Origin of the sequence: Parendozoicomonas sp. Alg238-R29 (assembly GCF_947331445.1) — a bacterium.
In the GTDB taxonomy this organism is placed as follows: domain Bacteria; phylum Pseudomonadota; class Gammaproteobacteria; order Pseudomonadales; family Endozoicomonadaceae; genus Sansalvadorimonas.
The window spans coordinates 1-54425 of record NZ_CAMZOG010000006.1; the positions used below are offsets into that span (position 1 = coordinate 1).

Annotated in this window: 67 protein-coding genes (1 of these 67 running past the window's edge); 43 read left to right on the top strand and 24 right to left on the bottom strand. The window is 49.6% G+C overall.

The window, feature by feature from the left end; genetic code table 11:
* Positions 1-461: IS1595 family transposase (locus tag QMA35_RS02335; protein WP_281645522.1), on the top strand; the 461-nt coding region annotated here is incomplete at its 5' end.
* A gap of 73 nt (positions 462-534) precedes the next feature.
* Here QMA35_RS02335 and QMA35_RS02340 read toward each other — a convergent pair.
* The 9 genes from QMA35_RS02340 to QMA35_RS02380 form a co-directional block, all read right to left on the bottom strand.
* Positions 535-1131, bottom strand: a complete 597-nt coding sequence (locus tag QMA35_RS02340) for an HNH endonuclease signature motif containing protein (protein WP_281645523.1) — start codon at positions 1129-1131, stop codon at positions 535-537.
* Between the two features lie 2 nt (positions 1132-1133).
* Positions 1134-1376 carry a hypothetical protein gene (locus tag QMA35_RS02345; RefSeq protein WP_281645524.1) on the bottom strand — a complete coding sequence of 81 codons (243 nt, stop codon included), beginning with the start codon at positions 1374-1376 and terminating at the stop codon, positions 1134-1136.
* Positions 1373-2287 carry a recombination-associated protein RdgC gene (locus QMA35_RS02350; protein ID WP_281645525.1) on the bottom strand — a complete coding sequence of 305 codons (915 nt, stop codon included), beginning with the start codon at positions 2285-2287 and terminating at the stop codon, positions 1373-1375. Before QMA35_RS02350 ends, QMA35_RS02345 begins: the two co-directional genes overlap by 4 nt.
* Positions 2288-2320: 33 nt before the next feature.
* Positions 2321-2524 (bottom strand): hypothetical protein, encoded by a 204-nt coding sequence (locus QMA35_RS02355; protein ID WP_281645526.1) that lies wholly within the window; start codon positions 2522-2524, stop codon positions 2321-2323.
* Positions 2521-2727: a hypothetical protein gene (locus tag QMA35_RS02360; protein ID WP_281645527.1), complete on the bottom strand. Its 207-nt coding sequence runs from the start codon at positions 2725-2727 to the stop codon at positions 2521-2523. The genes QMA35_RS02355 and QMA35_RS02360 overlap by 4 nt, the downstream gene beginning before the upstream one ends.
* A gap of 129 nt (positions 2728-2856) precedes the next feature.
* The gene (locus QMA35_RS02365) at positions 2857-3327 is read right to left on the bottom strand and encodes a LuxR C-terminal-related transcriptional regulator (protein ID WP_281645528.1); all 471 of its coding nucleotides are present in this window, start codon (positions 3325-3327) and stop codon (positions 2857-2859) included.
* Between the two features lie 164 nt (positions 3328-3491).
* A complete protein-coding gene (locus QMA35_RS02370; protein WP_281645529.1) occupies positions 3492-4487 on the bottom strand; it encodes a hypothetical protein in 996 nt (331 codons plus the stop codon).
* 17 nt (positions 4488-4504) lie between these two features.
* On the bottom strand, positions 4505-4975 hold the full coding sequence (locus QMA35_RS02375; protein ID WP_281645530.1) for a DUF4124 domain-containing protein: 471 nt from the start codon (positions 4973-4975) through the stop codon (positions 4505-4507).
* 24 nt (positions 4976-4999) lie between these two features.
* Positions 5000-5521, bottom strand: a complete 522-nt coding sequence (locus QMA35_RS02380; protein ID WP_281645531.1) for a helix-turn-helix transcriptional regulator — start codon at positions 5519-5521, stop codon at positions 5000-5002.
* A 126-nt stretch (positions 5522-5647) separates the two neighbouring features.
* Here QMA35_RS02380 and QMA35_RS02385 point away from each other — a divergent pair, with 126 nt between their 5' ends.
* From QMA35_RS02385 to QMA35_RS02430, 10 genes are all read left to right on the top strand, one after another.
* Positions 5648-5848 (top strand): YdaS family helix-turn-helix protein, encoded by a 201-nt coding sequence (locus tag QMA35_RS02385; protein WP_281645532.1) that lies wholly within the window; start codon positions 5648-5650, stop codon positions 5846-5848.
* A 201-nt stretch (positions 5849-6049) separates the two neighbouring features.
* A complete protein-coding gene (locus QMA35_RS02390; RefSeq protein ID WP_281645533.1) occupies positions 6050-7042 on the top strand; it encodes a replication protein in 993 nt (330 codons plus the stop codon).
* Positions 7042-7206: a hypothetical protein gene (locus QMA35_RS02395; protein ID WP_281645534.1), complete on the top strand. Its 165-nt coding sequence runs from the start codon at positions 7042-7044 to the stop codon at positions 7204-7206. Before QMA35_RS02390 ends, QMA35_RS02395 begins: the two co-directional genes overlap by 1 nt.
* Positions 7203-7634, top strand: a complete 432-nt coding sequence (locus QMA35_RS02400; RefSeq protein WP_281645535.1) for a hypothetical protein — start codon at positions 7203-7205, stop codon at positions 7632-7634. Before QMA35_RS02395 ends, QMA35_RS02400 begins: the two co-directional genes overlap by 4 nt.
* Positions 7635-7719: 85 nt before the next feature.
* A complete protein-coding gene (locus QMA35_RS02405) occupies positions 7720-8484 on the top strand; it encodes a phage antirepressor KilAC domain-containing protein (protein ID WP_281645536.1) in 765 nt (254 codons plus the stop codon).
* Positions 8484-9017 carry a hypothetical protein gene (locus QMA35_RS02410; RefSeq protein WP_281645537.1) on the top strand — a complete coding sequence of 178 codons (534 nt, stop codon included), beginning with the start codon at positions 8484-8486 and terminating at the stop codon, positions 9015-9017. Before QMA35_RS02405 ends, QMA35_RS02410 begins: the two co-directional genes overlap by 1 nt.
* A gap of 2 nt (positions 9018-9019) precedes the next feature.
* Positions 9020-9445, top strand: coding sequence for a VRR-NUC domain-containing protein (locus QMA35_RS02415; RefSeq protein ID WP_281645538.1), 426 nt, complete (start codon positions 9020-9022; stop codon positions 9443-9445).
* A gap of 20 nt (positions 9446-9465) precedes the next feature.
* Positions 9466-9912 (top strand): hypothetical protein, encoded by a 447-nt coding sequence (locus QMA35_RS02420; protein WP_281645539.1) that lies wholly within the window; start codon positions 9466-9468, stop codon positions 9910-9912.
* Positions 9913-9970: 58 nt separating this feature from the next.
* Positions 9971-10606, top strand: a complete 636-nt coding sequence (orn, locus tag QMA35_RS02425) for an oligoribonuclease (protein ID WP_281645540.1) — start codon at positions 9971-9973, stop codon at positions 10604-10606.
* 11 nt (positions 10607-10617) lie between these two features.
* Entirely contained in the window at positions 10618-11190 is a 573-nt protein-coding gene (locus QMA35_RS02430; protein ID WP_281645541.1) for a hypothetical protein, read from the top strand.
* A gap of 153 nt (positions 11191-11343) precedes the next feature.
* On the opposite strand, the gene QMA35_RS02435 is transcribed toward QMA35_RS02430, so the two are convergent.
* Positions 11344-11799 (bottom strand): hypothetical protein, encoded by a 456-nt coding sequence (locus QMA35_RS02435; protein ID WP_281645542.1) that lies wholly within the window; start codon positions 11797-11799, stop codon positions 11344-11346.
* Between QMA35_RS02435 and QMA35_RS02440 the strand changes: the two genes are divergently transcribed.
* The 28 genes from QMA35_RS02440 (at position 11777) to QMA35_RS02575 (ending at position 37734) form a co-directional block, all read left to right on the top strand.
* Positions 11777-13561: a phosphoadenosine phosphosulfate reductase family protein gene (locus QMA35_RS02440; protein WP_281645543.1), complete on the top strand. Its 1785-nt coding sequence runs from the start codon at positions 11777-11779 to the stop codon at positions 13559-13561. The genes QMA35_RS02435 and QMA35_RS02440 overlap by 23 nt on opposite strands.
* A 158-nt stretch (positions 13562-13719) precedes the next feature.
* Positions 13720-13932 (top strand): hypothetical protein, encoded by a 213-nt coding sequence (locus QMA35_RS02445; RefSeq protein WP_281645544.1) that lies wholly within the window; start codon positions 13720-13722, stop codon positions 13930-13932.
* A 38-nt stretch (positions 13933-13970) separates the two neighbouring features.
* Positions 13971-14462, top strand: a complete 492-nt coding sequence (locus QMA35_RS02450) for a type II toxin-antitoxin system YhaV family toxin (protein WP_281645545.1) — start codon at positions 13971-13973, stop codon at positions 14460-14462.
* 267 nt (positions 14463-14729) lie between these two features.
* Positions 14730-14993 carry a hypothetical protein gene (locus QMA35_RS02455; RefSeq protein WP_281645546.1) on the top strand — a complete coding sequence of 88 codons (264 nt, stop codon included), beginning with the start codon at positions 14730-14732 and terminating at the stop codon, positions 14991-14993.
* Complete coding sequence (locus QMA35_RS02460) at positions 14987-15214, top strand: hypothetical protein (RefSeq protein WP_281645547.1); 228 nt, start codon at positions 14987-14989, stop codon at positions 15212-15214. Before QMA35_RS02455 ends, QMA35_RS02460 begins: the two co-directional genes overlap by 7 nt.
* Positions 15144-15692 (top strand): transglycosylase SLT domain-containing protein, encoded by a 549-nt coding sequence (locus QMA35_RS02465; RefSeq protein WP_281645548.1) that lies wholly within the window; start codon positions 15144-15146, stop codon positions 15690-15692. The genes QMA35_RS02460 and QMA35_RS02465 overlap by 71 nt, the downstream gene beginning before the upstream one ends.
* Entirely contained in the window at positions 15689-16123 is a 435-nt protein-coding gene (locus QMA35_RS02470) for a hypothetical protein (RefSeq protein WP_281645630.1), read from the top strand. Before QMA35_RS02465 ends, QMA35_RS02470 begins: the two co-directional genes overlap by 4 nt.
* Positions 16020-16262: a hypothetical protein gene (locus tag QMA35_RS02475; RefSeq protein ID WP_281645627.1), complete on the top strand. Its 243-nt coding sequence runs from the start codon at positions 16020-16022 to the stop codon at positions 16260-16262. Before QMA35_RS02470 ends, QMA35_RS02475 begins: the two co-directional genes overlap by 104 nt.
* Before the next feature lie 243 nt (positions 16263-16505).
* Complete coding sequence (locus QMA35_RS02480; RefSeq protein ID WP_281645549.1) at positions 16506-16793, top strand: hypothetical protein; 288 nt, start codon at positions 16506-16508, stop codon at positions 16791-16793.
* Positions 16794-16897: 104 nt separating this feature from the next.
* Complete coding sequence (locus tag QMA35_RS02485; protein ID WP_281645550.1) at positions 16898-17059, top strand: hypothetical protein; 162 nt, start codon at positions 16898-16900, stop codon at positions 17057-17059.
* A 232-nt stretch (positions 17060-17291) separates the two neighbouring features.
* The gene (locus QMA35_RS02490) at positions 17292-17807 is read left to right on the top strand and encodes a DUF1441 family protein (RefSeq protein WP_281645551.1); all 516 of its coding nucleotides are present in this window, start codon (positions 17292-17294) and stop codon (positions 17805-17807) included.
* A complete protein-coding gene (locus tag QMA35_RS02495; protein ID WP_281645552.1) occupies positions 17800-19890 on the top strand; it encodes a terminase gpA endonuclease subunit in 2091 nt (696 codons plus the stop codon). Before QMA35_RS02490 ends, QMA35_RS02495 begins: the two co-directional genes overlap by 8 nt.
* A gap of 29 nt (positions 19891-19919) precedes the next feature.
* Positions 19920-20126, top strand: a complete 207-nt coding sequence (locus QMA35_RS02500; protein ID WP_281645553.1) for a hypothetical protein — start codon at positions 19920-19922, stop codon at positions 20124-20126.
* Positions 20126-21670: a phage portal protein gene (locus tag QMA35_RS02505; protein WP_281645554.1), complete on the top strand. Its 1545-nt coding sequence runs from the start codon at positions 20126-20128 to the stop codon at positions 21668-21670. The genes QMA35_RS02500 and QMA35_RS02505 overlap by 1 nt, the downstream gene beginning before the upstream one ends.
* Positions 21671-21683: 13 nt before the next feature.
* A complete protein-coding gene (locus QMA35_RS02510) occupies positions 21684-22766 on the top strand; it encodes a head maturation protease, ClpP-related (protein WP_281645555.1) in 1083 nt (360 codons plus the stop codon).
* Between the two features lie 64 nt (positions 22767-22830).
* Entirely contained in the window at positions 22831-23181 is a 351-nt protein-coding gene (locus QMA35_RS02515; protein ID WP_281645556.1) for a head decoration protein, read from the top strand.
* 66 nt (positions 23182-23247) lie between these two features.
* Positions 23248-24246: a major capsid protein gene (locus tag QMA35_RS02520; RefSeq protein WP_281645557.1), complete on the top strand. Its 999-nt coding sequence runs from the start codon at positions 23248-23250 to the stop codon at positions 24244-24246.
* Entirely contained in the window at positions 24246-24578 is a 333-nt protein-coding gene (locus QMA35_RS02525; RefSeq protein WP_281645558.1) for a hypothetical protein, read from the top strand. Before QMA35_RS02520 ends, QMA35_RS02525 begins: the two co-directional genes overlap by 1 nt.
* Positions 24578-25123, top strand: coding sequence for a phage tail protein (locus QMA35_RS02530; RefSeq protein WP_281645559.1), 546 nt, complete (start codon positions 24578-24580; stop codon positions 25121-25123). The genes QMA35_RS02525 and QMA35_RS02530 overlap by 1 nt, the downstream gene beginning before the upstream one ends.
* Positions 25123-25587 (top strand): hypothetical protein, encoded by a 465-nt coding sequence (locus QMA35_RS02535; RefSeq protein ID WP_281645560.1) that lies wholly within the window; start codon positions 25123-25125, stop codon positions 25585-25587. Before QMA35_RS02530 ends, QMA35_RS02535 begins: the two co-directional genes overlap by 1 nt.
* Before the next feature lie 87 nt (positions 25588-25674).
* The gene (locus QMA35_RS02540) at positions 25675-26418 is read left to right on the top strand and encodes a hypothetical protein (protein ID WP_281645561.1); all 744 of its coding nucleotides are present in this window, start codon (positions 25675-25677) and stop codon (positions 26416-26418) included.
* Positions 26419-26490: 72 nt separating this feature from the next.
* Positions 26491-29853, top strand: coding sequence for a tape measure protein (locus tag QMA35_RS02545; RefSeq protein WP_281645562.1), 3363 nt, complete (start codon positions 26491-26493; stop codon positions 29851-29853).
* 15 nt (positions 29854-29868) lie between these two features.
* Positions 29869-30315: a hypothetical protein gene (locus QMA35_RS02550; protein ID WP_281645563.1), complete on the top strand. Its 447-nt coding sequence runs from the start codon at positions 29869-29871 to the stop codon at positions 30313-30315.
* Between the two features lie 46 nt (positions 30316-30361).
* Positions 30362-33832, top strand: a complete 3471-nt coding sequence (locus QMA35_RS02555; RefSeq protein WP_281645564.1) for a hypothetical protein — start codon at positions 30362-30364, stop codon at positions 33830-33832.
* Positions 33832-34797 carry a hypothetical protein gene (locus QMA35_RS02560; RefSeq protein WP_281645565.1) on the top strand — a complete coding sequence of 322 codons (966 nt, stop codon included), beginning with the start codon at positions 33832-33834 and terminating at the stop codon, positions 34795-34797. Before QMA35_RS02555 ends, QMA35_RS02560 begins: the two co-directional genes overlap by 1 nt.
* A complete protein-coding gene (locus tag QMA35_RS02565) occupies positions 34797-35609 on the top strand; it encodes a hypothetical protein (protein ID WP_281645566.1) in 813 nt (270 codons plus the stop codon). Before QMA35_RS02560 ends, QMA35_RS02565 begins: the two co-directional genes overlap by 1 nt.
* A gap of 11 nt (positions 35610-35620) precedes the next feature.
* Positions 35621-37510 (top strand): hypothetical protein, encoded by a 1890-nt coding sequence (locus tag QMA35_RS02570; protein ID WP_281645567.1) that lies wholly within the window; start codon positions 35621-35623, stop codon positions 37508-37510.
* Entirely contained in the window at positions 37507-37734 is a 228-nt protein-coding gene (locus QMA35_RS02575; RefSeq protein ID WP_281645568.1) for a hypothetical protein, read from the top strand. The genes QMA35_RS02570 and QMA35_RS02575 overlap by 4 nt, the downstream gene beginning before the upstream one ends.
* Here QMA35_RS02575 and QMA35_RS02580 read toward each other — a convergent pair.
* Positions 37731-38087, bottom strand: coding sequence for a helix-turn-helix transcriptional regulator (locus QMA35_RS02580; RefSeq protein ID WP_281645569.1), 357 nt, complete (start codon positions 38085-38087; stop codon positions 37731-37733). The two genes, QMA35_RS02575 and QMA35_RS02580, sit on opposite strands and share 4 nt — an antisense overlap.
* Positions 38088-38476: 389 nt before the next feature.
* Here QMA35_RS02580 and QMA35_RS02585 point away from each other — a divergent pair, with 389 nt between their 5' ends.
* Complete coding sequence (locus QMA35_RS02585) at positions 38477-38668, top strand: hypothetical protein (protein WP_281645570.1); 192 nt, start codon at positions 38477-38479, stop codon at positions 38666-38668.
* Positions 38669-38740: 72 nt separating this feature from the next.
* Here the strand turns inward: QMA35_RS02585 and QMA35_RS02590 are convergent, their stop codons facing one another.
* Positions 38741-39985, bottom strand: a complete 1245-nt coding sequence (locus QMA35_RS02590) for a tyrosine-type recombinase/integrase (RefSeq protein WP_281645571.1) — start codon at positions 39983-39985, stop codon at positions 38741-38743.
* Positions 39986-40228: 243 nt separating this feature from the next.
* Between QMA35_RS02590 and sbcB the strand changes: the two genes are divergently transcribed.
* Positions 40229-41683, top strand: a complete 1455-nt coding sequence (sbcB, locus tag QMA35_RS02595; RefSeq protein ID WP_281645572.1) for an exodeoxyribonuclease I — start codon at positions 40229-40231, stop codon at positions 41681-41683.
* 9 nt (positions 41684-41692) lie between these two features.
* Here the strand turns inward: sbcB and QMA35_RS02600 are convergent, their stop codons facing one another.
* Together QMA35_RS02600 and QMA35_RS02605 are read right to left on the bottom strand one after the other, a co-directional pair.
* Positions 41693-42058: a hypothetical protein gene (locus tag QMA35_RS02600; RefSeq protein WP_281645573.1), complete on the bottom strand. Its 366-nt coding sequence runs from the start codon at positions 42056-42058 to the stop codon at positions 41693-41695.
* Positions 42059-42315: 257 nt separating this feature from the next.
* Positions 42316-42957 (bottom strand): response regulator transcription factor, encoded by a 642-nt coding sequence (locus QMA35_RS02605; RefSeq protein ID WP_281645574.1) that lies wholly within the window; start codon positions 42955-42957, stop codon positions 42316-42318.
* Positions 42958-43617: 660 nt separating this feature from the next.
* On the opposite strand from QMA35_RS02605, the gene QMA35_RS02610 reads away from it, so the two are divergent.
* Positions 43618-44370: a hypothetical protein gene (locus QMA35_RS02610; protein WP_281645575.1), complete on the top strand. Its 753-nt coding sequence runs from the start codon at positions 43618-43620 to the stop codon at positions 44368-44370.
* A 14-nt stretch (positions 44371-44384) separates the two neighbouring features.
* Here QMA35_RS02610 and sctU read toward each other — a convergent pair whose 3' ends face one another.
* From sctU to QMA35_RS02660, 10 genes are all read right to left on the bottom strand, one after another.
* Positions 44385-45434, bottom strand: a complete 1050-nt coding sequence (gene sctU, locus QMA35_RS02615; RefSeq protein WP_281645576.1) for a type III secretion system export apparatus subunit SctU — start codon at positions 45432-45434, stop codon at positions 44385-44387.
* 48 nt (positions 45435-45482) lie between these two features.
* Complete coding sequence (gene sctT / locus QMA35_RS02620) at positions 45483-46277, bottom strand: type III secretion system export apparatus subunit SctT (protein ID WP_281645577.1); 795 nt, start codon at positions 46275-46277, stop codon at positions 45483-45485.
* 1 nt (position 46278) lies between these two features.
* The gene (gene sctS / locus QMA35_RS02625) at positions 46279-46542 is read right to left on the bottom strand and encodes a type III secretion system export apparatus subunit SctS (RefSeq protein ID WP_281645578.1); all 264 of its coding nucleotides are present in this window, start codon (positions 46540-46542) and stop codon (positions 46279-46281) included.
* Positions 46543-46557: 15 nt separating this feature from the next.
* On the bottom strand, positions 46558-47208 hold the full coding sequence (sctR, locus tag QMA35_RS02630) for a type III secretion system export apparatus subunit SctR (protein WP_281645579.1): 651 nt from the start codon (positions 47206-47208) through the stop codon (positions 46558-46560).
* Positions 47209-47262: 54 nt separating this feature from the next.
* Positions 47263-48396, bottom strand: a complete 1134-nt coding sequence (gene sctQ / locus QMA35_RS02635) for a type III secretion system cytoplasmic ring protein SctQ (RefSeq protein ID WP_281645580.1) — start codon at positions 48394-48396, stop codon at positions 47263-47265.
* Positions 48397-48411: 15 nt separating this feature from the next.
* Positions 48412-49104: a type III secretion HpaP family protein gene (locus tag QMA35_RS02640; protein ID WP_281645581.1), complete on the bottom strand. Its 693-nt coding sequence runs from the start codon at positions 49102-49104 to the stop codon at positions 48412-48414.
* Positions 49105-49119: 15 nt separating this feature from the next.
* Positions 49120-49581, bottom strand: coding sequence for a YscO family type III secretion system apparatus protein (locus tag QMA35_RS02645; RefSeq protein WP_281645582.1), 462 nt, complete (start codon positions 49579-49581; stop codon positions 49120-49122).
* A gap of 11 nt (positions 49582-49592) precedes the next feature.
* Complete coding sequence (gene sctN, locus QMA35_RS02650) at positions 49593-50927, bottom strand: type III secretion system ATPase SctN (protein ID WP_281645583.1); 1335 nt, start codon at positions 50925-50927, stop codon at positions 49593-49595.
* 162 nt (positions 50928-51089) lie between these two features.
* Complete coding sequence (locus tag QMA35_RS02655; RefSeq protein WP_281645584.1) at positions 51090-51605, bottom strand: type III secretion system chaperone; 516 nt, start codon at positions 51603-51605, stop codon at positions 51090-51092.
* A 219-nt stretch (positions 51606-51824) separates the two neighbouring features.
* Positions 51825-53135, bottom strand: coding sequence for an acetyl-CoA C-acetyltransferase (locus tag QMA35_RS02660; protein ID WP_281645585.1), 1311 nt, complete (start codon positions 53133-53135; stop codon positions 51825-51827).
* A gap of 192 nt (positions 53136-53327) precedes the next feature.
* Here QMA35_RS02660 and QMA35_RS02665 point away from each other — a divergent pair, with 192 nt between their 5' ends.
* Positions 53328-54425 carry the 5' portion of a 3-oxoacyl-ACP reductase gene (locus QMA35_RS02665; protein WP_281645586.1) on the top strand. The gene runs 324 nt beyond the window's last position, so 1098 of the gene's 1422 nt are visible here — the first part of the coding sequence; the start codon lies at positions 53328-53330; its stop codon lies off the right edge, out of view.

A 54425-nucleotide genomic window follows, 5' to 3' on the forward strand; every position in this document is an offset into this window, starting at 1 on the left:
AAAAGCCGTCGGAGAATGCCAGTGAAAAGTCAGGAACAATCAGAAAAATTCCCGTCATGGTGGCCTGCGACCGTCAGCAACATGTAACCGATGCCGTTCTCGAACATGTGAGTAACGATGAACTCTTCACGCAACTGGCAGGACGGATTTTACCAGGCAGCACCCTGTGCACGGATGCTCATCTGTCCCATGAAAAACTGGCAGACCAACTCAACGTGACGCTGAAAGAATTGGTCACTACGGCAGGCCAGTATGTGCGAGAGAAGGTTTATCACATTCAAACGGTCAATGCTTATCACAGTGAGCTCAAACGTTGGATTAATGGTTTTTTCAAAGGCGTAGCAACGAAATATTTATCGCGCTATCTGGGCTGGAAACGATTTTTAAAGACACATATCTTCTCGGAAGAGAGTTTGTTAGATCAGGAAGCATCCCATTGGCTCAACCCACATTTATTGTGAACAGAGCCCAGCAGTACCAGCCCAAAGGTATAGCGGGTGATCTGTTCCGGTGGTGTGTTAATAGTGGGGAGTGTCATGCTGCAGCTCCTTTTCGATCATAAATCTGGGCATTTAACTTGCCGATTAATCGAACAGTAGGCTGAACCTCTTCAGGCATTGATGAGCAGCGTAATCTATTAATCTGCAAGTTGGCGTTTCTTGAAATAAGCTCGAGGTTGCTTGGGTCTGTGTTTGTTTTATTCCTGTCTCTGAAGATTAAACAGAATCCGTCAGGTAATGGCCCGTTGTCTTTTTCCCATTCGACCAGGTGTTTTAGGCGCCACTGATGCATCCCTTCTGCAACTTTGATTTCTATATATCCATCTTTGGATATGCGCTCTGAACCCACCGGCTTCCAGTTGGCAGGCTTACTGCCTTTTTTGAAGCTGGTTTTGTTTGGCCCTTTGGGTCGGGCGTTTGGGGATGGAATATTTCCTTTTTCAAACTGTCCCGTTCGGCCAGAGAGCCAGCCATTCCGCTTTCGTAATGAATTCAGGTTTTCGAATGAAACATCTGGTCGATTGAACCGCTCCTGGAACATTTGAAACTGTTCCGTTGTTGGAAGCTGGCAGTTGGCTTTGATGAAATCAAGTTCTGCCTGACTATATGAAATAGCGCGTCCCTTACCCATGACTACTTAGTCTCCAGCGCTAGAATTTGAGGAATGTCGTCACGGCTTAGACCTCGGTGCTCTGCCTGAAGCTTTAACGCGTTGAGCTGGAGAGAGGCGTTACTCACGATCTCTTTTGATATGTTGCTGACAGCCTGAGAGCGTTGAATCTCCTCTTGCAGCTCATTACCTTTAACGCTTTCATCATTCAATCGTTCAAGCTGTGCGAACAGGTGATTGTTCAGATCGGCGAGTTTGTTTTTCATGCCTGCTCCTCTTCCTCAAAACCGCCAAGAGCAACAATCTGGTCATCAATCAACCCGGCCATGGTGTCGCACATCAGTGCCATGTCTGCATCAAATCGGCTGGCTTCGTCTTCAGCATTCAGTGCTTCTGATTGTTCCAGTAGCGCTTCAGTGAATTTGATTCCAGTCAGGCGCAGGTCGTCGCGGAGTCTGAAGGCGCAGGCCGCATTGTAATGAATGTCCAGTTCGGCCACTTGCATGCCGGTGTTGATGTGGTTGCGAATTTCGTCGCTGATGATGTCCTGTCGTTTAACGCGAATCTCGCCGCCATCTTCACCAAGGTCTTTCAGGAGAACACCATCACCCAGGGTCATCATTGGCGGAACGGTTTCCGGATGTTCCAGCCAGTGAGTCATGGTGTTGGCTGGTGGCTGCTTTAATGCTGGTGGCACGATGGGGAGCGAGCCAAGTGCGGAGCGAATGAGACTGGTGAGCTCTTCGGCCTTCCTGAAGGTTGCTGTGTTGACGACAACCCGGCGACCTTTCAAATCAATCCAGGCACTTATGCGCGTTTTTCGCGGGAAGGCCCGCGGCAACAAATCAAGAGTGACTTCGTCTTTGATCTGGTCTCGCTCTTTCTTGTAAATCTTGCGCCCCTGATCGGCTTCAATCTGTTCGACCTTTTCCTGTACCGCCTCAGTCACTACAAAGGAAGGTAATAAGCGCTCTTCCTTCTGCATGCAAACAAAAAGGTTTTGCCCAGTTTGGTGAACCAATTGGCTGGAGCCTGGGCAAGGTGGCACAAAACCGGCACTGGTAAGCTCTGTTTTCCCGGTGGAGCGAAAGGGGTGCTCTTTGAGAGCTGTTTCCAGTTGTTCACTGGTGAGGGTAAACAACTTGCTGAAAACGTAGATAATGGCATTTTTAAACATTGTGATTTCCTGAAATCAATTAGGTGTAATGGATCAGTGCACGTTTGAATTGGAATATAAGGGTTGGTTTGTGGCCTGTTTCGCCAGAAGTGCTTTTGCATCCTCCAGTTCAAGAAATACTCGCACTGCCGCTTCACGCTCTGCAGGTCTCATGGTGGGATCGTTTCTATCCAGGCGAACAAGAAGCTCTACTTCGTTCTGGGTAACGGGTACACCATCAATCATTGAGATATTCATGCGGCGACTCCCTTAAGCCCTTTCACTGGCCGGCCAGAACAGGTCGATTCCCAAACGCCGTTTTCACGTTTGCATGTCCAGCCTATGCAGTGGCCTTTGTTGGCATAGCTGATACAGGCAACCAGATCACCCAGCTTGCGGCGGTTGATTACCTGCCCGGCTGGTGGCTTTTGCTGTGCTGAGTGTTGTGACTGTGCCCCCACGGTCTTCCCCTCTACCTGTTGTTACTGTTGTTTGTTAATTTGCTTGAGGGTTTGAATTCTCAAGCCTGTCTATGAGTGAACTGGTGCGCTGTGTTCTTTCTTCTGCTTTGGAGACATTATGTTTTCCCTTTATGCGTAAGCTGCCGCCCATTCGGGCAACGCAAACAGATCGTCCTTTCCACCTTGCAGACCGCCACGTTTGGCTATGCGTACAGGCTGAGTTCCACCTCCACGCTTCGGCTGTGGTTTGCGAGGAATCCGGTTGCTGTTGAGTGGTTGGCTGCTGTTGCTGGCGTAACTGGTGGCAAGGTTGATTTCCAGCGCTGCCTGGCAAATAACCAGCGCTACAACTAAAGGGCTAACGATTCCTCGGCGAAAGGCTTCAGCTACCAGCCCGTAAAGGCTGTGAACATCCATTTTATTAAGCAGACGCTGTCGATATGTACGGCTGCTTTGCAGGCTTAATCCCATGAGAATGCCAGCGGTTTCGGCATCTTTATCTTCAACTACCCACAACAGAGACTCTGAATCACGTTCTGTGAGGTCGTTGTTTGGTACGACTTTGAAGCGTGGGCCTGTGTAGGTGCGTGTTGTTTTCATTTTGCGCTCACTTATTTTATAAATAGGTTAAACCTATTATATTGGTGAAATCAAGCCTATTTAATTATTGCTTTAAGGTGGGGAGGCGAGGAGGGGGTGTATAAAAGTTGCAGTTGCACAAAAAAGCCCCGACAGTGCGGGGCTTCTTATGAGGCAGGTGTTGTTTATCGAGTTGTTAAAGCCGCGCTGGCGAGTCCGATATATTGAGTAATCACACGGGTCGTTTTTTTAGGGGTGGTATACGTTGTCACTTCCAATGAGAGAATGGTGCTGGTGTCTACACTGTCCCGCAGGATTTTCCCTTCGCCTTTGCTCAGCAGGTCGGTACTCACTTTTGCTGTGGTGGGCTGCAAAGTGCTGGGATTGGTTAGAGTGACTCTGGCTTGTTTGTTTTTTCTGTCTATCACATAGCCGTCTATGTAGTAATCGTTGGTTTCTACTTTGGTGCTGCGGCTTTCGAGCTCTTCCAGTCGTTGTTTCAGGGCCTGCACGTCGCTTGGTGATAGTGTGCTGCCTGCAATGGTGGCTTTATCTATGTTCGGTGCTGCGAGAATGGGCGCAGCCTGACCCTTGCCCGCTTCTATGGCAACCTGTGCAAGATGTTGGGTTTCCTTGATAAGCTCGCCCAGCATGTTCAGGTTCTGACTGTGAATGTTTTCTATTTCTATTGCTGTTTCTGTTTGTTGTTGGTCGATCTGGATGCGTTCGTAAGTACCACTGATGTAGTGGACGCCAACCCCTAAAAATAGAATGGAAAACAGTGCGATCAGTGTTTGTTTTTTATCGTTGCTCTCCATGTCTTTCATAACTCCATCAAGTGTTTTTAGCAGTTTTCCAGCTGATTTAAACACAAAACCAAGACCGGAGGAGCCTTTTTTTAAAGTGAAGTCGAGTTGAAGCGCTTCCCGTTCCTCGCTGGTCAGGAGTCGGGTGTTGGTTGAGTTACGGGTGAAAAGACAATAAGCCCGTAGCACTGACTGTTGCAGTTCTGGCAGTGTATGCACAACGGATGAGGGGATGTTTCCATGATACAAATCTCCCTCCAGTTTAATCTGGTATCCCAAATCTTGGCAGGTGTGCAGGAAGGAACTGGTCTCGTTGTAGGTGCCTGATTCGAGAAAATGAATCATGGTGGAAATGTCAGTGAGTGGGTTGTCCATAACCTGCAGAGCCTTATCTACTGATTGCTGTTGAGGTAGCCAATTTCGCTATTCAGGCGTTTAATTTCATCGCGCTTAAGGTCGATTTTGAGTTTGTATTTCTCTGTCACGGATTGCATCTCCGTTGATATGGACTCCTGCCAAGTGGCACCGGCCAGGTTGTTGTTGGCGCGTAGCTTCTTGATTCTTAGGCGGGACAGTTCCTGCTCCATGCTCTTGCTGTAGCTTGTGATTTTGTCTTCTATTCGCTTGATTTCAGATTCCAGCAAGCCACGCTTGCTGGTGGCTTTCATGGAGTCAAGTTTGCTTTGATCAATGCCATCCATGGTAGTAATTTTGGATAAGGTGACTGTTTGTGCTGACGCACCGCAGGGCTTGTCTGAGAAGGTTGTTTTTCCGCCCTCTTGGCACTTGTAAATTTGCCCGTGTGCCAATAGTGGGATAGAACATATTGCGGCGAGTGTCAGGCGGTAGTGAAGTTTTAACATCCTTTTTTACTTCCTGTTTTTGCGTTAATCGATGTATGCCTTTAGAAGATAGGCATGCTTGTTTTCATCGGGGAGTATTAGCAGGTCAGCACTGAATAGGTGTGCATCTATAAGCTTTTTTCTATTGATGCTGGCATCAATGGTTAGCTTGATTTCTTCTTCGATTGATATGTCGGGCACTATGGCTGACCAATCTTTCGAAGAAGCTTCGTCGCTTTTTCTGATAATAATGCTTGTTTTGTTGTAACGTTTGGCGCCAGTAGTTGAAACTTGCGGTGTGCGTTCCTGCTGATCGACTATGTAGAGGTTCTCTTCTCCTTCTATATTGCCTTTCCCAGTCAGTAGCCAGTCTTCTTCTACCTTTAGATATTCTGCAATCTTCTTGATGTTCTTTGAGCGGGGTTCTATCTCCCCAGATTCCATTTGGTAAACGCTGGGTTGAGAAATGCCAACGGCGTCCGCCAGCATTCGCTGGGTGACACGCAGTCTTAGCCCCAGCCGCTCTCTAGCTGTGGTCCGAGCTTTTTTTATCCGTTTTCCAATCATGATCTTACGCATCTTATAAATGTTGCCAGTGGATTGCTTATAAAACACCTTTCTAATTTTCTTGATAAAGGGTTTTCTAGCGAGTAGTCTCGCTTATAAAAATAGGTTAAACCTTTAATATAAGTAATGAACTCATACGAAAAACTAAAAGGCATCTACCGATCTCAGGCCGGCATAGCGGAAGCGCTGAATATTTCTCAGCCATCTGTTTGGGAGTGGGGAGGTGTTATCCCTGCAAGGCATGCAAAAACGGTCAGCGATTTAACCGGGGGCGAGATCACTATCGCTGAAGTGCACGAAGACTACGAACAGGCACGACCCAAATAATGGCCTGTTCCTTGGAAAACATCATGTCTGCAATTGTGGACAAGAGGGGGCAATAACAATGAATAAATACAACCAACTAAAACAGATTAATGCTGGTGGCTGTCAGCGAGTAAAGCTTCCTGCAGAACTGCGTCAGGTACTCAACCCCATTAATTCGCCCGTTTTCAGACAACCGACCCCTTCTGGGCACTAGGAGGCAGCATGGAAAATGTTGTCAGCCTGTTTGGCAGCAGAGGTGCCTGTCAGCCTAAAGCGGGAAACGTGCAAGGTAAGGCGACTTTGGAAAACGGCTACACCAAGCTCTCTGATCAACTGATTGATGCACTGGCCCGCGCTGAGTACAGACTGTCTGGTCGTGAATACGCCATTGTATTCGCTGTTATTCGTAAGACGTACGGTTTCCAGAAAGGTGCTGATTGGATTGCGCTTTCTCAATTTGAAGAGCTGACTGGGGTTTTGAAGCGTGACTGCTGCACTCTGATTAACGGTCTGGTAAAGAAAAAGATTCTGCTTCGAAAAGCGAATGGTCACGACCAAAAGTTGGCTATTAACACGGCAATAGAAGAGTGGGAAAAGCCCAAAAAGACCGTTCGTAAATCCACGAATAAATCGATTAAATCCACGAATAAATCGATTGAATCCACGAATAAATCGATTAAATCCACGAACCACAATAGAGATACAGAGATACAGAGAAATAATAAAAGCTCTTATGTCGAAGAATCTGGCGATTCAGCGACGAGTGAGTGTACTGAAGTTTCAAAAACAGTTATTCGTGAAGGTGCGGCAATACAAACCCCTGCCGGAAAGAAGTGGGGCATGCCTGTTGATCTTGAGATTGCTGAACTGATTCATGAAGGAGTCGCTAAGGTTACCGGCGATTGCAATCCAAACCTTGCAGATTGGGCGAACACCATTCGTTTGATGAGGGAGCAGAAAGGCCGCAAGCCTGAACACATCAAAGCCCTGTTTACTTTTGCCAACCAGCACGTTGATGAAAAATTTAGCTGGGCAGAGCAAATCCTGTCCCCGGCAGCTTTGAACAGGCATTGGGCAAAATTGGCAGCCAGGCGCAACGGTGAACGTAACCGGTTAACCCAAACCGTTGAACCGCCAAAAACTCAGGAGCAGAAGCTTACTGATCGCAGTTGGGCTGATGGCCCGATGATTTCTGACGGGGAGGGTGACTGCTGATGACACTCACAATTCGAGAGGTTGCCGCGGCTATGGAGCTCAGAGCTTACAACCATTCGATTGAAGAGGTTGCAGGTCTGTTGTCTGTTGATGTTGAAGACCTTCGTGTAGATCTTCGCCTTGCGGCTCGTGAAGGCTTTGATGCCTGGGAGCTGACGCAATGAATAATCAAGAACGGGATCAAGAAATTGTTCGTCTGCTTGTCGAAGAGCAGCTGCCAATGGTTTCTGTTGCTGAGCGCCTTGGTTGCGGAATGGGGCCAGTGCGAAGGGCTCGCAAGAAAAACCCGGCCGTTATTGCCTTGTTCAACAAGCGCAAACAGGCGACAGAGGAACGCTACGCCCGTATGCGTGATGCCCGTCTTGCTGGTGAGAATATGCATGATATCTGTGAGCGCGAAGGCGTTCGTGGAATATCTGATACTAACAAGAATCTCCTGAAGCGTTACCCGGAACTTCGGCAGCGTGATCGCAGAACAATACCGGGCAGTAAGCCTGTGCGAGATGAAGACGAAGTGCGCAGGCCTGATGTTTTGGCAGCTAACCGTGTACTCACAAGTTCTATGCGGGAGTGGGGGAGGGCGCTGGCATGATTCAACTCATGCAAGACCTGACTTGTGGCGCCACTTTGCTGTGTCTGGTTCTGATGCCGTTTGCTGTGAATCTGGAGGTGATCTGATGCCAGCGCAAATTATTAACCAGGGCACAATGATTATGCCCTTAGCTATGTCGCACATTGAAATAGCGGAAATTGCCGATAAGCGTTCCGACAGTGTGAGACGCACAGTGGAATCTTTGGTCGAGCAAAGGTTTATTGCCTCCCCACAGATTGAGGAGAGGCCAAAAGCCAATGTTCCCGGGCAATATGTGAAGCATTTGATGATTAATCAACACGATTCGTATGTTGTGATGGCTCGGGTGTCTCCAGAATTCACTGTTCAGTTGGTGGATAGGTGGCAAGAGTTGGAGCAGCAGGCCGCGAACCCACCCGCTATAAATCTCCCTGATTTTACCAACCCTGCAGAAGCTGCCAGAGCATGGGCTGAACAGTTTGAGCTGAAAGCCTGTGCAGAACAGGAAGCCGCCCGACTCAATAAGGTCTGCAACACCATTACCCGCCAATTTGTTCCGGGCCTGACAGTTCCCAAGTTTTGCATGCAGCTGAATGGCGTGAATACCCAGCAGGTGAACGGTTACCTGGTTAATCGTAGGGTGCTGATCCGTGAGAAGCGCGGACACAGACCCACCAGCGAATACCGGGATTCTCATTTCAAACTGCACACCATTGAAAACAATGATGGCGATAACAGTTATCAGCCTCAACTTACCCAGAAGGGCTCACGCTGGCTCTATAAGCAGTACCTCGATAACCGCCTGCCCATGAAAAGGAACTGGGATGGCAACCTTACTCACATGGTATTCAGTGAAAAGGAGGTTGCTTGATGAAGCTACTTCCTGTTCGTGTATCTGGTGCCATCTGTCAGAACAATATCCATTTTAATGCGAGGATCACAGCTGTTAACAACATGCTGGAGAGTCTCTCTGGCCTCATTTTCAAGTTGTGCAGCCGCTTGGCTAACCCGTTGAATGTAATCGTGAGGGTTTTTGCCGCCGATGGTCAATTTCCCGGGAAATTTGTGCTGGCAGTGTGGGCACACGATTTGCTCATCGCCTCGTTTCATAACGGCTGTCCACAAATCAAATTCGGTTCCGCATGCGGTACAAAAAATGGGCCACGGTTTCAGTACGGAATTCATATCCGTCCTCCTAATGGTTTGCGGTCGCTAGACATATTAGACGGCAGTCACTGTATGTCTAACCAGTACATAAAAAATTTGAATAAAAACCACACAGAGCAGGTGATTATGAAAGCCAAAATTCTCAAAGCCCTAAGCACTCCACCAGCTGCGGTTTACCTGCTTTGCTTTCTGGGTATTCAGCTGGTTGTGTTGGTGTCCGGATTCTGGAGGGCGTAACCATGGCGCATCCTGCCGTTCAGCATAAACGGGTTGATCGTGAGTCTCAGGAGCAGAGGCTTTGTTTTGAGTATATGCGGGTTGTTCATAGGGAAGCGTTTGAGCATGCCTACCACGTTCCCAATGGTGGCCACCGCCACAAGGTTACGGCCGTCAAGCTAAAGGCTGAAGGGGTGAAGGCTGGCGTGCCAGACATAAAAGTAGCACTGGCCCGTGGTGGTTTCTTTGGTCTGTATGTGGAGATGAAAGCCCGGGCTCCTCATAACTCTGCGGTCAGCTCTAAACAGAAGGAATGGTTGCAGCGGCTGGCTGGTGCCGGGTACTGCACGCGAGTCTGTAAAGGGTATACAGAATTCAAGGCTGTGATTGATGAGTACATGGGCTGGCCTGTGACTCAATCATCCGAACATCCAGCGGCAAATGACTGAGTATTACAAGAAGGACAAAGATGGCTACACAGTCAGCAAGCAATTCTGTGGTGAACAAACAGTCTACACAGCCTGGACACCAGCCCGGCAAGCCATCCAGTACGGAAGCTGGCAAAAGTGCGGTGGCGCCATTCGCAACCACAAGCAACAAAAGCGTGATGCTGTGCCCTGAATGCAAGGGTCATGGGTACGATCCGGAGGGTTTGTTCTTCAATGGCGGCCTGCGTCGCCCCTGTGGTTCTTGTCTGCTGGTGGGTTTTGTTTACGCCGATACGGGCGAGCGGTTGACTGACAACGATGCCATTACTGTGATGCGCCAAAGCCAGACGCAGATGATTGCCCGGAACGAACAACAGAGAAAAGAGATCTGCAAGCTGGAGGCGAAGGTTCCGAAGCCTTCTATGGCTGAGCAGGTTTACCCGCACAACGAGCGCGGGCCTTTCCGATCAAAGTACGCTGGCGATTAACCGGGTCGGCAGTAGAAAAACATTGAGAGAACAGCAAAAAAACAATAAGGGGAAAAGTATGAGCGCATATTTTGTATGGACTGATCTGGAAAGTGGCGGATTGAATGGCCGGTTGTCAGATGGAACACTGGGTTGTGAAACCCTGCCGATTCTTGAGATTGCCATTATCGTCACAGACACTGACCTGAATGAAATTGGTGAACCGTTGCGGCTGGTGGTACATCACGACACTGAAACGCTTCTCTCTATGAGTGAGTGGGCTATCAACACCCATAAAGAGAGCGGCCTGCTTGGTGAGGTGGAGAACTCAACCCTGACACTGGAAGAGGCTGAAGATGCCATCACCAGTTATCTGCGGGGGCTTGGTGTGCAGGCCTATGACCGCGACGCCAAAACGGGCGGCATTATGGCGGGCAACAGTATTCACTTTGACCGCTCCTTCATCATGGCTCAAATGCCAACCCTGAACAATTACCTCCATTACCGCATGCTGGATGTATCTGCCATCGCCCTGGCTGCCCGTTACTTTTCGCCCCAGCTGGCAGGCAAGGCGACAGAGTTCAAGCAGTACCAGCATGAGGCCTTGGCCGATATTCGGGAATCCGTTGAGGAGCTGAAGGTTTATCGTGAAGCCCTGGGCAGTGTGGATACCCTGTTTCTGGATGCCCCATTTCTGGAAAGTGCCACCCGCTAAGGAGAGTCGCCATGTACCCCACCACAGGCACCGCATTGCTCTATGCATTCAACAGTTCACTGTTTGACGACACGACCAGCGCCAGCTGGCAGCAGCAGATAGAAGATAAATACCCGGAAGAGGCGGCTTGCGTTGGTATGGCGACAGTGGCCAAGGCTGTGGGGTACGACAATGGCAGGCTCAGAAAGAAAGACTGGCACACTCAGGCGGGTATGGTTTCTGCCTTATTAATGAAGGAACTGTCACCCTCTGAATATTGGCTGATTCGGGTTTTTTACACCTTTGATGATGAGGTGGCCGCCCTGATCCGCGCGTGGCAATACATCCAACCGGCGCTGGTGGGCTGTGATGGTATACGCAAAAGCATTCGCGAGAACAAAACCGCTCTGCAATATCTGGTGCTGCGAGCAATTAAACCCAAACTGTTGCAGGCCATGCCAACCATGGATGGTGAACTCAGCCAAAAGAGTATCAGCAACCGCCAGAGTGAAGTAAAGCGTGTGGTGCTGGACTGGAAAGAATCTGTATACAAGACCGCTGAAGCCATTCTGATGCTGAATGGTTTGGTATGGGAGGACGAATGAACAGAAAGCCTTTTGTGGTGCAGTACCGGCTTAAAGATGTGGTGTATCCGAAACCTAAGTGGGAGTTTCACAGCTCCCACTCGTCCAGAGGATTGGCGAATAACGCGATGGAAGAGCAGGAGCTGTTGCGGCCTGGGGTTTATGAGATGCGGGTTAGGGGGAGAACGAGATAAACAAAGGGTAGAGCAGATCGCCGTAACCCCATGTGATCGTTCCATGCAACGCCATACCTAAAGTAAATATCCGAAGAGTTCCGACAGGCTTTCCAATTGTTTCCCAAAGTAGTTTTTTTTCCATGGGAGAAAGGCTGGATCGGTCAACGGTAGAAAAATAACTTTCATGCAATGAGTGGAAAAACAGACGGAACTCAACAATAACGGCAGACAGTACTCCTATCGCCCCTGATCTTTGATACCAGACGCCAGGCGTGTCACCTGTTGGTGGAGTGTATGAGAGGGAGAATATCATCCAAGAAAGCCCAATCAATAACAGGCTCCACTCAGCTTTGTACTTTTGAATGCTTTGAAATATTTTTACTCCCTTGTTTTTTTTGGGAATGAAATCATAAAAAACAGCCGAGTGGCAAATGCAACAAATAACAATACTCAATGCAGAACAAGAACCCATCAACGAAGCCTTTATGCCACCAGCAGGCTTCCGCCCTGATGATGAGCTGGAAGAAAAGATAGCAGCCATAACCGGCAACTGCTGGCGGTTGTGGGATGAAGGCTGGCATTTTCTGATAGCGGCCAGTATGGGGAAAGATTCCAGTGTGATGACCAGCATTGTATTGAATGCAGCGGTTGAATATCAGGCTCAGGGTTTGGTGTTGCCTTATCTTGTGGTGTGCTCTGGGAATACCTTATTAGAGAATCCTGTGATTGATGCCTATGCACGCGCGGAGCTGGCTAAGGTTGAAGTCTTCATCCACAAGCATAACTTACCAGCCCGTGTAGAAATTGCAGAGCCTGGTACCAGCAACAACTACCTTTTAAACCTGATCGGCGGGCGCACCATTGCCACTCTGCCAGATAACGATGATGCCAAGTGCTCCAATATGATGAAAGTGGAGCCTATCACCCGCCAGAAGAAGCGCATCTTTAAAGAGTTGGGCATAGACAAAACCTGCACATTGGTAGGCACTCGGTTTGATGAGTCTGCAGCCCGTGGCGATGCTATGGAACAGCGCAGTGATTCCCCTATTGAACCGGTAAACAGCAAAGCCGGTAAAACTGACAAAAAGGGCAGGCCATTAAAGCCAGAATATGTACTCTCGCCGATTGCTCACCTCAGTCTGGATGATATTTATTACTACATAGCCATGGTGAGAAACGACTGGGTGAAAGCTTACTCAGGTTTCAATGAGCTGGTGGAGGTGTATAAGGAAGGCGAAGGCGGGGAGTGCATGGTAAACGCCTATGCCAACGGTAAAGCAAAGAGCACGGGCTGCGGTGCCCGTTTTGGTTGTCATATATGCCTGCGGGTGCAGGACGATAAGAGCATGAATAACATGCTGACCCATGAAGACACCCGAGAGAAGAACGCTTACATGCAGCCCCTGGCGAACTTCCGCACTGCTCTTAAAGCTTGGCATTATGACCCTGCCCGCCGTAACTGGCTGGCCCGCACCTTAAACAGTGATGGTTCCGTTAATATTAAGCCCAACGCTTACAGTCCTGAGTTCTGTGAGCAGCTGATGATGTGGGCGCTTTCTATTGATGCCGATGAGTACATGGCCACCAACGGCAGCCCAAGGTTCACACTCTTGCGGCTGGTGGATGTGCTGGCTATTGACGTGCTTTGGAATCGTTACGGTTACCAGCAAGGGCTGCATGCCTGTTACCTGTGGCTGAAAGTGAACCGTGATGGTGAGCGCTGGTATCCACCCGAAGAGCCTGATGTGTTCCCCAGCAGGCCTTTTCCTCCTGAAGTGTCGGTTCCTTATGCTGATCGGGAGTTTGATGGCATATTTTCCGGTTTTCGGGATTTGAGTATGATGGCGGCAGGTTACGACGAAATGCCTTACCAGAGCAGTAAAGGGGACTCCTTTATGGCTTGCAATACGGGTGATGAGTTCAGTATTGATGAGCGAGCCGCTGAAGAGTTCTTTGGCTTTGAAGTGGAATGGGCTGTAGAGCGCTTCCATGATTTCTGCATTAACCCCACCAGTGCTTACCGATACCTGATGCGCCTGGGTGTGGTGCAAATCAAGAAGGGCGACCATGCCGAACAGGAAAGAATGTTGCGCATGGCCAACCAGATTTGGCGCTCCGGCCTGCGGGATTGCTTGAATAATCCCCACGAGATAGTCCGCAGACTGGGCATGAATGGCGATGCGGTAGGGTTTCAGGGGGAGATGTTTGCGGCTTGAGTGCGAGGTTGTGTATTTGTCAGCAGCTGGATTTGCAACATTTATGCGTGTAGAGCATACTTGTGCCCAAGTGTGACGTGTCACGCTTAAGTAATTGCAGGCTAAAGCTTATTGATGCTTACTGCTTGCAATACATTAAAAGGTGGGGGCCTTAACAAATGGATATTCAAGTTACTGACTTGGATCAGTATCGGGAAGAGAAGAAAGCTGACAGTGCTTTTTTAAATGTTCTCGATCAAAAAATGCGTCAAGAAGACGCGATCAAACCTATTCCAAAATCTCTGTTTAGTAGAATTGCTCGACTTCAGAAACTCGCTGAAGATCAGGGTGTATCTGCTACATCTCCTCATGAAGAGCTCCTAGAAGGCTAATCAAGTTTTCGCTTGTTACGCAGGTACAGTATTAGCTGATGGAAGTTGTTTCCCAGAATGGATGGGATCTTCTTGCGATCGACTTATTTCTTGAAAGACTCGAGTCTTTAACTCAAGAAGTTGAGAAGATCTATAGAAAACACCCTACCAAAGTAACAAAACACCACAAGTATAAGCTTCTAATGGCAGTAAGTTCTGCAATCTTTGAGGAAGTGCCAGCGAACCCCGATGATTCGCGCTTTCGTCAAGGGAATACATTAGGGCCTGACAATAAGTCCTGGCGCCGAGTTAAAAAAGGCTTGCCCACAAGATATAGACTGTTTTTCCAGTTTAGAAGCGCTCACCGCCCCAAATCTATTGTTTATGCTTGGCTTAATGATGAGTCGACAATTCGAAAAGCCGGTGCCAAAACTGACGTCTATGAAGCTTTCAAAAAACTTTTGGAGCAAGGGCAGGTGCCCAAGACATGGGACGAGCTTGCAGGCGCGGCGCAACCTCTGCCGAAGGATGCTGATGAGGAAGCCTCTTAGCGCAGGCTCTGCACCGAAGATACCACCACTCTCCACGCATCCAGAACCGACCTATCGCTTGGTCGAATGAGCTCGGTTGAGCACTTACAAGTGCCCCCTTTAACTTTTTGGGGAAGTGGGGAATAATAATCCCCATGCTGTGGTTATAACGTCCTGATGATATGCCCCCTTGATTCAGATTGTTCTCACCGACAGCCCTCGACCTTATAAGCGTACTGAACTAAGCCCTGGCCACCCCCGCCGGGGCTTTTTTTTGGAATATTTTCAATGGAATTCAAAGTCAGCCTGGTGGTGAATATCTCGGTCATCGTCTTGCTGGCCAGCATTCTTGTTCAAAATGTCCGCCAGACAACCATTTTCAAAGTCACTCAAGAGCAATTGTTGCAGATGGTGGACGAATTAAAGAAGTCGAAGGAGAGTCATGCTGAAAAGCTGGCTGAGCATGCAGTGAAACATAACTCACATGATCTGCGCATTAATCATCTGGAGAAACGCGTGGACGGTATTGAGAAGGAACGGCCAACATGCTGACTATGATGGATTTGTTCCCGGTTCTGGTGGCCTTTGGTTTCAAGCTGGCAACAGCTCTGGCCGCGCTGATCATTCTCTGGCTGACCTTGCGATTCTTTGACCGCGAAACCGGCGGTTGCTTCACCCTCTGGAAAGAACAGGCAAACCCTCATGATATGGCGATCTATTACGCTGGTCGTTTTGTTGGCGCCTGCCTTCTGTTCGGCCTCATTCTTTCCTGACACCTACGACAAAACATTCAGAACACAGTCGGCCCTGTGGTTGCCGGGCGTGGATTGGCGCTTGCTGAAAGCCCAATGCTGGCAGGAGTCACGGCTTAATCCTTTAGCTGTTTCTCCTGTTGGTGCACAAGGCTTGTGTCAATTCATGCCTGGCACAGCTGAAGAGGTTGGTCGGCAACTAGGTATTACTGTTTCCCCTTTTGCTCCTGAGTGGAGTATTCAGGCTGCTGCGTTCTATATGCAGAGACTGAGGCGCGGTTGGTCTTCACCCAGACCTGAAGTGGATAGGCATAGTCTGGCGATGGCCAGTTATAACGCAGGAATAGGCAACATCATTAAGGCGCAGAAAGCCTGTGATGGTCAGCTGTTGTACTCAGAGATTATTGATTGTTTGCCAGATATTACTGGCAGGCATTCCAAAGAAACAATCACCTACGTCAGAAACATCTGGCGTTGGTTTATGCAGATGGTGCTATGACTCGAACACTTATCACTCTAGCTCTTGCGATTATCCTGAGCCTGGCAGCGGTTGTTTGGGTGCAGTACCGGCAGGTGAGCGGCTTGGAAGGCAAGCTTAAGAACCGCACGGATCAGTACAACGCAGCCGTGAGCGCCAACGCATCCAACCAGCAAACAATCAATCAGTTAGAAGCGCAACGCCGCAATGATCTGACTGTTATCAATCAACTCCGCAGTACCAACAAGAACATAACCGCAGAGTTTGCCCATGTCCGTGAACAGCTACACATCCTCGAACAGGACTCCGAGAGCGACGTGGCGGCATGGGCTCACACTTCTTTGCCTGGTGATATTGTCGGCCTGTTCAACCGTTCAGCCCCCAGTGGTAAAGACCCGCCTGATAGTTATCAAGCCACCAATGGAACTGACGCAAGAGTGCCAGACACTTGAACGTCAACTGGTGACGAACGCTGATCTGGCAAGGCTGGCCATTGATCAGCAAGAAGCTCTCGCACGATGCAACGCCGACAAGCGAGCGATGCGAGAGTGGATTGATTCAAGCAGCCAACCACAGGCGACTACTCAGTAACTGCGTGGCGAGCAGTGAACGCATCAGTTAGCCATTGCATGCAACGGCGGGCGGCTCGGCCAGTAATGAGTCGCACCATTTAACCTGCACAACAGAGAGCACATTGCCGCAGGCAGAACCCGTATTGGTGACTGCGTGCTGACATAGGTGGGGACCTGTGCAGTGTGTTCTCTATTGTGCGGCGTGGTTTAACCAATAAGCCCCGGCGGCCTGAGCCGATCAGGTGCACAACGGATTATTCAAATGGCAATCATCAATCGATACACAGCTGAGCAGATAGCTGAGAACTTCACCCATAAAGGCTGGCTGTTTATGTGTCCTGTGTATGTATCAATGACACCTGCTGACTGCCCTGATATTCAGGAGCGTAACTGGATACCGGAGTGGTGGGCAGACCTAAACAGCGGGATCTTCTTTGCCTGTGTCTGGCTTATGCAGATGGCCACGCGAGGTGAGTACGAGCCAGAGTTTCCAGTCAGGATCACAGCGCGCATCAAACCCAAAGAGCACGGGTCCTTTCCAAAGGTCTGACTCTTACGGGTGCGCAGAAGCGCAACTGCCCGCTAATTACCAATTCATACCAGCACAAGAAGATCAAGGGCTACCGTGACCTGAGTCAGGAAGAGATTGACCTGATGAATGAAGCCAAGGCGCTGGCCGAACAGTGTGGGGCTTTCATTGATAAGCTTGAGTCCAAGCAAGGGCTTGACCAGCGTTGTGTTGCTCTTGGTAAGACCAACCTTCAGCAAGGCTTCATGTGGTCTATCCGTGGCGTGGCTCAACCTACAACGTTCTAACTTATTACCTGTGTCAGTGTCTGCCAACCTGCCCAAACCCCAAGGGGACCCTGAGCCCCCACCCCCCACGGGGGGAAGCGCAGCGCAGACCGTGGTTTTCGGTTATTTTTCGGGTTCTATGGGCTTCAGCAGCAGAATACTGTTTTCCGCGTAGTTACTGGGCTCGCAAGGTGAAGTCCCTGCAGTCTGTTCTTTATTCCATCCGCAACGGCACTTCAGAACATGAGTTCACATGGCAGCAAGCAGCGAGGCCAACAACTGGTCAATCAGCCGCATATCTAATGGCTTTGGCATGGCGCGGGAAACCGTGGCCAAACGTCTGGAGAATGCCGCTGTTGTTCCTGCTGGTATGCACCGTGGTTATCCTGTTTATGCCTTGAAAGATGTCGGCCCTGCATTGTTCTCTGAAACGGCAGGCTTGAGCACTGGCGAGATTGACCCCAACGCTCTTGACCCCAAAGGCCGCAAAGATTGGTACGACTCCGAACTGGCTCGAATAAAACTCGAGAAAGAAATGGGGCAGTTGATTGAAGCCTCAGACATGGCCAGGGAAACAGCAGAGCTGGTAAAGAGTTTCGTCAACCCGCTCGATGGCATGGTGGATGTGCTGGAACGTAAATGCCAGGACTTGCCGCCGGATGTGCTGGAGCAGGTGCAATCGGTTGTTGATGGTGTTCGTCAACAGGTTTACGAAATAGCTCTTGGTGGAGAAGAGGGCAGGGAAGAGGAAGACGGGGAGCATGAATAACCGTTATGCCTCAGCCCAAGCTATTTGCCGAGATACGGCCAGACTGATTAAACCACCCCGTCGCCTGAAGGTGAGCGAGGGTGTCGCCCAGTTCGTTCATGTGAAACGTGATACCGGCAACTGGGATTTGTGGGATGCCACAGAAACCCCGTACATGATTGAACCGCTCGATGAGTGCACCAATCGCCGCTACCGGGGAATCATCTTTGCTGGCCCGGCGCGTACTGGTAAATCACAGGCGCTGGTTGATGGCCTGATCGGTTACGACATAAAGGTGGATCCGTCCGACTTTCTGCTGGTTCATATCACTGAAACCAAAGGGGCGGAGCATTCCAAAAAGCGTATAGGCCCGATGCTGGAGAACAGCCCGGCGCTTCGGGAATGTCTCAGTCACCGTGCCAGCGACAACAATATTCACGACAAGATCTTCAAGGCTGGCAACTACCTGAAGATCGGCCACCCAGCCAAATCGATCTTTGCCGCTTCTGAATACAAGCGTGTGGTCATTACCGACTACGACCGCAACGCCAATATGCTGGATGTTGGCGGTGAGGGTGAAGGCTTCATTCTCGGATTGAAGAGAACACAGACCTACGGTTCACGGGGAATTTGTGTTGCAGAGTCCTCGCCTGGTTATGAGCTGGATCCTGAATACGACGAGTGGAAGGTTCCAGAAGACTTTCCCCATGAGGCGCCACCCACAAAAGGCATATTAAGCCTTTATAACCTGGGTGATCGCCGCCAGCTGTACTGGCCTTGCCCCAGCTGCAAAGAGTTCTTTCCGGCACGATTTGAATTTCTGCGCTGGAACAAAGAACTCAAAGATATTACCCATCAAGCGGAATCGGTCACCTGTTTTTGCCCCCATTGCGGTGACAGCGAAATAGCACCGGCGAAAAAGAACCAGATGGTAGCCGCGTCCCGCTGGGTGCCGGAAGGCATGAGTATCAGCAAAACCGGTGAGCTAACCGGAACGTGCCGCAATACCGATATTGCTTCCTTCTGGATGGAAGGCCCCGCCGCCACATTTCAGACTTGGCAGAACCTTGTTTACATGTATCTGCTGGGTGAAGAGGATTACAAGCGCACCGGCAATCAGGGCAAGCTGAAAACTACGGTCAACACCGATCAGGGCAGGCCGTACAAGTTTCGCCGGGATGAGTCCAAGCGCTCTGTTGAAGAACTGACTGAAAGGGCAGAGGCAGAATACGAAAAGCTGATGGTGCCGGAAGGCGTCCGTTTTCTTGTGGCATCGGTTGATGTACAGGCCGGTAAGAACCGCCGGTTTGTGGTGCAGGTACATGGCTTTGGTGTTGATCTTCAGGAATGGCTGATTGATCGCTACAACATCAAAGACGCTGACCGAATGGACGACGAAGGCAAACCCTTAAAGATTCACCCGGGTGCCTACGCCGAAGACTGGGATGTGCTCCTGAACCGGGTGATCAACCGCTCCTATGAACTGGCTGATGGTTCCGGCAGACGTTTACCCATTCTGATGACTGCCATCGATACCGGTGGTGAAGATGGTGTCACCGATAACGCTTACAAGTTTTATCGGCGGTTACGGCAGCAGGGGTTGCATAAGCGGGTTCTGTTGGTGAAAGGTGCCAGTACCATGGCCGCACCGTTGATGCGTGAAACCTTTCCCGACAATACCAAGCGGAAAGACCGCCGCACCAGTTCCCGTGGTGATGTACCGCTCTGGTTGCTGAATACCCACCTGTTTAAAGATCAGGTGAACAACAATCTGGAACGGTCAGAGCCCGGTCCCGGTTTTGTGAATTTCCCGGCCTGGTTAAAGAAAGCGGGGGACTGGTTCTTCCGTGAGCTAACTGCAGAGAGCCGCAACGCTTCCGGTAAGTGGGAAAAGCCCAGAGGTGTGAACAACGAAGCCTTTGACCTGTTTGTTTATTCCCGGCTTTGTTTACGAATATTGAAGGCTCACACCATCAACTGGCAGTCTGACGCTTTGCCACTCTGGGCCAACCCGATAGAAACCAATCCCACAGTTTTGCAGCACGACGGTGATGTGATGCCAACTCAGATCACACGTCGCAGACGCCGCCGCGCTCGTTCCTGATTTCACCGTTTTATAAAAGAGAATTCACTATGGCATATACCCAGGCTGATCTTGACGCCATAGAAGAGGCGATCGCCAGTGGTGAATGGATTGTTGAGATTGACGGCCGCAAAGTTCAGTACCGTTCTATCAACCAGCTTCAGGATGCTCACAGGTTTATATCCAGAAAGCTGGCACGGCAAAAACGCCGACGCACGATGGCTGTCACCATGACCGTTGATAAGGGCGTGTATTAATGAATGCTCGCAAGTCTCCCATACTGGCTCCCGATGGCAGCCATATTGTTGTAGTGAACAGTGGCGGCAGTTATGAGTCTGCCGGGAATGGCCCTCGTTCACGTACCTGGAATGCTAACAGTGCAGGCCCTAATACGGCTATTCAGGGCAGCTTGAATAATCTGCGCAATCGCAGTCGGGCAGGGCACCGCAATAACCCGCTGATTTATTCCGCCATTGAGAAGAACGTTGCCAATGAAATTGGTATTGGCATCTCTCTGCGTAGTGGTTGTGATGATGATCAGGTCAGCAAAGAGATTGATGCGCTCTGGAAAGAAACCTGCAAAGAGATCGACCCTGAAGGTGTTCTCGATTTTAACGGCTTACAGGCGCAGGCCTGCCGGACTCGCCGGTTAGCGGGTGAGGTATTCATTCGTCGCCGTTACCGCAGAGCCAGTGCCGATTTAACCGTACCTATGCAGGTTCAGGTACTTGAGCCTGAGTTTGTACCCCACGACCTGAACCGTACCCGCAAGAACGGTAACCGTATCGTTCATGGTATTGAGTTCAACAAACGCGGCCAGCGGGTTGCTTACTGGATGCACAGAGAGCACCCGGGCGAATCCAGTTCTGGAAACTTTGTTTTGGGTAAGCTTCTGCGTATTCCCGCCCGGGATGTGATTCATCATTTCAGCCCGACACGGGCAGGGCAGGTGCGAGGCGTACCCGGAGTTGCTCAGGGTTTGCTGCAGGCTCATGTCTTTGAAAAGTACAACCATTCCGAACTTGTACGAAAAGAAACCAGAGCGCCTTTTACTGGCGTTGTGACCAGAGATGATTTTGACCTTGAGGATGATGCCAGATATTGCCCGTTAACAGGCAAGCCTCTTGATGGCGGCATTGATGATGCCACGACCACTGCAACGCCGGGACAATTCCTGGTCACTGACCCAGGCGAAAACGTAAAGCTGTTTGATGGTGATGTGACCGGTGGTGGCTACTCCGATTTTATGACTTGGCAATCCCGCATCACCGCCATTGCTTCCGATCTGCCTTATGAGTTGCTGACCGGTGACTGGTCCAAGGTGAATGACCGATTGGTGCGCGCAATCCTCAATGAATACCGCCGTGCTATTGAGATGTGCCAGAACCATCTGATGATTTTCCAAATGTGTCGCGGTGTCTGGCACTGGTTTATTGATGCCGCTGTTATGTCCGGTGCCTTGATGCTGGTGGACTATCAGCAGAACCGCAAACAGTACCGCAAGCTGGAAGCCCAGCCCCACGCGTGGAAGTACATCAATCCAGACCAAGACCTGAACGCCAAGATGAAAGAGCAGAAGCTTGGTCTGAGTTCTGTTGTCCGCCAGAACGCTGAGCGCGGTACCGATGCCTACAAGGTTCTGGAAGAAACAGAAGAATGGCTGAAGCGGGCAGTGGCCACCTTGAAAGCAGCAGGCGTGGACAAGCTTTCCCTGTTTGATGGTGTTGATGAGGATATGACCGACGACTTAGACGACAACACCCCGCCTTCCCAGAATCCAAACAAAGACCAAGCACGCTAAACGGAGCGACCTTATGAAATGGTACAACCTGAAACACAAGGCGTCCGAAAAGCGCGTTGTGGTGAATATCCATGAGCAGATCGGCAAGAACTGGTGGGACGGTTCTGGTGTGACCGCCAAGGGCTTTATCGATGAGATGGAAGCGGTTGACGGTGAAATCACCGACATTGAAATGCACATCAACAGCCCAGGCGGCAATGTGTATGACGGTGTGGCGATTTACAACTACCTGAAACGCCATGCTGCCAAGGTTACGGTTTATATCGACGGTGAAGCCTCCAGTATCGCCAGCGTGATTGCCATGGCCGGTGATGAAATCATCATGCCGGAAAATGGACTGGTGATGATTCACGACCCGATGGCGGGAGTTTGTGGTTACCTGAATGCTCCGGAATTGCGGGATATGGCGGATAAGTTGGATGTGGTGAAGAACGGCATCCTTTCTGCCTACCGCGCCAAAACGGGCAAAGACGATGATGAGCTGTGGGCACTGCTGGAAGCGGAAACCTACATGGATGCCACCCAGGCTCATGAGTTGGGTTTCGTCGATACCATTGAAAAGCCCCTCGATGCCGTTGCCCATTCTGATATGAAAACCCTGTTGGCCGGGGCAAAAGCTGAAGGTGAAGTGGTAGCCCTTAAGGCGCGCCAGAAAGCCCAGATGGATGCAGTGCAAGCCAAGGCTGATCTGGCCGAACAAAAACTGAAAGAGTTGCAGGGCGGAGGCGTAACAAACGCCACCAGTATTATTACGGCCTGCAATGAAGCTGGTATGGATTTCCTTGCAGCTGGCATGGTTAGCCGTGAACTGACCATTGAAGACGCCAACAAAGAACTCACCGTTGCCAAGTCCCTTGGTGATGCGCTGACTGCTGCCAACCTGTCGGACTCCATTCAGGCTGTAGTGAATGAAATGCACAGCCCGTTGAAGATGGTGCAGCGCATTTTGACCGATATGAAGGCTCAGCATGACGCTGAGATTGATGGTTCTTTGTCGAATCACACCCCGGATGCTGGTGAAGGTAAAACTGTAAACCGCACCAGTGTTTACGATCAGCTCAATAACACCAAGACCCCACAGGTACAGCAGAACTGATTTTCTGTCCCTGATTCCCCGCTCCAGTTACTGAAGCAAATACTGAAAAAGGAGAGTGCCAGTTATGGCAATTCAAACCGATAAGGTTCGGGCAGGTGAGTTTCTGTTGTCCGAAGGTAATGGTTCAATCAGCCGTGAAACAGTTATGGTTGCCGCTGCATTGATGGCGGGTACTGTGCTGGGTCAGGTTACCGCTGATGGTACTTATAACAAGCTTGATCTTGATGCCAGTGACGGCACAGAGAATGCTGCTGCCATTTTGTATGCAGTCTCTGAAGCTGATCAGAAACAAGTAGCTGTTGTTCGCCTGGCTGAAGTACAGGACAGCAAGCTGACTTGGCCTGATGGTATGACTGATCTTCAGAAAGATGCAGCACTGGCTGAGCTGGCTGAAAAATATGTAATTGTGCGCTAACCAAGCGCACATCCCTCCGTATTCGTTCTATTACCCCTTACTTAATCATTCAAAGGAGTGAGCAGCATGCCTGCACTCGACGTTTTTAATAATGACGCTTTTAGCGTTCAATCACTGGCCGCTGCCATTGCTGAGCAGCCTTATGTCCCCGGGCGCATCAGTGAAACGGGCTTATTTCAGTCTCAGGGCATTACCACCACAGCAGTGTCTATTGAGAAAAAAGGGATGAAGCTTTCCTTGGTGGCCGCCCAGCCTCGTGGAGGTGAAGGGCAGCCATTGGAACGAGAAAGTCGACAGATGATTCCGTTCATTACAACGCATCTGCCACAGCGAGACTATGTGATGGCGGATGAGATTCAGAATGTTCGATCCTTTGGTTCTGAAGATGAGCTCGAGGGTGTACAGGCTGTTGTTAATAACAAGCTTTCAACCATGCGTACGAACCTGGATGCCACGATTGAGTATCAGCGTATGGGAGCGATTCAGGGAAAGATTCTGGATGCCGATGGGAAAACAGTCCTGCTTGATATTAACAAGCAATTTGGCACTGCCCAGAAAACCATGGCCGTTGATCTGACCGGTGATCTTCAGGTCCAGTGCTTGGCTATCAAGCGGGCAGTGCGAAAAGCTCTTGGCGGTGTGATGGTTCGCGGCTGGCGGGCATACTGCGGCGCAGCCTACTTCGATGGCCTGCTTCAGAATGAGAGTTTCAAACGGGCTTATGAGCGTTATCAGGACGGGGCAATGCTTCGCAACGATCCCCGCTCAGGTTTTGAATTTGCCGGTATCATCTGGGAAGAGTATTACGGCGAAGTTGATGGCAATCAGTTCGTTAAAGATGATGAAGCCTGGGTGGTACCAGAAGGTGTGCAGGATATGTTCATCACTCGCTTTGCACCAGCCAACTATATGGAGACCGTGAACACCATGGGTCTGCCTTATTACGGCAAAGTGAAGCTGCTGGACTTTGATAAGGGAGCTGCCATTGAAGCACAATCCAACCCGCTCAACCTGTGCACCCGCCCAGGTGGTGTCATCAAACTGACCATTAAAGCCTCCGATTAATGGCCAGCTTCGACCGTATGGCTGCCCGCACTGCGCGGGCCAGCCTGCGGACGTTTGGAGAGGATTGTCAGCTCCTGCGTCTGCAGGTTGTTAAAGCGAATCCTGATACTGATCCGGCAACCCTCACCGAACCTGTTCGCGCCATTGTGAAACACGATGTTGAGCGTAGTGACAGTGAAGGTTTTGTTATCCGGGTGACTGAAATGACCGCCTCTGTGAATGACGACCTGAAGAAGGGTGATGTGATTACAGAAGCCGCTGGCCGTGAATGGACCCTGAGTGAACGGGTCAAGAATGATAATCATCTGGTGACCTGGACAGGTATCAAGTAATGGCGGAACTGGAGCTGAAAGGGCTGGAGGCTTTTGCTCAGACGCTGGACAACCTGAATAAGGATTCCCGCAAGAACCTGTCCAGAGCCATTAATTACGGACTACGCCGCACCCGCACGCAGGCCAGTAAACGGATACGTGAGCAGATTGCCCTGAAGGCCGCATCCGTTAATAAAAAGCTAACCGTAGGCACGGCCACCCCCGGCAGCCTGACCGGCCACCTGAAAACCCAGAATCGCGGGCAGCCACTCAGCAGCTTTGGTGCCCGGCAGCTGTACCGCACCAGCAAAAAGAGTGGCAAGAAGGTGAGGGCTGGCGTATCGGTGAAAGTGAAGCCCGGTGCCTCACCTCGAAAAATGCGCAGTGCATTCTTTGTCGGCCCCATGATTGCGGTGCGAACCGGCCAGGGGCGCAGTGCTTATGAAGTACTGTATGGCCCGTCTGTCTCTCAGGTGTTTGATAACAGCCGGGAAGAATACGGCCAGTTTGCTGAAGAGCAGATGCTGACGGAGTTTGACCGCCTGATGATTGCAGGGCTGAAATAATGACCACAACCAAATCAGAGCAGATTTTTGAGGAAATCTGCACACGAATCTCTGCTATTACCCGTGAGAACGGTTACCAGTCCGATATTGGTAACAACTTGCACCGCGGTTGGCTGGCCAGCCTGATTCATGACGACGATCAGACATTTCCTGTGATTGCCGTTCAGCGTGGCCCGGTGACGGTTAACAACCGGAATGGGCTGACGGTGAAGGAAACCATGGCTGTCGATCTGGTTGCCGCCGTGCGCGGGCTGGATGATTCTGGTCGTGATTTGTACCGGATTGTTTACGACATTAAACGAGCATTATGGACCAGTGCCCGTGGTCTGGCTGATATTCCCGGTGTTCTCGAAGTCCAGTTTGGCAGTGCCGAACCCAACCTGTGGCCGGATGGAAAAACCAAGTTGTCGTTTATTGCGGTACCGGTGGAGATTGCTTACACCGAAACTTTTCCGCGCCCTTGAGTTCAGAATTCATTCCAAACCCCTGAGCCGCCACCCGGTTGGCTTACACACCCCAAAAACCATTAACCCAGAAAAGGAGCTTGTGCCATGTCACAGGTAGACCGTTCGTTTATCGGCTCAGGTCTGATCTCATTGCAGCCTTATGCCGGAGACGCCCCCCTGTTACCCGTTGGTAACGTATCGGAGTTCACTCTCTCTTTTGAAGAAGAAACCCAAACTTTGCCAAACAGCACTGGCGGTGGTGGTAACCGTAACGTGCTGACTCGGATCAGTGGCGTTACCGGTTCCATGAATGCCAGTGACTTCAACGCTAACAACCTGGCTATGGCCCTGCGTGCAGCGGTTGTTTCTGCAGCTACTGAAGTTGTTACCGATGAAGAGCTGAAGAGTTTCGGTGTGGATGGTGAGCGTATCCCGTTCAACCAGCTGCCAGACCTCACTCAAGATGTCACGGTCAAGAAGGCTGATGATTCAGCGCTGGCGGAAGGCATCGACTACAACCTGAGCAAGGCAGGGTTGGTGGTGATTGGTGATGGCAAAATAGATGGTGACGGCATCAAGGTCAGCTATACCCCGCGCAAGGCCACACTGATCAAGGCGCTGGTGGAATCCGGTAAGGAATTCAAGCTGATGCTGGAAGGTTTGAACGAAGCCCAAAGCGGCTTGCCGCACACCATCCGTATTCACCGGATCAAGTTCTCTCCGGCTCAGGATCTTGGCTTTATCTCTGATGATTTTGCCAGCCTGAGTATGAACTTTGAAATTCTGGCCGATCCGAAGATTACCGCTTCGGATGAATCCCAGTTCTTCGTTATCGAAATGGCCGACTAAGCCGTCATCCTGGTACCGGCACTGATGTCGGTACCACCTTCTTCCTTCCTGTTTTTCAGCTTCGAGTAACCCATGGCTCTGAAAGAATCCATTATTCAGCTCACGCTGAAGGCGAAAGACTTGCTCTCCGGCAATGTGGAGAAGTCGTCTGAGAGCCTGGAGAAGATGAGTGCAGCTGCAGAGAAACTGAAGCAGCAACAAAAGCAGCTGGAGAACCAGCAAAAAACTATTGTCGCTTTTGAAAAGCAGGCAGAGGCCGTCGACAAGGCAGAGCAGGCTTACAGTGAAGCGGCCAGCAATATGCAAAAGCTGGCGGAAGAGTCCCGGCAGGCAGCGGCTCCCGCTGAGCGTGTTGCAGCCTCACTGGATAAAAGCCGGACGGCAGCAGAGAAATCACGCACAGCGTTTGAGAAAAATGCCAGTGAAGTCGAAGCTCTCAAGCGAGCTTATGATGCGGCAGAGAATCCCAGCAAGGAACTAACAGCCGAACTGGAGCGTGCAGAGAAGGTTTTGTCTCAATCTCGTAAAACTTACCGGGAGCATGCCGGTGATGTTGCGGCTTTGCAGCGGGAATACAAAGCCGCCGAAGCGCCAGCAAAGAAACTTGCAGCAGAATTCACCAAGGCCGAGAAAAGCACAGCTCGCCTGGAGAAAACCTACAAAGGCCAGGCAGAACAATTAGGCAGGCTGGAAAATGAACTGCGCGGAGCAGAAGTTAATACTGCCGAATTCGCCAGTGAACAGAACCGTCTCCAGAGCGAGTTAGACCAGACTGCCGATGCGCTGAAAGAGGTCACCACCAAACAAAAGCAGGCCCGAGCAGAACTCAGCAAAACCAACACCAGCAAGGCCGCGGCACAAACCCGCAGTTATACCGGAGCAGTCAGAGAAAACGCTGTTGCCATTGGTAAGTGGGTGGCTGGCCTTTACCTGGTTAATAAAGCCATTGATGTGGTTGGTTCCGGTGTGCGTGGTCTGGGTTCACTACTCACCCAAACCCTGACAGTCGGAGATGAGTTCGACAAACTGGCCGACCAGATGGAAGCGGTCATGGGTTCCGTGGCCGGTGGTGAAGAGGCTGTGCAGTGGGTGGAAGAATTCACCAAGTCCACACCACTGCAGCTTCAGCAAACCACAGAAGCTTTCACCACTTTGAAGAATTTCGGCATCGATCCTATGAACGGTTCGATGCAGGCCATTGTCGATCAGTCCGAGAAGCTGGGCGGTGGAATCGAACGGTTGGACGGTATTGTTCTGGCGTTGGGTCAGGCATGGTCTAAACAGAAACTGCAGATGGAGGAAATCAACCAGCTGGTGGAGCGTGGTGTGCCAGCCTGGGATTTACTGGAAAAAGCCACCGGCAAGAACGCCGCCGCCCTGGCTGACATGAGCAGCAATGGTGAATTGGGTCGGGATGCTATCGCAGCTCTTATTCAGGAGATGGGGCAGGCGGCAGAAGGTGAAGCCGCCAAGGGCATGACCCGGCTTTCTGGTATTGTTTCCAACCTGAAAGACCAGTTTGACCAGTTCCTCAACCGTGTGGCCGATGCCGGCGCACTGGATTATTTCAAATCTCAACTTTCCGAGTTGGGTGAGCGCATCACCGAAATGGCCAACGACGGCCGCCTGCAAGCCATAGCCCAGAGCACCAGTGACTTCTTTATTCGCACCGCTGAGAGTATCAAGCAGCTGGTAGGTGATATCAGCTTTGATGAGCTGGTGGCCAAGGTTCAAGCCAGTGTCACAACTCTGACAGAAAACACGGCAGGTTTTTTCCGAACAGTAGAAGTCACAGCTGCTGGTATCCGGCTAATTACCAACGCTGTCAGTGCTGGTATCTCTACCATGGCAGCGGCTTATACAGGTTTTCTTTCCGCATCAGCGAAAGCTACGGCAGGACTTCTTGACCTGTTCGGGGCCGATGAATGGTCAAAACGGGCGGAGCAGGTATCCAATGCTTTGGCCCAGTTTGCCAAAGATCGATTGAAGGGTGTGGAGCAAGACAGCAAGGACATGCAGGATGCTCTGCGTGCCTTCTACAAAAAATCGGAAGATGCTGGCAAGGGCAGCCTCAAGAAACAGACGGAGAATGTCTCTAAAGGGTTAAGCTCTCAACAGCAACTCTGGCAGGCGCATGTTGATGGAATTGTTAACAAGCAGAAGGGACTTGAAACCGCTTCCAAAGAAACTGCCATTGCTGTCAACGAAGAATTCGAAAATCTGGCAGAAACCATCAGTTCTCTGGATACCGTAGAAACAGTTCACGAAGTTAATAAACTCAAGCGGGCACTCGTTAAAGCGTTTGATGATGGAAAGATCAGCAACAAGGAATTGAAAGAAGGTCTTGAAGCAACAACGGAGCGCATGAAAGAGCTTCGTGACAGCGCTGGAGATACTGGCAGCGAATTAGATCAGGTTGGAAAGAAGGGGGCAGATGTAGGCAATCAGGTTGCTGCCGGTGCGGCTAACGCTAATTCTGTAGCGGGAGCATTGGCGGGCTCCTTTAATGCTGCAACAAACAGCCTGCGGGAAATGTCGCCAGCCGCTGAGAGTTTATTTAAAAAGCTCCAGGGTGCTGAGGATATTAGTTTTGATACACCGGTATCTGGAGCTGAAGCGCTAAAAGCAAAACTGGAGGGTGTTAACTCAAAGTTGAGCGAGCTGGCGAATGCTGAAATTCATGCTGGTGCAGATCGTATTAGTCAGAGCTTCATTGGTATAGGGAAAAATTCAGCGTATGCAGAAAAGCAGGTGTTGCAGCAAAAAATTAAATTAGCCGAACTGGTGGAAGGCTATCAGGATGGCTCTATTTCTGCAGCCAGTTTTGCCAGCCGTGCCAGAGCAGCCACCAATCAGATGGAATTTCTCAACGATCAGGATTTGGCAGCGCTCAATGCCGGTATTGCCCAAGCTGAAGCCCAAATGCAACAACTGGAAGACAGCACCCGCAGCACAGTGAACGGCCTGCAGAATGAATTGGACAGGCTGCGCGGTAACACTGCTGATATTGAAGAGCGCCAGTACAAAGAGCGAGAACGTGAACTGGCGGATGCCCTGAAGCAGGCTCAAGCCTCTGGTGATGCTGAAGCCATCAGTAATGCTAAACAGTCCCTGCAACTGAACCGGCAAATCTACAAAGAAAAAACATCCCAACTCAAAGCCGAAGAAGCGGCCCGTAAAAAGAAAGCAGCCGACGAAAAAATCGAAGCCGACCGCAAAGCCAAAGAACGGCAGCAGGAAGAGGCAACCCAACGTAAGCAAGCGGCACAAACCACAAGCAGTCGTACCGGTACCGAGCAGGTAAAAACGGTGCGTCACGTTGTCGATATTCCCGGGCAGGTTGGCCGCAACATTGATGTACTGGAAGGCTCTTCCGGTAATTTCCAAAACATGCTCTCTGAGCTTGCTCAAGCTCGTCGCAATACTGGCGGATAACACACGGAACAATCCATGCCTCATATTCTGGAAGCCCCACCCTTCGACGGGACCGGGGTTCGTATAGAGCTGCCTGCCGATCTGGACTGGCAGAATGAATTCGACTGGTCACCCATTGCCCAGAACACCGACCGTTCAGCGAGTGGCGCCAATATTATCCAGCAGACCCGCCGCCATTACGGCCAGCCTGTTGAGTTGAGTTCTGGCCGTGACTGGGATGTTGACCGCGCCAAGGTGATCGCGGTTAAACAACTCGAAGAAAGCGCCCTGCCGGTGAAGCTCACTCTGGCTGATGGCCGCGTGCTGTTCTGCGTTTTCGACCGTGCCGGAGGTATTCCGGTTGATGCCAAATCTATGTGGGCATGGCGGAATGGGGAAGCCCTTCCGGATGATCACCCGTACTCACTCACCGTTCGCCTGCTCACCATCGAGCCACCAGAAGCACCCGCTCCTTCTTCCTGATTCTCACTTTCACCGTATACACAAAATAACCACGGAATAACAACAGATGCCAATCAACAGCACCGATGTGAAGCTGGTGGAATCCCAGCGCATGGAAGATACGGCCGAAGGTGGTGGTCGTGCCACTGGGCGACTGATTGAGTCCGGTAAGGTCAATAATGTTTTTGAAGACATTTCACGGTTGGACAGCGCCTATGGCGTAGTCAATCTGCGTAAAATTTTCCCACACGTGCAAACCGACAGTACGGATATTTACCAAGGTTGCCATGCAGCGGTGACCAGCCTGTCAGAAGACCCGCGAGTCAGTTGCGTGTTATTTAATACCGGCTCTCATTCCGACACCCGGGAGAATGCCAAGAGCAGGATTGAAAGTTATTCCACTCGCAGTGTTCAAGCCCAATGGTTCCTGCTGGGTAATCAATTGGAAGGGCAAAGAGCCATTGCTGGTTTTCAGGATCTGGATGCACCGGTTCCCCAGATTGGTGAAGTGTACGTGCTGAAGAGTGGTAGCCATGAGCAGTACGTGCGAATAGATAAGGCGGAACATAAAGAGCAGATATTTAAGCATCAGACTGATAACAGCGTGGTTGACTTGAAGCGCCGAAGGCTGGATCTCGATTTAACATCAGAGTTGCGTTCTGATTTTGGTGGCGGAACGCCAACACCTGTTGGCTCTTCAGATAAAACAACGGTCGTGTATTCCACACAGGTTTCCAACTCTGGCCGGTATTACTCCATCACCAAACTGGCAGAAGATATGCGGCCCGGAGCGCTGGATATTAAGGTGGAGGAGGTTTTCACTCAGCTTGTGCCATCGTCAACCGTTGAAACACCAGTTATTGATCAGGCCGCTAATGCTGTGCGTAGCAGTGTGGAGAAGGCCAGTAACACCAGTCGTAATGTGTCGCTTACCTTCGTCAGCACAGGAGGGAATACCAGTCAGAGTTATCTGGGAACGGGCTGCGCCCGTGGCTCTCTTACTCTTAATATTGCTGGTGGTGTTTGGCGCAACAGTGAAGGGCGGGCTTTGGTGCATATCTCTGGCTCAAACCCGTTCTCAGGTTTGGAGCTTGATCACGCAACCGGGCAGTTGACTGCCACCCAGAATAGTGGAAGTTTTACTGGTTCGGGGTCTGCGACTTATATTCCCGGTGCCCGCGTTGTGGGGCAGTCTATGTCTGGCAGCATTGCTATCACCAACAGCAATCGTCAGAACAACTACACCCTTAATCTTGCAGGTACGCCACCACGCCCAGGCACCTTGATTATTGAGTACCTGGCATTGGGTAACTGGCAAACCATTACTGATAACAGCTATGGCAATCTGGAAGGCGAAGGAACAGGCAGTATCGACTATGCCACCGGTTCCGCGATTGTTACGCTGCGTGAACAGCCAGATTCTGATACCGACATTATCTACAGCTGGGTTACGCAGGAGAGCGACCAGCTGACTATTCGCTCTGGCTCTGTTAATCCTGAGCCCAGCGAGATTCAACACATTCTGCCTGATGGCGGTTTAAAGCCTGGCAGTGTAACCGTTACCTGGACCGCAGGAGGCGCCCCAAAAACTGCAACCGATGATGGTCAGGGTGTTCTCTCCGGAGCGGGTACCGGCATAATCTACTACGCCGAAGGTGTGGTGATGATGCGCCCTACCGCATGGCCGGATGCTGACAGTGATTTTGAAATTCAGTATCAAACGGGTGCTGTTGATGAAATGACCGTAGAAGCCTCTGCCGATTCTGGAGGTCGTGTATCCGGTACCATTCCCGGCGCCCCTTTTCTTCCTGGCTCTGTACAACTTTCTTTTAACGTAGAGCAGGATCAATCAGATCATCCAGACGGAAAGATTGCGCGGAGATCTTATACCGATAATGGGCAGGGCGGCTTTATTGGAGACAGTTCCGGCACTATCGATTACGGTACGGGTAACTTCAATATCCAATGTGAGCAGGATTACACCTATACATGGACGAACAAAATCTCTCTTGGTGGTATCGTTGGCTTCATATATGAAACACACAACGAAACCCGTCGAGAATCGTTAGCGGGTGACCTTCTCTGTAAAGCGCAAGCTTCCAGCGCAGGCCATAGCCCGAAAACCAGTACGGCCAAGCGACCAGAAATGGTGATTGATCTTCTCCCAGCTATTGATGCCACTATTGTTCCCGGTTCGCTGTTGTTTACCTTTGCTGGTGTATTGCACTTTGATCGTGATGGCGTGCTTTATACCGGCATTGATAGCCGCACGAATGCCGGTACTGCGGTTGGCACCATTGATTACTCAGGCGGTGAAGCCAAGCTCACAGATTACCCGGGCGGTTCCACCAGTGGTGCCTCTCTGGTCAGTTGCTTAACCATGGGTATAGGCTGGCGAACGACCGACCTGCAATGGCGTTATGCCGGTGCGCCTATTTCACAGATTGGCACCAGCATGACAGCTCTCCATGCTGATACCGGGCAGGTAATCACCTTCGCCCCCAATACCAACGGCGAAATTGATACGCCAGAAGTGCAGGGCAAAATTAATCTGAAAAACGGTGTGGGTAATGTTGTATTCACTGATGGCACCAATCCTATCCCTATACTGCCTGGCTCTATCCGTTACAACACTGTTGTCATAAAAACCGTACCTATGCCTGCAGAATTTATCGGGCTGGATCCGGTACGTTTACCAAGCGATGGTCGAGTGCCCATATTCCGGGCGGGCGGTATGAAGCTGATCAGTCATACCGCAGAGAGAGAGTTCACCACGCCTACCGCTGGTATGGTGATGGATGCCGAGCGTATTCAGCTGGCCGAAGCTTCAGTGATTGGTGCGAACGGCAAAATACTGGATGAAGCTCAGTACACTCTTAATAAAAAGGCTGGCACTTTAACGCTGGCTGATCCGCTTACGCTGGTGAATGCAGAGGGTGAAGCCCTCACTACACCGGTAAAACTCAAGCACCGAATTGAGCACACCACTGTCACGCGGGATGTGCAGATTAACGGCGCCCTCTCCATGTCTTCCAGTACTGGCCACTCTTTTCCGGCTGGAGAAACCACGGTTTCCAGCTGTGTGGTTTATGGCGATCTGTGGGCGCGGGCTTATAACGAGTTTGATCAAAAAAACTGGAGTAGCCAGTGGGAAGACACTGTGTCTGGAGATGGTGCTGATGCCAGTTACGACACAGTTAATAACCCTATCGAAGTGTCCAACAAAGGAGCTATTAACGCTCGTTGGGCCTTGGTATTCCAAAACACAACCAACTTTCAGATTCTTGAAGAGGGGCTTGGGGTTTTAGGCTCTGGAAATATTGCAACAGATTGCGCCCCAATCAATAAGGCCGTTGGTGCGCCTTATTTCAAAGTTAAATCAGAAGGGTGGGGAGAAGGTTGGAAGCCTGGCAATGTACTTCGGTTCGATACAGACGGAGCAATGGCTCCACTTTGGGTGGCGCGAGTCACCAAGCCTGGTCAGGCCACTGTTGAAGATGACGAATTCACTATTGCTGTAAGAGGAGATGCTAACTGATGGCTGCTAATCATGTAACTGTTTACCGTAGCGATGACCCCAGCGCTCCCAATCTTGTTGGTATCCCTGTATCGGAAGTGCCATATCGACTCTTAAAAGCCTGCCTGGTTGATGGATATCCCGGTAAGCCCGGTGCAGGTTGGACTATGCACTTTGTATCAGATGATTTGAAAAAATGTGCAGTTAGAAATGAGACACAAACTGGCTATGCCCGATTTGACGCGTCGGTTAAACCGCAAGGGTATCCCGTGAGAGTCGATATTTTTGAAACGATGACTGATATAGAGAGTGGTTCCAACCAATGGTCGTATAAAGAATCAAGCGGTAGCGGTGCATTAATCAATGCTTTGTATTTTGCAAACAGTAATTTCAACTCTTCCTCTTTTCGGTGGTGGGTAGTAGCCAGTGAAAGGAGTTGCTATATATTCTTGGCGGATCATGACAATCTTTACGGGAATTCTAGATGTGCTTTCTTTATGGGCGAACCGATAGTGCCAGAGCTGAGGCAGGAAGCTTTAGGTAACTTTATCGCGTGCTGTTCTGCTTCGTCGAACTCACAAACTTCATATATGGGGCAATCAGGATTTCATAGGCACTCCTTTCTTAGATTACCTAACGGAGATGTCAGACAGTCTCCAGTTTCTGAGTTATTCACGACACATTACCTGAACTCTCAGAATATCCTGAACGTGAACATCCCCGAGTTAAATCTTGTGCCTGTACTTATAACAGGGAAAGGGCCAGGTATGGGAGCTGATTTCTCCCACTTCGGAAAGCTCCCAGGTTTTTTTTTAGAGCTGTACACAGTTAAAGCTTATGGTGCGATGTATAACGATGTTTTGAGAGCTGAAGGTAAGTATTGGGGGGATGCTCTTCAAATAGGAGGCCGGGAGTTTTTAATACATCAACAGGGAAGTTCTAGTCGGTTTGTTTCAATGATTAGCACTAATGCTGAGGATTGGTAATGGCATTTTCGCAAGCGACAATTCCAAAAAGAAATTTCGAGTGTCCATGGTACTCATCGCCTTTTGAATTCCTGCTAGTGACATTGAACGTGAGCATCAAGAGCCAGAAAACCGGAAGCCAAAAGATAGCTCAAATCTTTGACAGATCGTTCAATCTCGTGAATCAAGGTGTTTCGGTTGATGGAGAAAGTATTAGCATTAATGTCGATAAGAGCTCTGTTGAAAACAAAACCTTTATGTTGGTTGTTCGTGATTTTGAGGAAAGCCAGCAACAAGGTTATTTACAAGATACATTTGTTGTTAATGGCGATATGTCTCTTGAAATCGACATAGGAGGTGGTGGAGGTGAGCAGCCAATAACAGGAGATGCAGGGAGGTTCACAGATAAAGTTGAAATGCAGATTGATGGAAGCAGTCAACCAGTTGCCAGAACTATCGTTGCAATAGAAGAGCATGCTTCCCGCGGTTGGTATATCGCAGGTTCGGCGGAAAGTGATAAACAAACAGGAAACTATTCTCTGGATGTTATAACCCAGCAAGGCAATATGTATCTGTTTGCCTTAGATGATTTCGGAGAAGTTTTCATAAATTCTGCTGCCATAGCTTTGGGTGATACGATTCGACCTTCCACGTTTTCAGGAATTGTTTATCGCTGTGTTCAGGCAGGTACTCTTTCAGAGAAGGAGCCCGAATGGTGGATTGACACCACGGGCAGTCATACCAAGCAGATTGGCACGGCGCTTTTGAGGGCTTTTCCTTACTACCGGCCATTAGGTCATGGCCCTGTAAAAGCTGAAATTATTGAGCCATAACTGGAGGTGTTATGTATAAACCTTCCAAGGGCTTTCTATTTGAGGAGGGGAGTTATACGCCCCCGGTAACTGGCGCCCATTTTCTGTTTGCTCCGACATTCCTGTACAGCGTACCGCCCTCAGTTATTCTAAGTTTTTCTTCTCGTCATGCTTTAACTGAACCGCAGAGTAAGAACATTGTTACTCAGTGGTCTGAAACGGCTGGGCAGTCTCTTGATCTTATAACACCCTGGCAATCACCTGGGGAGATCGAAGTGAATGCGCAATCGCGGTGGTCACAGACAGTTCATGAGGATGGTGCGTTGGCGACTGGCTGGCATCCTGCAACTGCGCTGGATGACAGTACAACTGTTAACCATTGGGATAAAACGGCCACTGCAGATAGAAGTTCTGCACAGGTGTGGGATAAAAATATTGCAGAGCGTGATGTCTCTCGTTCGGTGCTGTGGGATCGTTTGACACCATATGACACAAAAGCGGGCGGACGCTGGGGCAGTGTTGATGTCTATGCTAGTGGCACCAGAAAAAAGCCTGCATATATCCCCGATAATAATCAGCTGAACTTTGTATTTGGTGGTGAGCTCTATACGCCACTTTATACGCCCGAAGCTTATTTTCTGTTTGGACGATCCTTTAATGATGAGCGTATTCAACCCCGGGACTCTTCAACCTCTGTACGTTGGGTAAAACAGAATTCTGAAAAGGATGTCGGCTATTCACTCCTCTGGGGGTCAAGTGGCCGCATTGATAAAAGCCTTCCAGCCAACTGGGGAGTTGTACCCGGTACTCCAGAGCTACCACGACCAGAAGAACCACCCCGCAAGGATCACTATGACATTATGAATACAGTACAGGTGTTGCGCCTGCCCACGGCGGATGATCCGAATGAAGTGGTGCTGCAGGCCGCAGATATAAATCTTTCGCTGGATCGGGATTCGTTTATCTGGACAGCAAGATTCAATGTTTTAAATGAAGCCAGTTACCAGCTGCTGAAGCGGGCAGAGAATGGCGACGACCGAGAAGTAGCCATTATTATTAATGGGCACCGGTGGGAGCTGGTTGTTAACCAGATTAATATCAACCGCAAACACCCAGCCACATCATGGTCAGTCACTGCACTGTCTGCGGTTGCTCAACTGGGTTCGCCCTGGGCACCACTGCGTACTAATGCAAGCCCGGGACAAATTACCGCTGCACAAGCTGTGCAAGAACAGTTGCAGTACACACCGTTCTCTATGAACTGGTCCTCCACTCTGCCAAAAGACCTGCCCACTTGGTTAATTCCTGCTGGTGTGCACAGTTATCAGGATCAGGCACCGATTCAGATTATCAATGCTGTGGTACAGGCTGCTGGTGGAGTTGTGCAGCCCTCGCTATCCGGCAAAGAGCTTATTATTCAGAAGCGTTATCCGGTTGTGCCTTGGGAATGGGGGAGTGATCAAACCGATGTGGTGATACCAGAGAACCTTGACCTCTCACTCACTATGAATAATGCCGATCGACCACCGGCCAATGCCATTTACGTGAGTGGTACCCATGAAGGTGCAGCTGTGGCAGTGACGGCCAAGCGCCAGAATACCGCTGGCGATATTGAAGCTCCGCAGGTGGTGGACAGATATATTACGGAGTCTGCACCAGGACGAAGCCGGGCGGAGAGTGAATTAGCGCAGGCGGGGGATCAGGAAGAGTATTCACTGGAAACCTTGCTGTACCCACCTGGCAATGAAATGGGTCTGATATTGCCGGGTATGCTGGTGGAGTATCAGGACACTGACGGACAAGCTCAATGGCATGCCCAATGCCAGGGTGTGAACATATCTGCTGCAAGGTCTGGTAATGCCGATGTGATTCAAAGGCTGGTTCTGGAGCGGCACTATTATCCAGCGGAGGAGCTGGCATGAATGTATGGAAAGAGTTCGAACGGTTGCTGCCCGGTCAGCAACGGCAGGTGGTGGAGGTTGTAACGATCAACAGCCAGAACCGGACAAGCACATGTAAAACCATTTCTGGTAATACTTTTGTTGCACAGGGGGTGTCCGTGCCTGCCGGTAAGCGTGCTTTTGTTGTGGCCGGCCGCATTGATAGCGAAGCTCCCAATGTGCCGACTTATGAAATTACAGTTTAATCATCAGGAGGGTGATTTTTTAGTTGGGTGCTTAGCCACTGTATTCTCTTGGCGATAGGCATTGAGCGCATAGCCCGGATAATATAACGCTCGTACTCATCCACTGTTTTACCGTCAATCATGGCAGGTTGCCATTCGGCTCCGCCTTCTCCGGACAACCATTCTTGTGGCGTATCTGTTAACTCTGCCAGCTCGCGTATCTTGTCCAGAGATGGCGAAACCTCACCAGATAACCAGCGGCGCAGGTTGCGCAGATTGTTTTCAGGATCTCCCGGCAATCGCTTGGATAAGTCTTGCGGAGTAATGTTCAGGCACAAAAAGAGGTGGTGTAGCCTCTTGCCGAAATCTTGCATTAGTATTTTGAGGTATGGTGTCGGGCGCTAACAAGTCTCAACAAACAGACCCCCGCGCCTTCCCCATAAAGAGTGTTGTATAACACAGGACGCCCGACTTAGAGGCCGTTTGTCCCGACGAGTAACGGTACTCGCATGTTGTGGCTTGTTAGACCAGCGGAACCGCAATGGTACGGATTGGCAGATGTCTGTCAATCAATATACCGCCGGTCATTCTAGACAGACCTTTGTCGTATGACTATGCAGTGCATTAGTGGCCTGAGAGTGGTGTCATTGGAAGGCGAGACTTTTAACTTTAATGTAGGTCGCCAATAGGAACGAATAAAACCGTTTGTTTTTACTGGCTTCGATACTGTATAAATATACAGTATTACACAGAGGGAAGTTTTGTGAGCACAACGCCGAAAGAGACAGTACTGGATAAGCTGCATAACATTCAGAATGAGATCGGTGATCTACTGAAGACAGACAAGCTGAGCGAGCGAACGAAATCACTTATACGACGATCACAGGAAGCTGTGAATGAGTCTGTGTTTGAGTTGGAGGGTGATGATGCTGATTCGCATCAGGATGGCACCTAAAAGTGTGTATTTAAGTCCTGGCGATCAAAGCCGACCCCTGTCGGCTTTATGCTTCAACTGTTAGTAGTTACGTTAAGCGGGATACAATTCGCCCACCTGCTTTAATACCTTCCTTCTCTCTTCCCTAAGAGCTGTTTGCCACATCTCATAGGCGCAGCGTTGCTCTTCTATCCAGTCATGCTTGTTATACACAGCCATAACTCCGCCCAGCGCATGCCCTAGCATTTTCTCTGTAACGTGCGGCATGACTCCCATTTCTGATAGCCTGGTTGATAGAGTCCGTCGGAAGTCATGGCAGCGCCATGCTTCTTGAACTAACTTTTTCTTACTAAGCTCTTCCCGCATTCGGCGGATTATTTTGTTTGGTGCGGTGGCCCCCATAGGGATGCTTTCCTTTCGCTCCTTTCCAGATCCGTGAGTGGCTGGCAACACATACCCGTCTTCTCCATAAACCTCCCATGCTTGCCGTAGTAGCTCATAGACGTCTTTTGTTATGGGGCGTGTAATAGGTGTGTTGGTTTTGCTGACTTCTGGAGGAACTGTCCAGATCATATTATCCAGATCAAAGTGTTCTCGTTTAGCTTCTCTGATTTCACCTTGTCGGCAGCCTGTGAGCATGCAAATCTTTATACATATGACAGTAATAATTGCTCCCCTGGACATATCAAGAGCTCGCCAGATATGGGCGCACTCTGAAAGCGTGAGGACTCGTGTGCCTACATCTGGCTTCGTACCCACGTCTTCTGTTTTTAGAAGCAGCAGCTCTGGCCGCGCGATCATTTTTCGTCTTGCACACCAGCTTAATACCGTTTTTGCGTTACGCAGGCAGCTGCCTGCCAACTTAGGGCTTTCTTCGGCAATCTCATCTAACCAGTTTGTCCAATCAGAAAGAGGTATGTCACCCACGGGCCTGCCTGAGAATTTTCCTTTCAAATGTTTATTAAGAGCGCTTTTATAGATCCCGTATGATTTTGGCTTCAGGTTTATGGCTCGCTTTTCAAGAAAGACTTTCACGCATTCATCAACATCAACAAATCCGCTTTTTGTTTCCTGTTGCCATGCTTTGCGAGGATCGAGCCCTTGTGCGAGTATGTTACGAATCTCTGGGAGTAGGTCTCGAGCAGTTTTCAGTTTGATGTCAGGATAACGGCCAAGTGTAAGCCGTGCAGGTTTCCCATCGAATCGAAAGCGGTACTGAAATGTGATGGTTCCTTTTGGTGTTACGCGCACCCCGAGCCCATCACGATCTGCCAGTTCTGCTGGCCCATCATAGGTGCGGTTGTGCAACGCCCGAAGACGAGCATCGGATAATGACATTGTTTCCCCCGTGTACAGTTGTACCTGCACCAGTGCATGACTAGATTGCTGCTGCTGGTGTGTACAGATTGGTAAAATTTACCGCTGCTTTAAAAAAATGTACACAGATATGTACTCACATGTGCGCAATGCTCCAGAAAAAACTGGAAAACATTGGAATGCTTAGAAGCTTGTTATCAGTTGCATGCTCCTGTTTTTTAAGGGCAAATAGGTGTCTGGGAACTCAATGGAATTTTTAGGAAAATGACTACATTTTACTTCTACGATTTTGAAACCTTCGGAACCGACCCCGCCCGGGACTGGCCCTGTCAGTTTGCCGGTATTCGGACGGATGGTAACTTTCGAGAAATCGGTGAGCCTCTCAATATCTATTGCCGTCTTCCGGATGACCAATTGCCACATCCTGAAGCCTGCCTGATGACCGGTATTACTCCGGATGAGGCGAATGAGAAGGGTGTATGTGAAGCGGCTTTTATTGCCAGAATTAACCAAGAGTTCTCTGTTCCCAATACTTGTGTGCTTGGTTATAACACTATTCGTTTTGATGATGAGGTGACCCGCCACAGTCTCTACCGAAACTTCCAGGACCCTTATGCCAGAGAATGGAAAAATGGTTGTTCACGCTGGGATTTGATTGATGTGGTCAGGCTTTGCGCAGCGTTGAGACCTGATGGTATCAGCTGGCCCAGAAGGGAAGACGGAACCCACAGCTTTAAGCTGGAAGACTTAACCAAGGCAAATGGTATTGTCCATGAAGGCGCTCATGATGCATTGAGCGATGTGCGGGCAACAATTGCTATGGCAAGGTTGGTGAGGGAAGTACAACCGAAGCTTTTTGATTTTGTGCTGAGTCATCGTTTAAAGCATCAGGTTGCAAAGCAGCTGGATACAATTTCATTTCGGCCAAGGCCTGTTGTGCATATTTCTGGGAAGTATCCAGCAGCTAAGCACTGTATGGCTATAGTTGCTCCTCTGGGGGGGCATCCGACAATGAAAAATGAAGTGATTGTTTATGATTTGTCTGTTGATCCAACACCTTTATTGGAGCTTTCCGCTGAAGATATCCGTCACCGGATGTTTACCTCCACACAGGTTTTGCAGGACGAAGGTGTTGCACGTATTCCGGTAAAAACTATTCGTTTGAATCGCAGCCCTATTGTCGTGCCATGGAAAACAGCGCGGGAGGAGGATTGTGAGCGAATCGGGTTAGATCGATCATTGTGTATGAAACACTACGACATGCTGTTTGCGGAAAGTGAAGTTGCTAAAGCCTTACGTCTGAAAATGGCTGAAGTCTTTAATAGTGGTGAGCGTGAGGATAGTGATGACCCCGATTTGATGCTCTATAGTGGTGGTTTTTTTTCTAATGAAGACCGGAATCTGATGGCTCAGATAGTCAATACGCCTCCTGTTGACTTGGCTGGGCTAAGCCTTCCTTTTTCTGATGGTCGACTCGAAGAAATGCTGTTTCGCTATCGGGCCAGAAATTGGCCGGAATATCTTAACGATCAGGAAAGGGTAGAGTGGCAGGTATTCAGAAAGCAGCGTCTGGGTCATGGGGAAAAGCTGAATTTCCAGATCTACTTTGAACGGCTTGAGTCATTGCTGGCAGAAGAAGTTAATCCTGGCAGGCGAGAGGTTCTAATCAATCTCTACAACTATGGAAGACGTTTGGCTGATGATCTGGCTGTTGCCTGACTCTTGGGGTCAGGCACTCAGGTGTGACATATATTCTGCCAGGCGCCCTTTCACCGCAGGTTTTTCAATGTAATCAATTGCACCTGCTTGAATCGATGCAACTGCACCACTCAAATCATGCTGGGAGCCGAGAATAATCACAGGTATACCTTCGCGGGTAATATGTGACACACGCTCTGAGATTGGCCTCTGGCAGAGTGAGTTAGAGGCAATCAAGTAGCTTGGGGAACAGATTGTCAAACTGTTTTCCATATCTTCCCAGGATGAAAAACAGCACAGGGTCAGTTGATCCTTCTCGCAAAGGGATACAATGGCGCTGGTGATAGCCAGATCATTTTCCACAAGGAAAACGCATGGCTCTTGTGCGTTGTTCATAATGAGATCCTAAAAAACTAACTCCGTTGGCTGATGTCGAAAATAAGGAACCTCTGTTGATTTGAATGTTCCTTCATTCCTGTATCGCCGACAGGTTAATCATAGGGGGCTTCAGGGTTTGAGGACTATCGTTGTTTTTACCCAACGCTGTGCGCAAAGCCGCTAGGTTACGACAAAGTATTGTAGTGATGAGAGCTTCAGGGGGAGCGTACCGGTACTGCTTGTAGCAGTACCGGAGGATGAGGCTGGAGTGAGACTTACTTGAAGCGGAAATCTTCTTTCAGGTGATCTTTTACCTGCATAACCTGACGAACCAGGTGGGCCAGGGATTTGGTGCCCATCTTTTCCATAACGCGGGAACGATGAATTTCAACAGTACGCTGACTCAGGTTGATGTCGGCCGCGATCACCTTGTTGGCCTTGCCCTCAACAACGTGATGAAGAACTTCGCGCTCGCGCTCGGTCAGGGTAGACAAACGACGTAAGATCTCTTTGTGCTCAAGCAGTTCAGCGCGCTGCTGAGTGTCCAGTTTCAGTGCATCATTGATGAGATCCAGTAGTTCCTGATCGCGGAAAGGTTTCTGGATAAAGTTCATGGCGCCATCTTTAATGGCCTGAACAGCCATTGGCACATCACCGTGACCAGTGATGAAGATGATTGGAAGAATGCAGTGCATATCGTTGAGCTTGCTCTGCAGTTCCAGTCCACTCATTCCAGGCATTCTGATGTCGAGTACGATACAGCCGGGTCTGTTTTCATCGTAGGCCTCGAGGAAATCGGCTGGAGAGCCAAAGACTTCCACTTTCTGACCCACGGAATTCATCAGCATTCTAAGAGAGTCTCTAACTGCTTCATCATCGTCAATGATAAATACAGTGGGTTCCTGTTGTTGTTGCATGATGGCTCCGGTACTGCTAACAGAGATGTAAGCGCTTAATTGTCAGTCAGGGATGATTCAAGCCTGTGACTGCCACAGATACTGCAAATAAAGCAAATTCTGTGTGGGAGTACATCAGGATGCTTCCCATCCCCTTGTAAAATAAGGTGTCAGTTTTATAGCCGCTGTATGCGGAATCAGCAAACCACAAACCAACCCTGCCGAACATCGGAAGTGTTGGTTTGTGGTCTGGAGTCACACATCCCTAGAGCTGTTTGCCCTTAATGGTTGTTGACTACTGATTATTCGTGACCCTTCGTTCAGCGATGCCGGTGTAGTTGTTTGATGCACCTGATCACTAACTATCAGCAGGTGAGGAAATATCGATTATGTATTTTCAGTATTTCACTCTGCTTTTACTGCGCTGTTAGGGGTTGTCTCCGCAGCGTTTGGCAAGATTATAGGGAGTTTGGCGTGGGTTTAATCCGTATAAATACGGAATTGCTCATATCTGTGGTGGTTTTTGTTCGTTTTTCAAGCCTTTGTTTGTTCGCATATTCATTGCAAACATGTTCAAACTTTGCAGTGTTCTTTTATGGATGGCACTATGGTTTTCTAAGCGCAGTTATGGACAAGGAAGCCATGGATGCATAATTATTATAATAAGAGCGATCCATAGTTATGAAAAAGCTGACGCAGTTCCTTTTCGTTATTTTATGCCTGTCCTTTGGCAAAGTGCACGCTGATGATGTTGAATACCAGACGCTGGTTAATGATGTGTACCGGCTACAGGTTGATGTTTATGAAGCTAGTACTCTCTTTCATATGTTTACTTTGCTGGAAGGAGATCGTCAGGTTTCGGGAGATATCGAGCAAGTTGTTGTTCGTATTCAGAGTCAGCTAAAAACCATACTGGCATCTGGATTGTTGTCCGACGATGAGCATCTTTCTGAAGCTGCCGCGAAGTTTATAGAATTAGTGCGGGCAAATGAAATAGCCAGTGAAGGTTATACCTCTGTATATACAGTTAATGATATGGAAGCCGCGCTGGATGAGTTTCAAAAATCTCTTAATGAACTTCTTCCTGAGGGAGCGCTTTCTTCACAGGCTAGTATTCTGAGTAATGCTGTGCTCGTGAGAAAGATTGGTTCTCGATATGCCCGCCTGGCAGCGCACTGGAATGCGAGAACCGGCATCCTTGCTGATGCTGATGGCGATACAATTGATGTTCATACAAAGATCGTGACGGAACAGCTCGAAGAGCTTGTCGCGAAGGGTGATTTAACGCCACAGGAAAGAGCATCTGTCAGTCAGGCTATTAAGAAGTGGCGTTTTATTTCTCCTAAGCTGATTGATTACCAGAATGATACCGTGCCTTATCTGGTAAGCCGTTACAGTACCTCTATTGCCAATCAGTTATTGAGTGCTTTGTAGTCGGTATACTGTGTTTATTCAGGGTTCTCATCCTGTTTCATTTGCTGCACCCAGCGGAACACCTCGGCAACCGGGGTGATAAGTTCGCTGGGTATGTAATCAAAAACTTCTGTCTGGCTGAATAAAGCATGGGCTAGAGGGACATTTTCCATCACCGGTATATTATTGCGTTCTGCAACTTTAATTATGAATTGGGCCTGATTACGTTTACCCAGACAAGTTACCATCGGTAGCGGGGTTTTCGCTTTGTTGTAGTGAAGCCCAACGGCAATATGTGTGGGGTTCTTTATTACTACATCAGATTGAGCAACATTATCTTCTGAGTTCAGCAGTTCTCGGTGCAGCTCTTTTCTCTTACCCTTGATTTCAGGGTTACCTTCCATTTCTTTATATTCGCGTTTCACCTCATCTTTGGTCATCTTCTGTTCTTTGGTGAATTGGTATTTTTCGAACATAAAATCAAACAGGGCGATCACCATGAAAGCGATTATGGCGAACAGCATCAGCTTTTTCATTAATGAACCAAGCACAGGAAGGATACAATTTGTGCCGCAGAAGGGCAGGTTCATTAACTCATTTAAGCTTCCTCGGATGACGTAGTAAATAACCAGAGACAAAAACAGAATCTTGATAATGGATTTAACCAGCTCTACAACGTTTTTTATGGAGAATATTTTCTTGGCACCTTGAATAGGGTTGATCTTTTTTATATCGGGTTTAATCGGTTCAAAAGCCAGCAGCATGCCGAATTGCACAACATTGCCGGCAACGGCGGCAAATGCAGAGGCTATAACGAGAGGAGCGATCATCAGAATGGCTTTTGAAAGCAGGCCCAGAGCAACAGACTTCAGCGCAACGCGAAACTCCATTTCATAGAACTGTGCAGGATACAGCAGTAGCTCCTGAAACATCTGCACATACCAGTCGCTGAGAGCCCAGATGATGACAACAACGGCGATAATGCCAGCGGTGGAAGAGATTTCTTTACTCTTTGCGACCTGACCCTTTTTGCGGGCATCGCGCAATTTCTTCGGTGTTGGGGCTTCGGTCTTTTCACCGCTCATAATGTTATTTGCTTATTTAAAAGAGTGTCTGGTATTTATTTATAGGTGTCACATTAAATATCGACCAAGAACCTGCATTACGCTGGGAAATTCTCCTGCTGTTTCCTTAGCAAGTTTCATAATCGTGGCCACATAGAGAACCAAAATGGCCACGGCTACGGCACTCTTGATTGGCATGGCAAGAATGAAAACGTTGAGCTGAGGAGCAGAGCGGCTAATCAGTGCAATTCCCCACTCGGTAATAAACATACAGATCATGATAGGTGCTGCGAGCCAGACAGACAGTGTGATGATCAAATCGAATTGACCAAGGAAAAACAGAACTGCCGATTGATTCAGCTTTGGCCAGAACTCAAATACTGGCCACGCTTCATAGCTATGGAAAAGGCTTCCCAGAAGAATTAAAAACACGCCGCTGATAAGGTAAATGCAGGTGAATGCCTGAGAAAACATTAATCCCATAGGGGATGTTTCCGAACCAGACATCGGGTTCATGGTGCTGGCCATAGAAGCACCGCGCTGGTTGTCGATAATAAAGCCGGCAGCTTCCAGAGCCCAGAAAGGGATGGTGGCGATAAAACCAATAAACATCCCGATCATCACCTCCTTAATAATTAGGGTGAAAATCATCAACATGCCTGGGCTGGTTGACGGTTCCTGTGCAGAGATCATTGGAAACATAAAAATAGCCAGGCTGCCCACGATACCGTTACGGATCATTGCTCCGCCAACAACCTGCTTATTCAGGATGGGCATGGAGTTAAAGGCCGCAGCCATGCGCACCATGGTCATGCTGTAGATAAAGAAGATATCCTTGATTTCTGACGTAACCTCAGGCGGCATATCAGATTTCCGGCAAGTAATTCATAATCGCCAGAGAGAAGTTGTACACTTCAATACCCATCCAGCGGGCAGTGGCGAATATGCTGATAACTACAGCAATCAACTTAAACGCGAAAGGAAGCGTCTGCTCCTGAATCTGGGTAAGGGCCTGCACTAAGCTCACTAATAGGCCAACACCTGCTGCGGCAATAATTGGTGGCATCGATAGAATCAATGTCAGCATCAATGCTTTGGCGGTCATTGTCAGAACATCGGCTTCAACCATTGTCCGGCTCCTTGGCTATTGGTAACTGAGAACAAGCCCGTGTATTAGTCGGGTCCAGCCGTCCAGCAGCACAAACAGCAACAGCTTGAAAGGCAATGAGATCGTCATGGGAGACACCATCATCATACCCATGGCCAGAAGAATATTAGAAACAATCAAATCAATAATTATGAACGGCAGGTATAACAGGAATCCCACCTGAAAAGCTTTGGTCAACTCACTCACGGCAAAGGCTGGAACAAGAATCATCAGGCTGTCTTGAGCTAGCTCTTCTTTATACTCTGGTGGCCAGAGTGCTGTGGCTGTTTTCAGGAAAAAGCGACGCTCCCGGTCAGTCGTGGTTTTCATGAGAAAATTTCGGTAGGGCACAATACCGGCTTCATACACGCCCCGCCAGGAATCATCTTTTATACTGATCTGTTCATCCTTAACGATATTGAACATATCAATGCCCACCGGCGCCATAATGTAAATGGTGAGAATGATTGCCAGAGAATTTAGAGCCATATTAGGAGGAATCTGCTGTAGGCCCGTGGCGTTCCGTAGAATACCGAAAACCACAACCAGCTTTAGGAACGAGGTTCCGAGAATGGCAACAAATGGCACCAGTGACATCAGCGCCAGAGGCAGTATCAGGTAAAACGGTGATGAGAGATCAAACTCCATCGCTGGATCCTTTTTTTCCCGGTTATCCTGTCTACTGCTTAATGTTTGGTGCGTTCAAAGAAGCTTGGTAATACGTGCGCCAATCTGATTATTAATATTGACCAGTTCACACTCGGCAAAGGCTTTGCCATTGGCTTTCATGGTTACCGGGCTGGCGATATTTCTGTTCAATTCAAAGGTGTAGCCCGGCCCAAGGCGTCCCATTTCACCAACGGTCAGCTCGTGGTTGCCTACATCAAAAACCAGCTTCACAGGTAAGCCTTGAATATCCTGATGGCTTACATGCTGCGTGGGTGCAGCTGCCTGTTGAGGGGCGGTCTGCTGTGGAGCCATCTGCTGGGGCTGAGATGCTGTGTCCTGGGGGGGATCATCAGAAAATCCCAGATCGTCATCAAAGTCATCGCCGAGATCCAGATCATCGTCCAGATCATCAAAATCATCGAAGTCATCACTCATACCGTTCTCCACCCTCTGTTTCAGCGTGATCCGAGAACCGCTGATCTCTGCGATAAATCCTGTGCTTTCCGACATCCTGAGAAATACATATTTGCCGGTTTTGTACCAAGAGCGATCCAGAAGCACGATATCGCCGGTTGCAAGCTGCCCCAATCGAGTATCCGAAAGCATCGTATGGCCGACCTCAACAGCAAGAGGCATGGCTAAATGATCGGCAGGTAGCGCCTGAGCTGTACCCAGAGTGGTATTGATCATGCTGTTGATCTGGTCGTTAATAACCAGAAGCCCACTGGAAATCCGGCTTTGTCCTTGAAAGGCAACTCCCAGGCAAGGCGTCCCTTCAGGAATGTGATCACTGCGTGAAACCCTGTTCAGGCGTAAATCTTTTTGTAATAGAGCGCGAAGATCGCCCAGCAAACGGTCGATGGCCATCGTTGCACAGCCAATGCGAAGGTCATCGGGTAACTGTTCCAGCAGGTCAGATAAAGGACTTCCGCCAATAGCCATATCTGTGAATAGATCTCGTGTGACCTGAATGCGAACAGGAAGACCATCTACAGATATTTGAAACTCCAGATCAAATTGACGTGCTGCAGTCACCGGAGTCAGGCTGACTGCGCAGGGTTGACCATTAATCTGGCTCTGGAGTTGGCCAGTAGAACCACTTACAAGATTATTCAGCAGTGCTTGCTGGTGAGATAGAGGCTTGTAAGCAAATGGCTGGATAGACATGGTTATTCAGAGCCCTTAGCTATCCGCTTCATCGTCGTTGTCATCGGCAAAGTACTGCTCGCGAGAGCGCCCGTCACCGGTATCTTGATCGGCTCCGCCACCCTGCATCTTGATGTTAACTTCAATATCTCCCCCCATTTTCTTATTGAGGGTATCCATCAATGCCTGTTCTCCCTTATTCAGGAAGTTAAAAGATTCTGCAGAGGTGGTGGTGAACTCGATAGACATCTTGCCGGTGGCATCCTTGCGGATCATCATTTCCGTACCGGGAAGCATGTCGTTCTTGAAATCGACTTTGACCGCTTTCACATCGGAAGCGTTGCTGACCATAATTTTGTCGACGATCTTGTCAATTTTGTCGACCATCTGCTTGTTATCAACGCCCTGAACTTCGGCAGTTTTGCCCATGCGGGCTTCCATGGTTTTGGCGGCATCACCGTGAGCCATGGCATCGCCTTCGTCCTTTTTATCTTTCTTTTGGGAGTGGAGGTTTTTGAAGAGGTCTTCCAGTCCGTCTTTTTTATTATCATTGCCCCGGACATCACCGCGACCGCCTTTATCACCCTTTTTCTTTTTCAGGGCATCATCGAACTCGCCACTGTTACGTTCGGCTTCTTTCTCCTGGGTACGGTCATTTTGTCCGGCGCGCCCGTTCTCAGATGGGCCGGATTGCTGCGGAGTACTGGCAGGTCCCTGTACACTGCTCATAATGGCTTCCTTTCCTCAGTGACGATTGCGGGGAGTGAACTCCTCCAGTTCCAGCTCTTCCAGTCGAGCCTTTTCCTTGGCCGCTTCCTGGTTCAGTACATCGGTAAATTCTTCGAATTTCTGTACAGCCTGAGTGGCTTTGGCGTGAGCCTGGCGAGCCTCTTCAAGCTGTCTTTTGCACTCTTCAAGGTGTTCTTCGGCTTTTTTGATGGCTTCCTGAAGCACCAGATCCTGTTCTCTGAGCTTGGCAACCTTCTGTTTGAGAATGTCGAGGTCAAACTGTTTTACCTCGGTATTCATAATATTATCGTAGAGTCTCTGCTCTTCTTGATAACGCCATTCTTTATAGTCAATTAATTCCTGTTTTTTCTTCTCTATATCCTGAACGGCGACTTCGACCCGATAACGACATTTCCTGACTTCTTCTTCTGCCGACTTTTCCCGGATTCGTTTTATTCGCAACAGGTCGTCCAACATGTTTCAGAACCTTAACGAATCAGCTGGTGCAACTGCTGAACTGTGGTATTAAAGTCAGACAGTTCGTCAGTGCGCTGTTTGAGAAATGTCCGGATAGACTCAATCTTGTCCAGTGCCTGGTCAGCCAAAGGGTCCGTACCCTGTTTGTATTCGCCGACTTTAACCAGCAGCTCGATCTCTTCGAATTTGGCCATTAACTCCCTGACTTTACCAGCGGAACCAATATGGTCCTTATCCACAATGTTGTTCATAACCCGGCTGGCAGACGCGAGAACATCAATAGCTGGGTAATGGTTTGCTGCGGCCAGCTTTCTGGACAAGATAATGTGCCCATCAAGGATGGACCGCGTTTCGTCAGCTACGGGTTCTGACATATCGTCACCTTCCACAAGTACGGTATAGAGGGCGGTGATTGATCCTTTATCAGACATTCCGGCTCTTTCCATCAGTTTTGGCAAAGTTGCGAAAACCGAAGGAGGGAAACCTCGACGAGTAGGAGGTTCACCAGCTGCCAGACCTATTTCCCGCTGGGCACGAGCAAAACGAGTTACGGAATCCATGAGTAGTAAAACTCGTTTACCCTGGTCACGAAAGAATTCAGCAACGGCTGTGGCTGTGTAGGCGGCTTTAGCCCGCTCCATGGAAGACTTATCTGAAGTGGCAACAATGGTGACCGATTTTTTAATACCTTCCGGCCCCAGATCATGTTCCAGAAATTCTCTTAATTCCCGTCCCCGTTCACCGATCAGGGCGAGAACGGTGACGTCCACTTCGGCACCTTTCACTAACATGGAGAGAAGGGTGGACTTACCACCACCGGCCGCCGCGAAGATACCCATTCGTTGGCCTTCACCGCAGGTCAGAATACCATCCAGTACCCGTAGCCCCAGAGGAAGAGGTTGATCAATGATTTTACGGGTCAAGGGGTCTGGAGCGTTGGCATAAACCGGATACCAGGCCTCAGGATTGATTTGTTCATCTGGGTCAGCATGAAGTTGGCGCCCCATGCCATCAAGTACTTTCCCAAGAAGATGCGAGCCAACGGCTACATGATGTACCCGGCCAGTGGGAATTACTTCAGTATTGGAAGAAATACCCAGCATATCTCCCAGTGGGGTAAGAACCGCATCATAACCTTCAAAGCCAACCACTTCGGCGTAGTTCATATCATCTTCGCCGGGAGTGAAGAGCTCACAGAGTTCGCCGATTTTGACCCCGGGAACTGCGGCTTTGATAATCATCCCCTGAACTTCGGTAACCCGGCCGCGAATATCGACCAGTCGGCTGCCATCTACCGCGTTCTGGAGGGCATCTGTTAGATAATCGAGTGCATCGCTATCGCTCAAGGTCAAACTCCCTGTGACCAGTTCACTACAGGCCTTCTCTCAGTGTAGAAAAGCCATCACTATTGAATCGGCAGAGGGCTGAACTGGGTGAGGACAGGCTACAAAAAAAGAACGCCCCGGCGGGGCGTTATGAGTGGGGAATCTGTTCTTTTAACTGCTGGCTTAAACCATGATACCCATGCCACCATCAGGTTGGGGAGGCTGGCCGCCACCACTTGGGTTTGAACCGCCAGACGCTGGTGGCTGTTGTCCGGTACCATCGCTCTGAGTGTTGCTGGCTTCCTGCACAACCCACTCAAGTGTGTTCACGAATTTCTCCAGATTGGATTCAAATGCGCCGTAATCTATGGCCGCAGTCATAGACCGGATCAACAGGACTTCGGTCTTATCGTGATTAAGGGAAAGATAGGCACCCTGCATGCTGTGGTGCTGAAGGTTGATAAAGAGTAGCTTTTCAAACAGTGCCACTTTATCTTCGCAGGCAGCGTGGGATTCAACAGGCTTAACGGCAGAGACGAATACCAAGGCTTCGTCTTCTTCCAGATATTCCATGTTGACAATAAGTGTGTCATCAAAGCAGAGGCCACAGGCTCCGTGCTCGTTCAGCTTTAATTCACCAAGGCCAATACCCTCGGCAAAGCGCTGCAGGTTCTCTTCGACATTTTGCCGATGGGACATGGGCGAAATCCTCCCTGGCTTCTCTTATGTCCAATATCTTGTTTTGAACGGGTTACCTGACAGCCATGTGTTATGCAGGTCTTAGTAGAAGTTAAGCATAAAAAAGGCGGACACAAGTCCGCCTTTTTCAGGAATGCTGTCATAACTGAAGTTATGACAGAAAGTCGTGCATTGCTGTCATTTTCTCAGAAGTAAAAGTCAGCAAGTTACGCAAAGCTGTCAGGGGCGTTCCAGAATGGCTGTAATGCCCAAGCCGCCTGCTGCACAAACGGAAATCAAACCACGACCGGAACCTTTTTGTTCCAGAAGTTTTGCCAGTGTTGCAATGATACGGCCACCGGTCGCTGCGAATGGGTGGCCAGTTGCCAGAGAGCTTCCATTAACATTGAGCTTGCTGCGATCGATTGAGCCAAGCGCTTGGTCACGGCCCAGTTTCTCCTTACAGAACTCATCGCTTTCCCAGCATTTCAGGGTTGCCAGAACCTGGGCGGCAAAGGCTTCATGGATTTCATAGAAATCGAAATCCTGCAGAGTCAGGCCTGCTTTATCCAACATCTTTGGAACAGCATAAGCAGGAGCCAACAACAGGCCTTCTTTATCGCTGTTTTCCTTACCAAAGAAATCAACACCGGCAGTTTCACAGAAGGTCAGATAAGCACGAACTGGCAGGTTGTGCTCAGCAGCCCATTCTTCGCTGGCCAGCAGTACAACAGAGGCGCCATCGGTCAGGTTGGAGCTGTTGGCAGCTGTGAGAGTGCCTTTACCGCTTTTCCTGTCGAAAGCGGGCTTCAATGAGGAGAGCTTTTCCAGAGATGTGTCTGGGCGCATAGTGTTGTCGCGCTCAAGCCCCAGATAAGGTGTTACCAGATCATCAAAGAAGCCGTCCATATAGGCTTTATTCAGGTTCTGGTGGCTGTTAAACGCCATTTCATCCTGCTCGTCCCGTGGGATTCCCCACTCTTTGGCAGTGATTTCGGTATGACCACCCATAGACAACTTGGTACGAGGCTCTCCATTGGATGGAACCAGGGGGGCCAGATGGCGCAGACGCAGACGGCTGGCAACCTTCAGGCGCTCGCCGTTGGTCTTGCAGCGGTTCAGGTCCAGCAGGATTTTACGTAAACCTTCGTTAACACCAATTGGAGCATCGGAAGTGGTGTCGGAGCCACCGGCAATACCGCATTCGATCTGACCAAGAGCGATTTTATTGGCAACCAGAATGGCTGCTTCCAAACCTGTGCCACAGGCTTGCTGAATGTCATAAGCCGGTGTTTTAGGATCAAGAGCAGTGCTCAGTACCGATTCGCGGGTCAGGTTGAAATCCCGTGAATGCTTGATAACGGCACCGGCAACCACTTCACCAATCTGTTCGCCCTGAAGGTTGTAACGATTGACCAAACCATTAAGAGCTGCGGTCAGCATATCCTGGTTGCTGGCATGGGAGTAAGCGGAATTCGAGCGAGCAAAGGGAAGACGGTTGCCCCCGATAATTGCAACTCTTCTTACGGTCTGTCTCTCGTTATGAGCCATGGCTTGTCCTGCTTTGCGGTTCATCTTATTGTGTGGGACGCAGTGTATAGTGCGTGATTATGCTCACATTGGCTATTCTGACCTCTCTCCGCTCTCGGTGTGTCAATTCACTGGAGCGAAGCCTCTGCTCAAATAGCCGCCAATGAGCGCAGGCCTGTACACCTCGCAATATAATAAGGGAGTAAAAATACAATGTCCGATAGATATCAGAAGATAGCGACATCTCCATTTGGCAAAAGCCTGTTCAGCAGCCTTGGCCTGCCTACACCAGTTGAGCTGGATCGTCAGGACGATGCAGCTGCTGATTTTGTAAAAGGCAAAGTGCTGGTTGGTGCCGCGGTTGGTTCTTCCCTGCTGGATGTTGTTGCAAAAACTCTGTCCGATTCCAGTGCTGAAATCTGCTGTCAGGCAAGCGCTGCCACAGCTTCTGACGTTGTGAAGGCTGCTGAAGCCGCTGGCAAAAAGGTTACTCAAGTCAGCACTGGTCGTGAGGATGTTACCAAATTCAAAGGTTTGGTATTTGACGCTACAGGTATTAGCTCAACGTCTGAATTACGTGCTCTCCACGAATTCTTTAGCCCTGTTGTTCGCAAGATGGCTAACTCTGGTCGTATTGTTGTGCTGGGTCTGGCCATGGAAGATTGCGCCAGCGTTTCTCAGGCTGCTTCTATGCGTTCACTGGAAGGTTTCACCCGAAGCCTCGGCAAAGAGGTTGGTAAGAAGGGCACCACTGTTCAGCTGATTTACGTGAGTAAAGGTGCTGAAGCTCAGCTGGAATCGCCATTGCGCTTCTGTCTCTCTCCACGTTCTGCATATGTTTCTGCGCAGGTTCTGAAAGTTTCTAACGGCACAGAAACTACTGCTATTGATTGGGGGCGCCCATTGGCAGATAAAGTCGTTCTGGTAACTGGTGCTTCCCGTGGTATCGGTGAGTCTATTGCTGAAGTTATGGCTCGAGACGGTGCAAAAGTAGTTTGCCTGGATGTACCACAAGCTAAGGAAGGCTTGGATAAAGTTGCTGCCCGTTTGGGTGGGACAGCCATTGCTGTAGATATCACTGCTGCTGATGCGCCTAAGACTATTGCGGATGCTCTTGAAAAAGATTTTGGTGGAGTGGATGTTGTTGTTCACAACGCCGGTGTTACCCGGGATAAAACTCTCGGCAATATGAAGGCTGACTGGTGGGATATGGTTATTGATATCAACCTGTCTTCCGAGGAGCGCATTAACGATGAGCTTCTTGAGCGTAATCTGCTGCGCGAAAATGGTCGTATTATCTGCGTATCTTCC

Bases quoted from the DNA above. Each gene is read 5' to 3' on its own strand.
- QMA35_RS02340 (WP_281645523.1), bottom strand. From the start codon at position 1,131: ATGGGTAAGGGACGCGCTATTTCATATAGTCAGGCAGAACTTGATTTC.
- QMA35_RS02345 (WP_281645524.1), bottom strand. From the start codon at position 1,376: ATGAAAAACAAACTCGCCGATCTGAACAATCACCTGTTCGCACAGCTT.
- QMA35_RS02350 (WP_281645525.1), bottom strand. From the start codon at position 2,287: ATGTTTAAAAATGCCATTATCTACGTTTTCAGCAAGTTGTTTACCCTC.
- QMA35_RS02355 (WP_281645526.1), bottom strand. From the start codon at position 2,524: ATGAATATCTCAATGATTGATGGTGTACCCGTTACCCAGAACGAAGTA.
- QMA35_RS02365 (WP_281645528.1), bottom strand. From the start codon at position 3,327: ATGAAAACAACACGCACCTACACAGGCCCACGCTTCAAAGTCGTACCA.
- QMA35_RS02370 (WP_281645529.1), bottom strand. From the start codon at position 4,487: ATGGACAACCCACTCACTGACATTTCCACCATGATTCATTTTCTCGAA.
- QMA35_RS02375 (WP_281645530.1), bottom strand. From the start codon at position 4,975: ATGTTAAAACTTCACTACCGCCTGACACTCGCCGCAATATGTTCTATC.
- QMA35_RS02380 (WP_281645531.1), bottom strand. From the start codon at position 5,521: ATGATTGGAAAACGGATAAAAAAAGCTCGGACCACAGCTAGAGAGCGG.
- QMA35_RS02385 (WP_281645532.1), top strand. From the start codon at position 5,648: ATGAACTCATACGAAAAACTAAAAGGCATCTACCGATCTCAGGCCGGC.
- QMA35_RS02390 (WP_281645533.1), top strand. From the start codon at position 6,050: ATGGAAAATGTTGTCAGCCTGTTTGGCAGCAGAGGTGCCTGTCAGCCT.
- QMA35_RS02395 (WP_281645534.1), top strand. From the start codon at position 7,042: ATGACACTCACAATTCGAGAGGTTGCCGCGGCTATGGAGCTCAGAGCT.
- QMA35_RS02400 (WP_281645535.1), top strand. From the start codon at position 7,203: ATGAATAATCAAGAACGGGATCAAGAAATTGTTCGTCTGCTTGTCGAA.
- QMA35_RS02405 (WP_281645536.1), top strand. From the start codon at position 7,720: ATGCCAGCGCAAATTATTAACCAGGGCACAATGATTATGCCCTTAGCT.
- QMA35_RS02410 (WP_281645537.1), top strand. From the start codon at position 8,484: ATGAAGCTACTTCCTGTTCGTGTATCTGGTGCCATCTGTCAGAACAAT.
- QMA35_RS02415 (WP_281645538.1), top strand. From the start codon at position 9,020: ATGGCGCATCCTGCCGTTCAGCATAAACGGGTTGATCGTGAGTCTCAG.
- QMA35_RS02420 (WP_281645539.1), top strand. From the start codon at position 9,466: ATGGCTACACAGTCAGCAAGCAATTCTGTGGTGAACAAACAGTCTACA.
- orn (WP_281645540.1), top strand. From the start codon at position 9,971: ATGAGCGCATATTTTGTATGGACTGATCTGGAAAGTGGCGGATTGAAT.
- QMA35_RS02430 (WP_281645541.1), top strand. From the start codon at position 10,618: ATGTACCCCACCACAGGCACCGCATTGCTCTATGCATTCAACAGTTCA.
- QMA35_RS02440 (WP_281645543.1), top strand. From the start codon at position 11,777: ATGCAACAAATAACAATACTCAATGCAGAACAAGAACCCATCAACGAA.
- QMA35_RS02445 (WP_281645544.1), top strand. From the start codon at position 13,720: ATGGATATTCAAGTTACTGACTTGGATCAGTATCGGGAAGAGAAGAAA.
- QMA35_RS02450 (WP_281645545.1), top strand. From the start codon at position 13,971: ATGGAAGTTGTTTCCCAGAATGGATGGGATCTTCTTGCGATCGACTTA.
- QMA35_RS02455 (WP_281645546.1), top strand. From the start codon at position 14,730: ATGGAATTCAAAGTCAGCCTGGTGGTGAATATCTCGGTCATCGTCTTG.
- QMA35_RS02460 (WP_281645547.1), top strand. From the start codon at position 14,987: ATGCTGACTATGATGGATTTGTTCCCGGTTCTGGTGGCCTTTGGTTTC.
- QMA35_RS02465 (WP_281645548.1), top strand. From the start codon at position 15,144: ATGATATGGCGATCTATTACGCTGGTCGTTTTGTTGGCGCCTGCCTTC.
- QMA35_RS02470 (WP_281645630.1), top strand. From the start codon at position 15,689: ATGACTCGAACACTTATCACTCTAGCTCTTGCGATTATCCTGAGCCTG.
- QMA35_RS02480 (WP_281645549.1), top strand. From the start codon at position 16,506: ATGGCAATCATCAATCGATACACAGCTGAGCAGATAGCTGAGAACTTC.
- QMA35_RS02485 (WP_281645550.1), top strand. From the start codon at position 16,898: ATGAATGAAGCCAAGGCGCTGGCCGAACAGTGTGGGGCTTTCATTGAT.
- QMA35_RS02490 (WP_281645551.1), top strand. From the start codon at position 17,292: ATGGCAGCAAGCAGCGAGGCCAACAACTGGTCAATCAGCCGCATATCT.
- QMA35_RS02495 (WP_281645552.1), top strand. From the start codon at position 17,800: ATGAATAACCGTTATGCCTCAGCCCAAGCTATTTGCCGAGATACGGCC.
- QMA35_RS02500 (WP_281645553.1), top strand. From the start codon at position 19,920: ATGGCATATACCCAGGCTGATCTTGACGCCATAGAAGAGGCGATCGCC.
- QMA35_RS02505 (WP_281645554.1), top strand. From the start codon at position 20,126: ATGAATGCTCGCAAGTCTCCCATACTGGCTCCCGATGGCAGCCATATT.
- QMA35_RS02510 (WP_281645555.1), top strand. From the start codon at position 21,684: ATGAAATGGTACAACCTGAAACACAAGGCGTCCGAAAAGCGCGTTGTG.
- QMA35_RS02515 (WP_281645556.1), top strand. From the start codon at position 22,831: ATGGCAATTCAAACCGATAAGGTTCGGGCAGGTGAGTTTCTGTTGTCC.
- QMA35_RS02520 (WP_281645557.1), top strand. From the start codon at position 23,248: ATGCCTGCACTCGACGTTTTTAATAATGACGCTTTTAGCGTTCAATCA.
- QMA35_RS02525 (WP_281645558.1), top strand. From the start codon at position 24,246: ATGGCCAGCTTCGACCGTATGGCTGCCCGCACTGCGCGGGCCAGCCTG.
- QMA35_RS02530 (WP_281645559.1), top strand. From the start codon at position 24,578: ATGGCGGAACTGGAGCTGAAAGGGCTGGAGGCTTTTGCTCAGACGCTG.
- QMA35_RS02535 (WP_281645560.1), top strand. From the start codon at position 25,123: ATGACCACAACCAAATCAGAGCAGATTTTTGAGGAAATCTGCACACGA.
- QMA35_RS02540 (WP_281645561.1), top strand. From the start codon at position 25,675: ATGTCACAGGTAGACCGTTCGTTTATCGGCTCAGGTCTGATCTCATTG.
- QMA35_RS02545 (WP_281645562.1), top strand. From the start codon at position 26,491: ATGGCTCTGAAAGAATCCATTATTCAGCTCACGCTGAAGGCGAAAGAC.
- QMA35_RS02550 (WP_281645563.1), top strand. From the start codon at position 29,869: ATGCCTCATATTCTGGAAGCCCCACCCTTCGACGGGACCGGGGTTCGT.
- QMA35_RS02555 (WP_281645564.1), top strand. From the start codon at position 30,362: ATGCCAATCAACAGCACCGATGTGAAGCTGGTGGAATCCCAGCGCATG.
- QMA35_RS02560 (WP_281645565.1), top strand. From the start codon at position 33,832: ATGGCTGCTAATCATGTAACTGTTTACCGTAGCGATGACCCCAGCGCT.
- QMA35_RS02565 (WP_281645566.1), top strand. From the start codon at position 34,797: ATGGCATTTTCGCAAGCGACAATTCCAAAAAGAAATTTCGAGTGTCCA.
- QMA35_RS02570 (WP_281645567.1), top strand. From the start codon at position 35,621: ATGTATAAACCTTCCAAGGGCTTTCTATTTGAGGAGGGGAGTTATACG.
- QMA35_RS02575 (WP_281645568.1), top strand. From the start codon at position 37,507: ATGAATGTATGGAAAGAGTTCGAACGGTTGCTGCCCGGTCAGCAACGG.
- QMA35_RS02580 (WP_281645569.1), bottom strand. From the start codon at position 38,087: ATGCAAGATTTCGGCAAGAGGCTACACCACCTCTTTTTGTGCCTGAAC.
- QMA35_RS02590 (WP_281645571.1), bottom strand. From the start codon at position 39,985: ATGTCATTATCCGATGCTCGTCTTCGGGCGTTGCACAACCGCACCTAT.
- sbcB (WP_281645572.1), top strand. From the start codon at position 40,229: ATGACTACATTTTACTTCTACGATTTTGAAACCTTCGGAACCGACCCC.
- QMA35_RS02600 (WP_281645573.1), bottom strand. From the start codon at position 42,058: ATGAACAACGCACAAGAGCCATGCGTTTTCCTTGTGGAAAATGATCTG.
- QMA35_RS02605 (WP_281645574.1), bottom strand. From the start codon at position 42,957: ATGCAACAACAACAGGAACCCACTGTATTTATCATTGACGATGATGAA.
- QMA35_RS02610 (WP_281645575.1), top strand. From the start codon at position 43,618: ATGAAAAAGCTGACGCAGTTCCTTTTCGTTATTTTATGCCTGTCCTTT.
- sctU (WP_281645576.1), bottom strand. From the start codon at position 45,434: ATGAGCGGTGAAAAGACCGAAGCCCCAACACCGAAGAAATTGCGCGAT.
- sctT (WP_281645577.1), bottom strand. From the start codon at position 46,277: ATGCCGCCTGAGGTTACGTCAGAAATCAAGGATATCTTCTTTATCTAC.
- sctS (WP_281645578.1), bottom strand. From the start codon at position 46,542: ATGGTTGAAGCCGATGTTCTGACAATGACCGCCAAAGCATTGATGCTG.
- sctR (WP_281645579.1), bottom strand. From the start codon at position 47,208: ATGGAGTTTGATCTCTCATCACCGTTTTACCTGATACTGCCTCTGGCG.
- sctQ (WP_281645580.1), bottom strand. From the start codon at position 48,396: ATGTCTATCCAGCCATTTGCTTACAAGCCTCTATCTCACCAGCAAGCA.
- QMA35_RS02640 (WP_281645581.1), bottom strand. From the start codon at position 49,104: ATGAGCAGTGTACAGGGACCTGCCAGTACTCCGCAGCAATCCGGCCCA.
- QMA35_RS02645 (WP_281645582.1), bottom strand. From the start codon at position 49,581: ATGTTGGACGACCTGTTGCGAATAAAACGAATCCGGGAAAAGTCGGCA.
- QMA35_RS02655 (WP_281645584.1), bottom strand. From the start codon at position 51,605: ATGTCCCATCGGCAAAATGTCGAAGAGAACCTGCAGCGCTTTGCCGAG.
- QMA35_RS02660 (WP_281645585.1), bottom strand. From the start codon at position 53,135: ATGGCTCATAACGAGAGACAGACCGTAAGAAGAGTTGCAATTATCGGG.